This window comes from Streptomyces sp. NPDC042638 (assembly GCF_040647235.1).
In the GTDB taxonomy this organism is placed as follows: domain Bacteria; phylum Actinomycetota; class Actinomycetes; order Streptomycetales; family Streptomycetaceae; genus Streptomyces; species Streptomyces rameus.
The window spans coordinates 1-56,576 of sequence record NZ_JBEZBT010000026.1 but is presented as its reverse complement, the minus strand read 5'-3'; the positions used below and the strand labels follow the sequence as shown (position 1 = coordinate 56,576).

Here is a 56,576-nt window from a genome sequence, read left to right as displayed (position 1 = left end):
GGTCATGTCCCAGCCCGCCAAGTCCTCACGTACGCCAGCTACGCCCGACGCGCCGGAAAGTGCCGCAGGCAGCCGCGCCGCCGCCCAGCGGCTCAAAATGCGCCGGGAACTGGCGGCAGCGGCCATGGAGCTGTTCGCGACCAAGGGGTACGAAGCCACCACCGTCGACGAGATCGCCGCCGCCGCCGGGGTCGCCCGGCGCACCTTCTTCCGCCACTTCCGCTCCAAGGAAGAGGCGATCTTCCCGGACCACGACGACACCCTGATCCGCGCGGAGGCGGTCCTCAACGCCGCCCCCGCGCACGAGCATCCGCTCGACACCGTGTGCCGTGGCATCAAAGAGGTCATGAAGATGTACGCGGCGCGGCCGGAGATCTCCGTCGCCCGCTACAAGCTCACGCGCGAGGTGCCCACGCTGCGCGAGGCCGAGATCGCCTCCGTGGCCCGCTACGAGCGCCTGTTCACCCGCTATCTGCTCGGCCACTTCGACGAGCACGCGCACGCCGACGACGCCAACGACGACCCGCTGCTGGCCGAGGTCGCCGCGTCGGCCGTGGTCACGGCCCACAACCACGTCCTCAGGCGCTGGCTGCGGGCGGGCGGCCAGGGCGACGTGGAGAACCAGCTCGACCACGCCTTCGCGATCGTGCGCAAGACCTTCGGCACCGGCATCGGGGCCGGCCGCGGCCCGGCCGCCGGGCCGGCCGCCACGACCGCCCCGGCCACGGTCTCCGCGCACGGCGAGGTGCTGGTGACGGTCGCCCGTACCGATGCCCCGCTGGCAGAGGTCATGCGGACCATCGAGGAGGCGCTGAAGGAGCGCTGACCGCTCCGCTCAGCTGTGTCGACGGCCACCCTTCGGGGTGGCCGTTTTGGCATGCCAGGGGCTGGTTTCTGCAAGTTTTCAGAGCGCGTTCGATCGATCATCGCTCATTTGTTACGTAAAGATTTCATCTGAGAGGAAGTTCTGGCACTCAGTGCCTTGCCGACTGACACGCGGTGTCATACGTTGATGGTGTCCGGGCGGCCGGCGAGCAGAGACCTCTCGTTCGCCGGCTGTCCCCGCAAGCACATGGCTTGCGCGCCCGGACGCCTGCGTCACAGGCAACCTCCCGCGCCACAAAGCGCTGCCGAAGCACCACCGAGCCGAACCGACGGCACACCCCGAAACCCTCAGCAGCTCATCGCAGCACCGACGAACCCGTAGGCGCCCCTCCCCCAGGGCGCTCACCGCCGGAGGCAACACCGTGACCGTGAAGGACATCCTGGACGCGATCCAGTCGAAGGACGCCACGTCCGCCGACTTCGCCGCTCTGCCGCTCCCCGACTCGTACCGCGCGATCACCGTGCACAAGGACGAGACGGAGATGTTCGCGGGCCTCGAGACCCGTGACAAGGACCCGCGCAAGTCGATCCACCTCGACGAGGTCCCCGTGCCCGAGCTGGGCCCGGGCGAGGCCCTGGTGGCCGTCATGGCCTCCTCGGTCAACTACAACTCGGTGTGGACCTCGATCTTCGAGCCGCTGTCCACGTTCGGGTTCCTGGAGCGCTACGGCCGCACCAACGAGCTGGCCAAGCGCCACGACCTGCCGTACCACATCATCGGCTCCGACCTCGCGGGCGTCGTCCTGCGCACCGGCCCCGGAGTCAACGCCTGGAAGCCCGGCGACGAGGTCGTCGCCCACTGCCTGTCCGTCGAGATGGAATCCTCCGACGGCCACAACGACACCATGCTCGACCCCGAGCAGCGCATCTGGGGCTTCGAGACGAACTTCGGCGGCCTCGCCGAGATCGCCCTGGTCAAGTCCAACCAGCTGATGCCGAAGCCGGCCCACCTCAGCTGGGAGGAGGCCGCGGCCCCCGGCCTGGTCAACTCCACCGCCTACCGCCAGCTCGTCTCCCGCAACGGCGCCGGCATGAAGCAGGGCGACAACGTCCTGATCTGGGGCGCGAGCGGCGGACTCGGCTCGTACGCCACCCAGTTCGCGCTGGCCGGCGGCGCCAACCCGATCTGTGTCGTCTCCAGCGAGCAGAAGGCGGACATCTGCCGCTCGATGGGCGCCGAGTCGATCATCGACCGCAGCGCCGAGGGCTACCGGTTCTGGAAGGACGAGACCACCCAGGACCCGAAGGAGTGGAAGCGCTTCGGCAAGCGCATCCGCGAACTCACCGGCGGCGAGGACATCGACATCGTCTTCGAGCACCCCGGCCGCGAGACCTTCGGCGCGAGCGTCTTCGTCACCCGCAAGGGCGGCACCATCACCACCTGCGCCTCGACCTCGGGCTACATGCACGAGTACGACAACCGCTACCTGTGGATGTCGCTCAAGCGGATCATCGGCTCCCACTTCGCCAACTACCGCGAGGCGTGGGAGGCCAACCGCCTGATCGCCAAGGGCAAGATCCACCCGACGCTCTCGAAGGTGTACTCCCTGGAGGACACCGGGCAGGCCGCCCACGACGTCCACCGCAACGCGCACCAGGGCAAGGTCGGCGTGCTGTGCCTCGCGCCCGAGGAGGGCCTGGGCGTGCGCGACGAGGACATGCGCGCGAAGCACATCGACGCCATCAACCGCTTCCGGAACATCTGAGGGCCTTAGATGACAGAGCGTCAGAAGGACCGTCCGTGGCTCATGCGGACCTACGCCGGTCACTCGACGGCGGAGGCGTCCAACGAGCTGTACCGGCGCAACCTCGCCAAGGGCCAGACCGGTCTGTCGGTGGCGTTCGACCTGCCGACGCAGACCGGCTACGACTCCGACCACATCCTCGCCCGCGGCGAGGTCGGCCGGGTGGGCGTGCCCGTCGCGCACCTCGGTGACATGCGCCGGCTGTTCCAGGACATCCCCCTGGAGCAGATGAACACCTCGATGACGATCAACGCCACCGCCATGTGGCTGCTGGCGCTCTATCAGGTCGTCGCCGAGGAGCAGGGCGCGGACATCACCCGGCTCCAGGGCACGACCCAGAACGACATCGTCAAGGAGTACCTGTCCCGCGGGACGCACGTCTTCCCGCCGGGTCCCTCGCTCCGCCTGACGACGGACATGATCGCGTACACGGTCACCCACATGCCGAAGTGGAACCCGATCAACATCTGCAGCTACCACCTGCAGGAGGCCGGGGCCACGCCGGTGCAGGAGATCGCGTACGCGATGTCCACCGCGATCGCCGTCCTGGACGCCGTGCGTGACTCCGGACAGGTGCCCGAGGAGCGCATGGGTGACGTGGTCGCGCGGATCTCCTTCTTCGTGAACGCGGGCGTCCGCTTCATCGAGGAGATGTGCAAGATGCGGGCGTTCAGCCGCATCTGGGACACGATCACGCGGGACCGGTACGGCATCGAGAACCCCAAGCAGCGCCGCTTCCGTTACGGCGTCCAGGTCAACTCCCTCGGCCTGACCGAGGCGCAGCCGGAGAACAACGTCCAGCGGATCGTGCTGGAGATGCTCGCGGTGACCCTCTCCAAGGACGCACGCGCGCGTGCCGTGCAGCTGCCCGCCTGGAACGAGGCCCTCGGCCTGCCCCGGCCCTGGGACCAGCAGTGGTCGCTGCGCATCCAGCAGGTGCTCGCCTACGAGAGCGACCTGCTGGAGTACGAGGACATCTTCGAGGGCTCGAAGGTGATCGAGGCGAAGGTGGACCAGCTGGTCGCGGACACCCTCGCGGAGATCGACCGCATCGAGGAGATGGGCGGCGCGATGGCCGCCGTGGAGTCCGGCTACCTGAAGTCGCAGCTGGTCGCCTCGCACGCCGAGCGCCGGGCCCGGATCGAGTCCGGCCAGGAGAAGATCATCGGTGTCAACATCTTCGAGGGCACCGAGCCGAACCCGCTGACGGCCGACCTGGACACCGCGATCCAGACGGTGGACCCGGCGGTCGAGGCCCGGGTCGTGGAGTCGCTCCAGCGCTGGCGGGACACCCGCTACCAGCCGCCGTTCAACCACCCGCGCCCCTGCAAGGCGCTGGAGCGGCTGAAGGAGGCCGCGAAGGGCACCGACAACCTGATGGAGGCCACGCTGGAGTGCGCCCGTGCCGGGGTCACGACCGGCGAGTGGGCGGGGGCCCTGCGGGAGGTGTTCGGTGAGTTCCGCGCGCCGACCGGAGTGTCGTCGGCGCCGGTGGCCGTCCCGGCGGAGGAGGGCTCGGCCATGGCCGAGGTCCGCGCCAGGGTGGACGGCACCGCCCGCGACCTGGGCGTCGGCAAACTCCGCTTCCTGGTCGGCAAGCCGGGCCTGGACGGGCACTCCAACGGTGCCGAGCAGATCGCCGTCCGCGCCCGCGACGCCGGCTTCGAGGTGGTCTACCAGGGCATCCGGCTCACCCCCGAGCAGATCGTGGACGCGGCGCTCGCCGAGGACGTCCACGCGGTCGGCCTGTCGATCCTCTCCGGTTCGCACGCCCAGCTGGTCCCGGACGTACTCCAGCGGCTGCGTGTGGCCGGTGCCACAGATATACCCGTGATCGCGGGTGGCATCATCCCCAACGGTGACGCCGAACAGCTCAGGGCCGCCGGTGTGGCCGCGGTGTTCACCCCGAAGGACTTCGACATCACCGGGATCATCGGCCGCATCGTCGACGAGATCCGGAAAGCGAACAAGCTCGACCCCCTGGAGGTCCCCGCATGACGACCGTCAACCGCCTTCGCCCGCGCCGCTCCTGTCTGGCGGTCCCGGGAAGCAACCCGCGCTTCCTGGAGAAGGCGCAGGGTCTCCCGGCGGACCAGGTCTTCCTCGACCTGGAGGACGCGTGCGCGCCGCTCGCCAAGCCCGAGGCGCGGCACACCATCGTCAAGTTCCTCAACGAGGGCGACTGGACCGGCAAGACGCGCGTCGTGCGGGTCAACGACTGGACGACCGAGTGGACGTACCGCGACGTCGTCACGGTCGTCGAGGGCGCCGGCCAGAACCTCGACTGCATCATGCTGCCGAAGGTGCAGAACGCCCAGCAGATCGTCGCGCTGGACCTGCTGCTCACCCAGATCGAGAAGACCATGGGCTTCGAGGTCGGCCGGATCGGCATCGAGGCGCAGATCGAGAACGCGCAGGGCCTGAACAACGTCAACGAGATCGCGCAGGCCTCCCCGCGCATCGAGACGATCATCTTCGGCCCGGCCGACTTCATGGCCTCCATCAACATGAAGTCGCTCGTCGTGGGCGAGCAGCCGCCCGGCTACCCGGCGGACGCCTACCACTACATCCTGATGAAGATCCTGATGGCCGCCCGCGCCAACGACCTCCAGGCGATCGACGGCCCCTACCTGCAGATCCGCAACGTCGACGGCTACCGCGAGGTGGCCGGCCGCGCCGCGGCCCTCGGCTTCGACGGCAAGTGGGTGCTGCACCCGGGCCAGGTCGAGGCGTCCAACGAGATCTTCTCGCCCTCCCAGGAGGACTACGACCACGCCGAGCTGATCCTGGACGCGTACGACTACTACACGTCGGAGGCGGGCGGCAAGAAGGGCTCCGCGATGCTCGGCGACGAGATGATCGACGAGGCCAGCCGCAAGATGGCCCTGGTCATCGCGGGCAAGGGGCGCGCCGCCGGCATGCGGCGCACCGGCAAGTTCGAGATCCCGGAGGCCTGAGCGCGATGCAGTTCGGACGCACCTACGAGGAGTTCGAGGTCGGGGCGACGTACAAGCACTGGCCGGGCAAGACGGTCACGGAGTACGACGACCACCTGTTCTGTCTCCTCACCATGAACCACCACCCGCTCCACATGGACACGAACTATGCGGAGAAGACGACGGACTTCGGCAAGAACGTCGTCGTCGGGAACTACGTCTACTCCCTCCTGCTCGGCATGTCCGTGCCGGACGTCTCCGGCAAGGCGATCGCCAACCTGGAGATCGAGTCGCTCAGGCACGTGGCGCCGACCTTCCACGGCGACACGATCTACGGTGAGACGACCGTGCTCGACAAGTGGCCGTCGAAGTCGAAGAACGACCGCGGGATCGTCCATGTCGAGACCAAGGGCTACAAGCAGGACGGCACCCTGGTGTGCGTCTTCCGCCGCAAGGTGATGGTGCCCACCGAGACGTACATCAAGGAGCGCGGCGGCGAGCAGCCCGGCCGCCCGGAGCTGTCCGCACCCGCGGAGAAGAAGTCGGAGAAGTAAGCCATGGCCCGTCTCGCCCAGACCGCCGGTCTGACCGACGTCCAGCAGGAGATCCTCTCCACCGTGCGGGACTTTGTCGACAAGGAGATCATCCCTGTCGCGACCGGGCTGGAGCACCGCGACGAGTACCCGCAGCAGATCGTGGACGGCCTGAAGGAGCTCGGCCTGTTCGGACTGATGATCCCCGAGGAGTACGGGGGTCTGGGCGAGTCGCTGCTCACCTACGCGCTGTGCGTGGAGGAGATCGCCCGCGGCTGGATGTCGGTGTCCGGCATCATCAACACGCACTTCATCGTCGCGTACATGCTCAAGCAGCACGGCACGCAGGAGCAGAAGGACCACTTCCTGCCCCGTATGGCCGCCGGCGACATCCGGGGGGCCTTCTCGATGTCGGAGCCGGGCCTCGGCTCCGACGTGTCGGCGATCACCTCGAAAGCGGTCAAGGACGGCGACGAGTACGTCCTGAACGGCCAGAAGATGTGGCTGACGAACGGCGGCACGTCCTCGCTCGTGGCCGTTCTCGTGCGAAGTGACGAAGGACACCCCGAGGGCACGGCCCCGCACAAGTCGATGACGACCTTCCTGGTGGAGAAGGAGCCCGGCTTCGGCGAGGTGCGCCCCGGCCTCACCATCCCGGGCAAGATCGACAAGATGGGTTACAAGGGTGTCGACACCACCGAGCTGATCATGGACGGCCTGCGCGTTCCGGCCGACCGGGTGCTCGGCGGGGTCACCGGCCGAGGTTTTTACCAAATGATGGACGGCGTCGAGGTCGGCCGCGTCAATGTGGCGGCGCGTGGCTGCGGTGTCGCTCAGCGTGCCTTCGAACTGGGTGTCCGGTACGCCCAGCAGCGGCACACTTTCGGCAAGCCGATCGCCCAGCACCAGGCCATTCAGTTCAAGCTGGCGGAGATGGCCACCAAGGTCGAGGCCGCGCATGCGATGATGGTCAACGCGGCACGCAAAAAGGACTCCGGGGAACGAAACGACCTTGAGGCAGGGATGGCGAAGTACCTCGCCTCCGAGTACTGCAAGGAGGTCGTGGAGGATGCCTTCCGGATCCACGGCGGCTACGGCTTCTCCAAGGAGTACGAGATCGAGCGCCTCTACCGGGAGGCCCCGATGCTGCTCATCGGTGAAGGCACCGCCGAGATCCAGAAAATGATCATCGGGCGCAGACTGCTCGAAGAGTATCGATTCCAGGGCTGATTGTCCGGATACGGGGTGTTTTCTTCGAGAAGAAGATCACACCCCGTAGGCGGTCTTCGGCCGCCGACTCGGCTGCCTGGCTTGCCCAGTTGTGGCCCGCGAACGGTACGATCCCGGAAAGCCGCCGTCCCCCGTCAGAGCGCGGCATCATCCGCTACGAAGGTCATCCATGCCCCACAGCCAAACCTCTGCACACCGCGACAGCCTGGTAGGCGCACGCCTCGCGCGCGGAGCATCGCCGTGGCTTCTCCCGACCGTCGCCACCGCAGCCCTCAGCCTGGCCCGCGCCCGCCGTTCCGGCGCGGCCAAGGCCGTCGCCGTACCCGCCACCGCGCTCGCGGCGGGCATGCTGTGGTTCTTCCGCGACCCCGAGCGCGAGATCGCCCAGGGCCGGGTCATCTCACCCGCCGACGGTGTGGTGCAGAGCATCATGCCGTGGAAGGACGGGCGCACCCGCGTCGCCATCTTCATGAGCCCGCTCAACGTCCACGTCAACCGCGCGCCCCTTTCGGGCACGGTGACGTCGGTCGAGCACATCCCCGGCGGCTTTGTTCCAGCTTTCAACAAGGAGAGCGAGAACAACGAGCGCGTAGTCTGGCATTTCGACACCGAACTCGGCGACATCGAGATGATCCAGATCGCCGGCGCGGTGGCCCGCCGCATCGTGCCCTACATCCCTCAGGGCACGAAGGTCGAGCAGGGCGACCGAATCGGCCTGATCCGCTTCGGCTCGCGTGTCGACCTCTACCTGCCCGAGGGCGTGGAGGTCGCGGTCGAGGTCGGTCAGAAGACCGTGGCTGGGGTGACTCGCATTGACCGTGATTGATCCGGAGACCCAGGCCGGCTGGGTGCCCGAGGCCGACGAGGTGGACGACGAGGAGGAGATGCCTCTTTCTCTCCGCCTGTCGATAGCGGACACCCTCACCCTGGGCAACGCCACGTGCGGGTTCATGGCGGTGTACTTCACCACCACCGGCATCCTGATCCCGCACCTCACCGGCAGCCAGGAGTCCGGCATGGCCCGCCACAGCGCGGCCACGGCGGTCATCCTGATGCTCTGCGCGGCCGTGTTCGACCTGTTCGACGGACTGGTCGCGAGGAAGCTCCGCTCCTCCCCCATGGGTGCCGAGCTGGACAACCTCTCGGACCTGATCAGCTTCGGCCTGGCGCCCGCGTACTTCGTCCTCGTCTACGGCATGGTCGCGGACGACGCGCACCAGCGGGTGGCCGCGGTGGGCGCGATCGTGGTGCTGCTCGCGGTGGTGCTCAGACTGGCCCGCTTCAGCTGCGTGACGCTGAAGGACGGCATGTTCCAGGGCATGCCCTCGCCGTTCGGCGCGCTGACGGTCGTTTCGATCGTGCTGCTGGAGCTGCCGTTCGTGGCGACGCTGCTGGCGATCCTGGGGACGGCCTGGCTGATGGTGAGCCGGGTCGAGTACCCGAAGCCGCGGGGCCGCCTCGCGGGTGCCATGCTCGCCTGGATCGTGCTGTCCATGGGCCTCCTGGCCGCCTGGGCCTTCGACGCGCCCAGCGGTCAGCTGCTGCTCCAGACGGGCTGCGCGCTGCAGCTGGTGATGGGCGCGGTGATTCCGCTGTTCGCCACGGCCCGACGGGTGAACAACTTCCGCGGCAACCGCCGCGAGGCGCGGGCGGCGCAGCTGCCGTAGCCCGGCACGCAGAGGTACGACGAGGGCCCCTTACCCGGCACGGGTAAGGGGCCCTCGCTCGTGTGGCCGTCCCGGGTGCCACGCCCCCGGGGTCAGCTCAGGTGGTCCTCGGCGATCCGGACGGCGACCCGTTCGAGGATCGGTCCGGCGTCCGCGATGCACTTGGCGACGTCCGGCTCGAGCGATGTCAGCGGGTACGCCCGTCCGATCCCGGCCCCCCGCAACGCCTCCTCCGGCAGAGCGAGCCGCCCGCACACCGCGACCACGGCCTTCCCCGCGGCCCGCGCCGCCGCGGCCACCCCGGCCGGTGCCTTCCCGTGCAGCGTCTGCTCGTCCAGCGACCCCTCCCCCGTGATGACCAGGGAGGCCCGCTCCAGGGCGGGTGCGAAGCCCAGCACGTCCAGCATCACCTCGATGCCGGGGCGGAAGCGCGCGCCCAGGAGGAGGGCGCCGTAACCGATGCCGCCGGCCGCGCCCGCGCCCGCGGACGCCGCGTGCCGCGCCGCCCGCGGGCCGGCCGCCGCCTCCAGCACCTTCGCGAAGTGGGCCAGCGCGGCGTCCAGCGTCGCCACGTCCTCCGGCGAGGCGCCCTTCTGCGGGCCGTACACCGCCGGCGCGCCCTTCGGCCCGGTCAGCGGATTGTCGACGTCGCTGGCCAGCACCAGCTCGACCGAGGACAGCCGGGGATCCAGGCCGGACAGGTCGGCGCGGGCCAGGCCGGCCAGGCCGCCGCCGCCCGGGGACACCGGCTCGCCCTCCTCGGTCAGGAACCGGGCGCCCAGCGCGGCCAGCATGCCCGCGCCGCCGTCCGTCGTGGCGCTGCCGCCGACGCCGAACACGATCGTCCGGGCGCCCGCGTCCAGCGCGGCCCGCAGCAGCTCCCCGGAGCCGTACGTCGATGCCGTGAGCGGGGCGAAGACGCCGGCCGGCAGCCGCTGGAGGCCGCTCGCCTCGGCCATCTCCACGACCGCCGTGCCGTCGCGCAGCGCGAACGCGGCCGTCACCTCCTCGCCGAGCGGTCCGGCGACCCGGACCTCACGGCGCTCGAAGCCGGCCGCGACCGCCGCGTCCACGGTGCCGTCGCCGCCGTCGGCCACGGGCAGCGCCTCGACCCGAAGGTCCGGCACGACCCGGCGCAGCCCGGCCGTCACCCGCTCGGCGACCTGCACGGCCGTCAGCGAGCCCTTGAACTTGTCCGCGGCGATGAGCACCCGACGGGTCTCGTTTGCAGCGTCCGCCACCTTGTCTTCCCCTTGCTCTCCGGGCCCCGCGCATGTCGGGGCCAGTCGCGCCGCTGTGACCATAACCGCAGGACACCCCCGCCGTCATGCCCCGCCCGAACCCTGGGAAGCGGCCGGGAGCCGGGCGGGCAAAGTGGGTACACCCCTGCCATGGGCACCCAGCGCACCGGACCGGATCTCGCCGACCGCATCCACGGCGGCTGGCTCGGCCGGATCGCGGGCAACATGCTCGGCAAACCGGTCGAACAGGGCGAGGTGTGGACCCGCGACCGCATCGACCGATACCTGCGCGGGGCCGCCGCGCTGCCGCTGACCGACTACCTGCCGGAGCCCGCCGACGCGGACGAGGCCGCCGTCCTGCGCCCGGAGTGGCGCAGCTGCGTGCGCGGCCGGATCCACGGCAGCTGCCGGGACGACGACGTCGACTACGCCATCCTCGGCCTGCACCTGCTGGAGACCCACGGCTTCGGCTTCAGCACCGAGCAGGTGGGCGACCTGTGGCTGCTCAGACTGCCGTACCTGCAGACGTTCACGGCGGAGCGGGCGGCCTACCGCAACCTCGCGAACGGGATGAAACCGCCGCTGACGGCGACGTACGACAACCCCTACCAGGAGTGGATCGGCGCGCTGATCCGCGCCGACGTCTACGGCTGGACCAGCCCCGGCGACCCGGTCCGGGCCGCGGGTCTGGCCCGCCGGGACGCGGTGCTCTCACACACCGGCAACGGGGTCTACGGCGCCATGTGGGCCGCCGCCCTGATCTCGGCGGCCTTCACCGCCGCGACCGTCCGGGACGCCCTGGAGACCGCGCTCACCGTCGTCCCGGCGAGCAGCCGCCTGGCCCGGACCGTACGGCGGGTGATGACCCTGCACGAGGCCCGGCTGCCCTGGGAGGAGACCCTGGCCACGGTGTCCGCGGAGACCGCCGGGCTCGGCTGGATCCACACCGTCCCGAACGCCGCCGTCCTCACCGCCGGGCTGCTCTACGGCGACGGCGACTTCACCCGGACCATCGCCCTGACCGTGCGCGGCGGACTGGACACCGACTCCAACGGGGCGACGGCCGGCTCGGTGGCCGGCGTCCTCACCGGGGCGGACGCCATTCCGGCCCGGTGGCGGGACCCGCTGCAGGACACGGTGCGCAGCGCGGTGTTCGGCTTCGACGGCGTACGGATCAGTGCGCTGGCCGAACGCACCCTGCGCCTGACCGCGACCGGGACGTAGGAACGGGCCGGCTGGTTACCCTTCCCCCATGACGACCGCTCCTGACTTCGCCACGTACATCGCGAGCCTGCCCCGTGTCCTCGCCGGTGCCGCCGCGCTCTTCCGGGACGCCGAGGGGCGGGTGCTGCTCGTCGAACCCAACTACCGTGAGGGCTGGGCGCTTCCGGGCGGGACCATCGAGTCCGACACCGGGGAGACGCCGCGTCAGGGCGCCCGCCGGGAAACCCTGGAGGAGATCGGGCTCGACCGTCCGCTGGGGCGGCTGCTCGCGGTCGACTGGGTGCACGGCGTGGGCCGGCCGCCACTGGTGGCGTACCTGTACGACGGGGGCGTCCTCACCGACTCCGAACTGAAGGCCATCCGCCTCCAGGAGGAGGAACTGCTGTCCTGGCGCCTGGTCGCCCGCGACGACCTCACCGCCCATCTGCCCGGGGCGCTCGGCCGCCGGGTGCTGGCCGCCATGGACGTACTCGCGGACGGGTCCTGCACGGCCGAGCTGGAGAACGGCCACCGCGTCCAGTGACCCCCGCCCCCGGGGGGGCAGGTGCGCGACGCCGTTATCCGTTCGCGGGAGCCGGGCGGCCAACCCTACCCTCGGGGGCATGACCAAGCCGCTCGTCGCCGTGTTCAGCGGGGCCGGTGTCTCCACCGACTCCGGCATCCCCGACTACCGTGGCCCGAACGGGCTGTGGCGCCGGGACCCGGAGGCCGAGAAGCTCGTGACGTACGAGTACTACATGGCCGATCCGGAGATCCGGCGGCGGTCCTGGCAGATGCGCCGGAAGAACCACGCGCTGAAGGCCGAGCCGAACGCCGCGCACCGGGCGGTCGCCGAGCTGGAACGGTCCGGCATCCCGGTGCGGGTGATCACGCAGAACGTGGACGGCCTGCACCAGCTCGCCGGGATGCCCGAGCGGAAGGTGCTGGAGCTGCACGGAAGCGCGCGCAGCGTGGTGTGCACCGGGTGCCGGGCGCGGGGGCCGATGGAGGAGGTCCTGGCCCGGGTGGACGACGGGGAGGAGGACCCCGCCTGCCTGGAGTGCGGGGGCATCCTGAAGTCGGCGACGGTGATGTTCGGCCAGCGCCTGGATCCCGTCGTCCTGGGCGAGGCCATGGCGATCAGCAAGGCGTGCACGGTGTTCGTCGCCGTCGGCAGCAGTCTCCAGGTGCAGCCCGCCGCCGGCCTGGTCGGGGTCGCCGCCGACAACGGCGCCCACCTGATCATCGTCAACGCCGAGCCGACGCCGTACGACGACTTCGCGCACGAGGTCGTCCGCGAACCGATCGGCACCGCCCTGCCCCGCCTGCTGCGGGGGCTGCACGCCCGGGGCTAGGGCTGTCGTTCCGACCGGTCAGAACAGGGCCGTTCCCGCCTCGAAGTCCAGCAGGCGGCGTTTGCGGTCCAGGCCGCCGCCGTAGCCCGTGAGAGCGCCGTCGGAGCCGACCACGCGGTGGCAGGGGACGATGATGCCCACGGGATTGCGGCCGCCTGCGAGGCCGACGGCACGGGAGGAGCCGGGACTGCCCAGGGCGCCGGCGAGTTCGCCGTAGGTACGCGTCTCGCCGTAGGGGATGCGGGTGAGCTGTTCCCAGACGCTGCGCTGGAACGGGGTTCCCCGCAGGGCGAGTCCGACGGTGAACTGCTTGAGCGTGCCCGCGAAGTACGCCGTCAGCTGCTCGGTCGTCTCGGTGAACACGGGCAGCGTGTCGTCGCGCGGGCCGAACGCCTGATCAGCGGGGCGATGCCGCTGGCCGGCCATGTACAGGCCGCACAGGGCGCCGTCGGCGTCGGCGACGAGGGTGAGCGGACCGTAGGGACTGTCGGTCGTCGTGTGGTGGTTCATCGGTTTCCTCACGCCGGAAGGACGTTGATCGGGTGGCTGTCGGTCGCCCACAGGTACTGCACGGCGTAGGCCCGCCAGGGCCGCCAGCTCTCCGCGCGGGCGGTGAGCGCGGCCGGGGTGGACGGCAGGCCCAGCTCCTTGGCGGCGCGCCGGACACCGAGGTCGGTGGCGAGGAACGCGTCCGGGTCGCCCAGGGCCCGCATGGCGATGACGTCCACCGTCCACGGACCGAAGCCGGGCAGCGCGAGCAGCCGGGCACGGGCCTGCGCCCAGTCGGCGTCCGCGCCCAGGTGCAGCTCGCCGTCGGCGAGCCGCCGGACGAGGGTGGTGAGGGTGGCGCGCCGGGTGCGGGGCATGGCCAGGGTGCCGGGGTCGACGTCGGCCAGCGCCTCGGGAGAGGGGAAGAGGTGGGTGAGGCCGCCCTCGGGGTCGTCCAGGGGTTTGCCGTGCGCGGTGACCAGACGGGCCGCGTGGGTGCGGGCGGCGGCCGTGGACACCTGCTGGCCCAGCACGGCCCGGACGGCGAACTCGGCCTCGTCGACCGTGCGCGGCACCCGCCGGCCCGGGCCCCGGCCGACCAGTGGGGCGAGCAACGGGTCGGCGCGCAGCCGGTCGTCGACGGCGACCGGGTCGGCGTCCAGGTCCAGCAGGCGGCGGCACCGGCTGATGGCCACGGTCAGGTCGCGCAGGTCGCTGAGGGTGAGCCGGCAGACGATGTGGTCGGGGCGGGGTGCGAGGGCGGCGATGCCATGGCCGTAGGGCAGCCGCAGGGTGCGCCGGTAGGCGCCGGTGGGGGCACCGTCCACGCCGCTCAGGCAGTCGGGCAGCCACTCCTCCACACCGGGTACGGCGGTGGCGGCGAGATGGCCGAAGAGGTTCGACGGGTTGAGCGGGGCGCGGAACGGCAGCCGCAGGGTGAGCACGCCGGGGGTGCCCGCGCCGCTGTCGGGCACCCGGGCGCGCAGCTCGCTCGGGGACAGCGCGAAGACCTCGCGGACGGTGTCGTTGAAGGCACGGATGGAGGAGAAGCCGGCCGCGAACGCGATCTCCGCCATGGGCAGGGGCGTGGTCTCGATGAGCAGCCGTGCGGTCTGGGCACGCTGGGCGCGGGCGAGCGCGAGGGGGCCCGCGCCCAGTTCGGCGAGCAGCTGCCGCTCCACCTGCCGGGCGCTGTAGCCGAGCCGGGCGGCGAGTCCGGGCACCCCCTCGCGGTCCACGACACCGTCGGCGATCAGCCGCATGGCCCGGGCCACCAGGTCGGCGCGCCGGTTCCACTCCGGGGAGCCGGGGCTGGTGTCGGGGCGGCAGCGCTTGCAGGCCCGGAACCCGGCCTGCTGGCAGGCGGCGGCGCTCGGGTAGAACGTCATGTTCTCCGGCTTGGGCGGCACGGCCGGGCAGCTCGGCCGGCAGTAGATCCGGGTGGTCAGTACGGCCGTGAAGAACCACCCGTCGAACCGCGCGTCCTTGGACTGCACGGCGCGCACGCAGTGCTCCCGGTCGAGATGCGTTCCTGTCTGCATGCGTCCAGCATCCGCCACCGGCCAGGCCGTCCGCTGGCGGGAATCCGACACGTACGTGGCCCTGGCCAGGGGCCGGGCCGGTTCAGGAGAGGTCGCTCGCGGGGGCGCCGCCCTGCCGGAACCCGGTGATCCACTCGGCGGTGGTGCGCAGCCCGCCGAATGTGTAGAAGTGCACCTTGACCGCGCCGTGCCGGGCGGGGTCGTACCGCTCGTCCAGAGCCCGCAGGAAGCGGTCCGGCCCTGTCGTGCCCATGAGGTTGGTCAGTGAGAACCCGTACTTGCGGGCGACGGAGGCGCTGGTGCCGACGCCGAACCGGGTGGCGTAGCCCAGCAGCCGGCGCACGCCGGCCGGTCCGGGGACGCCGATGCGGACGGGCAGGTGCACACCGCGGGCGCGGAGGGCTTCCAGCCAGGTGAGGACCGGATCGACGTCGAAGCCGAACTGGGTGATCACGTCGCCGGTGAACGGGCCGGCGCCGATGGCCGCCGCCTTGTCCGTCAGCGCCGACCACAGCGCGTGGCCGGCTATGCCGGGGTGCCCCTCCGGATAGCCGGTGATGCCGACGTGCCGGACGCCGTGGTGGTGCAGCAGTCCGGTGCGCAGGACGGAGAGGGCGTCCTCGTAGGGGCCCTCGGGCCGGGCGGGGTCGCCGCCGACGACGAACACGTTCTCGGCGGTGCCGTCGGCCGCCAGCCCGCCGAGGAACTCCTCCAGGGCCGGCCGGGAGGGCAGCCGGCGCGCGGAGATGTGGGGCACGGGGACGAAGCCGAGCCGCTTGACCGCGCGGGCGGCCGTCAACCGCGTGGCGGTGTCCTCACCGGCCAGGAAGGTGATGTTGATCCGGGTGCCCGGCGGGATGCCGTCCGCGGCCTCCTCCAGCCTGGACACGTCCTTGCCGGTCATCTCCAGGGAGAAGTCGTCCAGCAGCCGGGCGCCCCGCCCCTGGCTCACGGCGCCGTGCGGGCGGGAGGCGGTGCCCTCCGGCGACCCGGTGAGAGCGGGGTTCATCGTGCTCCTCGTACGGCGGTGGTCCTGACCTCGGCCGATGATGCCACGCGGACCGCGGCGACCGTCGGCCAGGGGGCACCGGCCCGGGTTATGGACCGGTCGTCGCGGCCCCGTTTGGCCCTGGCCGACGGGCCAAGCGCCGGGCAGGCTGGCCTTTCCGATCACCGAGGAGGTTCTGTTGAGCGTTTCGTCGAGCGCCGGCACGCGAGTGGTGGTGGCGTGACCATGCGATTCCGGCATGCGGACGCGGTCCGGGCCGCGTACCCCGAACTGTCCGCCGGCGTGCTGTACGCCACCGGTGTCGGCGCCACCGCGGACACCCGGCAGCGCGCCGCCGCCCACACGGCGCGGGCCGTGGCCCGGCTGGAGCGGGCGACCGAGGGCGAGTTCCCCGAGGTGCTGGCCTGGCGGCGGACCCTCACCCGGATGGGAGTGAAGCCGACGCGGTACCGGTGCGCCTCGGAGTCCCTGCTGCGCCGGCTGCGGAAGGAGGGGGCACTGCCGGCCGTCCATCCGCTGGTGGACCTGTGCAACGCGATCTCGGTGGCGTACGCGGTCCCGGTGGCGGTCCTCGACGTCGACCGGATCACCGGGCCGCTGCTGGAGGTCCGCCCGGCCCTGGGGGACGAGACGTACACCGCGTTCGGCGGCGGGGTCGAGCATCCCGTGCCCGGCGAGGTGACCTACGTCGACTCCGCGAACCGGTCCCACGCCCGCCGCTGGACCCACCGGCAGAGCGGCCACTCGGCGGTCGGCGCGCACACCGACCGGGTGCTGGTGGTGGCGGAGGCGATGCACGAGGGCGGCGCGGACAGCGTGGCCCAGGTGATGAAGACGATCGAGGAGGAGGTGGCGGCGCACTGGGGGGCCACCACGGCGACGGCCGTACTCACGCGGGAGACACCGGAGTTCGTCTTCGGGGGCTGACGGGCCGCTGGGGCGGGGAAGCGCCACGGGGGCAGGGGGCGGCGCCGCGGGGGGCGGGCGGAGGGGCGGACGGGTGGACCGGCGGGCCGATGGTCGGGCCGCACCGGCTGCGGGGACAGGCGCACGGCAACGGGTGGGCGACGGGGAACGGTCAGGGGCGCGTGACAGCATGGGCAGGGTGTCTGTGGGGCGGAACACGGCGGAGTCGGCCGGGCAAGTGCCGGAGCGCGGTTCGGACTTCCTCCAGCTGGCGGTCGGTGACGTACCCCCCGGCGGGAAGGCGGAGTGGCTGGCCGGCCGGCTGCGGCAGGCGATAGCCGACGGCCGGCTGGTGGTGGGCAGCAGGTTGCCGCCGACCCGGGTGCTCGCCGCGGAGCTGCGTGTCTCCCGGGGGGTGGTGACCGAGGCCTACCGGCGCCTCGCCGAGGACGGGCAGGTGGCGGGCCGTCGGCGCGGCGGCACGGTGGTGGTCGCGGCACCGTTCGCCGCCGTCGCGCCTGTGCGTCCCGAGCACGGGCTTGCGGAGAGAACTCGGCCCGGACTTGCGGAGAGAGCCGGGCCCGGCACCGGGCACGCGGGCGGCTCGCCGGGTGCCGGTGGCTGTGCCGACCTGGACGCCGGTGCTCGCGTCGGTGCCGGTGCGGTTGGCGCCGCGGTTGGCGCTGACGCCGCCCCTGGTGTGCTCGGTGGCGATACCGCCCTTGTCGCGGCGCGGTCCCGTGCCGCGATGCCGGCCGAGCCCGAGGTGCACCCGGACGGGCCCGCTGGAGGGCGTGCCGGGACCCCTGCCGGGCTGTTCGCCGGTGACCCCGGCGCCGAGGTCTTCGACGCGCTGCGGGCCGCGCCGGCCGCCGTGAACTTCACACCCGGCCGCCCCGACCTCACCACCTTTCCGCGGGCCGCCTGGCTGCGTGCCGAGCGTGCCGTGCTCGCCGAGCTGTCCGCCGAGCATCTCGGCTACGGCGACCCGCGCGGTGCGCCCCGCCTGCGACGGGCCGTCGCCGACTGGCTCGCGCGCATGCGGGGCGTACGCGTGGAGCCGGACGAGGTGCTGATCGTCGCCGGCACCGCGCAGGCGCTGACGCTGCTGCACCCGGTGCTGCGGGCGGACGGCGTCGACGCGGTCGCGGTGGAGGATCCCGGCTCGCTCGGGGCCCGCCAGCACCTGGCGAACGGCGGCCTGGCCACTCCCCCGGTGCCGGTCGACGAGGAGGGCGTACGGGTCGACGCGCTGCGGGCCACCGGTGCCCGGGCCGTCCTGCTCACGCCCGCCCATCAGTTCCCCACCGGTGTGGTGACCAGCGGCGAACGCCGGCGAGAGCTGCTGGAGTGGGCGCGGGACGGCGGGCTGATCCTGGAGGACGACTACGACGCCGAGCACCGCTACGACCGGCCCCCGGTTCCCGCGCTGCGCGCCCTGCTGGCCGACCGGGTCTGCTACCTCGGCAGCGTGTCGAAGCTGCTCGCCCCGGCACTGCGGATCGGCTGGCTGGTGGCACCGGCCAGGCACCGCGCCGCGCTGGTCGACGCCAAACGCTTCAACGACCTGGGCAACGCGGTCCTGCCGCAGTTGGTGCTCGCCCGGCTGATGGAGTCCGGTGAACTGGAGCGGCATCTACGGCTGTTGCGCGGGCGCCACCGCAGGCGCCGGGACGCGATGATCGCCGCCCTCGCCGAGCACCTGCCGGGCGCGCGGGTGCACGGCGCCGCGGCGGGCCTGCATCTGACGGTGACGTACGCCGCCGACGTGCCCGACGCCGAGTTCGCGGCGGCGGCGCTCGCGCACGGTGTGAAGTGCCAGCCGCTCTCCTGGCACCGGCAGTCGCCGGGCCGGCCGGGCCTGGTCCTCGGTTACGCGGCCACCCCGCCGGGTGTCATCGCCGACGGCGTGGCACTGCTCGGCAGGAGCCTGCGCGCACTGGGCTGACCGGCCCCGCGAGCCTCATCTCACCGTTTCCTGACGGGACGCCAGCGCCCAGATGACGAAGACGTCGAGCGCCATCAGGAACAGCGACCAGACGGGCGCGTACGGCAGGAACAGGAACTGCGTGATGAGGCTGAGCGCGACGAGGAACAGGCCGGCGAAGCGGGCCCAGGCCATGCCCATGAGCAGCCCGACGCCGGTCAGGAGGACCAGGGCGCCGATGATGATGTGGATGGTGCCCCAGCCGGTGAGGCTGATCTTGTAGATGTACGCGCCGATGCGGAAGTAGACGTCGTCACCGGCCACCGCGGCGATCCCCTGCAGGAGCGCGAGGATGCCGCTGCACACCATCAGGACGCCGGCCAACGTGACACCGCCGGTCACCCAGCCACTGCCGCGGGCCGCGGACCGCGGCGGCCCGGAGCCGCCGGGGGGACTCGGTTCGGTGGGATGCGCTGCCTGACTCATGGGCGTTCCTCTCTGTGCCTCCCCGCTCGGTGCGGTACGCGCCGTCCTCGCGGGGCGCACCACCACTCCGAGCGTTGGGCAGGCCCCGCCCGGGCGCACCGCGGCTGCCGCCGTTCGGGTGAGGCCGGGCGGTCGTACCGGCTCACGCCGGACCGCGGCCGGGCCCCGCCGAGGATCCGCACCCGCCCGGTGAACGTCCGGCGCCGGCATCGACGCAGGCGCACGGAGCAGCCGGAACCGGGGCTCCGCTCAGTTCAGCCGCGCGGCGAACGTCTCGTACGCCCGGTCGTCGAAGAGGACGAAGCGCACCTCTTCGACGGCCGTCCGCGCGCTCCGTACCGTCTCCACCGCGATGCGGGCCGCGTCGTCCATCGGCCACCGGTAGACGCCGGTGGAGATCGCCGGGAAGGCGACCGTGCGGGCGCCCAGTTCGTCGGCCACGCGGAGGGACTCGCGGTAGCAGGAGGCGAGCAGCTCCGAGCGGTCCTCGCTGCCGCTGTGGACCGGGCCGACGGTGTGGATCACCCAGCGGGCGTCCAGTTCGCCCGCCGTGGTGGCGACCGCCCGGCCGGTGGGGAGGCCCTTGCCGTACCGGGAGGCGCGCAGGGCCCGGCACTCCTCCAGGATGGCGGGGCCGCCGCGGCGGTGGATCGCGCCGTCCACGCCTCCGCCGCCGAGGAGGGAGGAGTTGGCCGCGTTGACGATGGCGTCGACGGTCTGCCGGGTGATGTCCCCCCGGACGAGGGTGATGGTCGTCATGTCCGCCCCAATCGGTGGTCAGGTCCGCCCCGGCCGGTCGTCACGTCCGCCGCAGCCCGTGGTCACGTCTTGCGCAGTCTCCGCCAGACGGCCTTGGCCGCGTTGTGGCCCGACATGCCGTGGACGCCGGGGCCCGGCGGGGTGGCCGAGGAGCAGATGAAGACGGCCGGGTGGGGGGTGTGGTACGGGAACAGGGACAGCTTGGGGCGCAGCAGCAGCTGGAGTCCGGAGGCCGCGCCGCAGGCGATGTCGCCGCCGACGTAGTTGGCGTTGCGGGCGGCCATCTCGGCGGGGCCGGCGGTGGCGCGGGCGAGCACGCGGTCGCGGAAGCCGGGGGCGAAGCGCTCCAGCTGGCGTTCTATGGCCTCGGTGAGGTCACCGGACCAGCCGTTCGGCACATGGCCGTAGGCCCAGAAGACCTGCTTGCCCTCCGGGGCGCGGGTGGGGTCGGCCACGCCGGGCTGCACGGTGATCATGAACGGTCTCTCGGGGGCGCGGCCCTCGCGGGACACGGCGCGCAGTGCGGTGCCGATCTCGGTGTGGTCCGCGCCGATCTGGACGGTGCCGGCGACGCGGGCCTCGGGCGCGGTCCACGGCACCGGGCCGTCCAGGGCATAGTCGATCTTGAAGACGCCGGGGCCGTAGCGGTAGCCGGCGTAGTGGTCGCCGAAGCCGGCGATACGGGCGAGCGCGGTGGGCGAGGTGTCGAAGACGTAGGCGCGCGCGGGCGGCAGGTCGTCCAGACGCTTGACCTCGTAGTCGGTGTGCACCTGGCCGCCGAGGTCCGTGAGGTACGCGGCGAGGGCGTCGGAGATGGCCTGGGAGCCGCCGCGGGGCACCGGCCAGCCGCGGGCGTGCGCGGACAGGGCGAAGACCAGCCCGATGGCACCGGTGGCCAGGCCGCCGAGCGGCGCCATCACATGGGCGACCAGGCCGGCGAAGAGGGTCTTGACCCGCTCGTCCCTGAAGCGGCGCATCAGCCACGTGGACGGCGGGAGCCCGGCCAGGCCGAAGCGGGCCAGGGTGACGGGGTCGCGCGGGAGCGCCGTCAGCGGCAGGGACATGAAGTCCCGCACGAGGGTGTCCCAGTTCGCGAGGAACGGCTCGACCAGCCTGCGGTACGGGCCCGCGTCACGCGGCCCGAAGGAGGCCGCCGTCTCGGCCACCGAGCGGGACAGCACGGCCGCGGTGCCGTCCGGGAAGGGGTGGGCCATGGGCAGCGGGGCGTGCAGCCATTCGAGGCCGTACCGGTCGAGCGGCAGGGCACGGAAGGCCGGGGAGTTGACACCGAGGGGGTGGGCGGCCGAGCACGGGTCGTGCCGGAAGCCGGGCAGGGTCAGTTCCTCGGTGCGGGCGCCGCCGCCCACCGTGGACTTCGCCTCGAACAGGGCCACGGAGAAGCCCCGGCGGGCCAGCTCCACGGCAGCGGTCAATCCGTTCGGTCCCGCACCCACCACGACCGCATCGAGCATCGACGGCACCTTCGGACCCCTTCGTCAGCCGACGGCCATTGGGGATCAGGATATGCCGGGGGACTGACACTCCCCCGGCGCGGGTGACCCCCGGGGGGGTCAGGACGCGGTGCGCAGCAGGCCGGACACCCGGCGGGCGGTGGCCGCGTCCCGGGCGGCGGTGAACGGCAGCGCGTTGCCGCCGGTGACGCGGAACGGCTCGCCGGTCAGGGTGAGGTGCGCGCCGCCCGCCTCCTCGACCAGGAGCAGGCCGGCCGCGTGGTCCCAGGCGGCCTCCCAGGAGAACGCGACGGCGTCCAGCTCGCCCCGGGCGACGGCGAGGTACTCCAGGCCGGCGGAGCCGCACGGGCGCGGGGCGAGCCCGTCGGTCCACAGGGCGCGCAGCGCACGCTTCTGGTCGTCGGTGGTGTAGTCGGGGTGGGAGGTGGCGACGACGAGGTCCCGGCCGGTCTCGGGCGGCCCCGCGAACAGCCGCTCGCCGTCGAGGAAGGCGCCCTGGCCACGGACGGCCGTGGCCAACTGGTCGCGTGCCGCGGCGTAGGTCCACGAGGCGAGCACGACGCCGCGGTGGGCGAGCGCCACCAGGGTGCAGAAGCCGTCGTCGCCGTGGACGAACTGGCGGGTGCCGTCGACCGGGTCGACGATCCAGACGGGTGCGTCTTCCTGGAGTGCCCCATACACCGCGGGGTTGGCGTGGACCGCTTCCTCGCCGACCACCACCGAGCCGGGCAGCAGGGCGCCGAGGTCCTCGGTGAGCCGCAGCTCGGCGAGGCGGTCGGCGTCCGTCACCAGGTCGTGCGGGCCGCTCTTCTGGTCCACCTCGTGGTCGGCGAGGTGGCGGAAGCGGGGCAGGATCTCGGCCGCGGCGGCCTTGCGGACCGCTTCTTCCACGTCGGCCGAGCAGCGCGTGAGAAACTCGTCGATGGTTTCCGTCTCTTCGAACATGTCCCCTATGAGAGCACGTCCCACTGACACTCCCCGCCGCCCGGGTGTACGCGAGGTGGAATCCGGATGAAGAACAGGACTCCCGGCCGGGCCGCCGACGGCTGACGGCGGCCCGCGGAAGGAGCGTGTCCCCGCGTCCCGCAGCACGCGGCCCCCGTCCCGCGGACAGGCGGTCAGCGGCCGACGGCGTAGCCCTGCATCCCGCGCGGGTTCGCCGCCGCCGACAGGACGCCCGTCGCCGGGTCCCGGGCCACCGCGCACAGCCGCCCCTCGGACCAGGCGGGGCCGACGGTGACGTCGTGGCCGCGCCGCCGCAGCTCCTCGATCACGGCGGGGTCGGTGCGGGACTCCACCGTCACGCTGCCGGGGCGCCGGCCGCGCGGGTGGAAGGAGCTGGGGAAGCTGTCGTTGTGCCAGTTGGGGGCGTCGATGGCGCCCTGGAGGTCGAGGCCGCCGCGGACGGGGGCGCGCAGGGCGACGGCCAGGAAGAAGTGCAGCTGCCACTGGTCCTGCTGGTCGCCGCCGGGCGTGCCGAACGCCATGACCGGCACCCCGTCGCGCAGCGCGAGGGACGGGGTGAGGGTGGTGCGGGGGCGCCGCCCGGGGGTGAGGGAGCCCGGCAGACCCTCCTCCAGCCAGGTCATCTGCAGACGGGTGCCGAGCGGGAAGCCCAGTTCGGGGACGACCGGGTTGGACTGCAGCCAGCCGCCGCTGGGCGTGGCCGCGACCATGTTGCCCCAGCGGTCGACTACGTCCAGGTGACAGGTGTCGCCGCGGGTCGTGCCGTCGGCGGCCACCGGGCCCTCCCCGGTCGCCTGCGCCTCTCCCGTCAGGTCCGCCAGGGCCGGCTCGCCGGGCAGCGCTGCGACGGTGGGCTCGCCGGCGCCCATCGGGTCGAAGCCGGGCCGCGCGCCGGCCGGCACGCGCGCGTGCGCCTGTGCGGGCAGCCGGGGCACGCGTCCGCCGGGGCTGCCGGGGCGCAGGTCGTAGGAGGCAGTCTCCTCGACCAGGGCCCGGCGCGCGGCGTTGTAGTCGTCGGACAGCAGGTCCGCGAGGGGCACCTCGGCCGCGTCCCCGTACCAGGCCTCGCGGTCGGCCATGGCGAGCTTGCAGCCCTCGACCAGCAGATGGACGTAGTCGGCGGAGCCGTAGGCGGGCAACTCGGGCGGGAGCAGGGCGAGCTGCTGGAGCAGGACGGGGCCCTGGCTCCACGGGCCGGCCTTGCACACGGTCCAGCCGTTCCAGTCGTACGTCACCGGTGCCTCGTAGGCCGCCGACCAGCCCGCGAGGTCGGCCTCGGTGAGCGTGCCGGTGTGCCGCTCGCCGCTGGTGTCCATGGTGGGCCGCCGGGACTGCCGTACCAGCGCCTCGGCGATGAAGCCGGAGCGCCACACCTCGCGCGCGGCATCGATCCGTGCCTCCCGGTCGCCCGCGTGGGCGGTCTCGGCCAGCAGCCGCTTCCAGGTGGCGGCGAGCGCGGGGTTGCGCAGCAGCGTGCCGGGCCGGGGCGCGCTGCCGCCGGGCAGGTACACCTCGGCCGACGAGGTCCACTCGGTCTCGAACAACCGCCGTACGCTCTCCACGGTCGCGCCGACGTTCTCCACGGGCGCGTGCCCGTGTTCGGCGTAGCCGACGGCGTACTTCAGCACGTCGTCCAGGGACTTGGTGCCGTGGTCGCGCAGGAGGAGCAGCCAGGCGTCGAAGGCGCCGGGCACGGCGGCGGCGAGCGGCCCGGTGCCGGGTACGAGGTCCAGCCCGAGCCCCCGGTAGTGGGCCGGGGTGGCGCCCGCCGGGGCCACGCCCTGCCCGCACAGCACACGCACGTCACCGCCCGCCGGGGCGAGCAGGATCGGCACCTCGCCGGCCGGCCCGTTGAGGTGCGGCTCCACGACGTGCAGGACGAACGCACCGGCCACGGCCGCGTCGAAGGCGTTGCCACCCTCCTCCAGGACCGCCATCGCCGACTGGGAGGCCAGCCAGTGGGTGGAGGAGACCATGCCGAAGGTTCCCTGGAGGGTGGGCCGGGTGGTGAACCGCATCTGTCACCTCGCTGTGTGTCCGCGGACATCAGCGCCGCTGTGTCCGGTCAGCGCTCGGTACCCGTCTGCGAGGGAGCCTACGCGGCTGATCCGGTGGGCCGCCTGAGAGCGGCCGGCTCGGCTGCCGGGAACACCACGGCCGGAGCGGACGTTGATCTCGTGCGGCAGGAACGGAGGTCATGGCTGTGCACGGTGAGTACAAGGTGCCCGGCGGCAAGCTCGTCGTGGTGGACGTCGACGCCGAGGACGGCGTGCTGCGGCACGTGCGCGTGGCGGGTGACTTCTTCCTTGAGCCGGACGAGGCGCTGGACGCGGTGAACGCCGCGCTGGAGGGCGCTCCCGCGGACACCGACACGGCGGGGCTGGCCGCGCGGATCGACGCGGCGCTCCCGGCGGGGACGGTGATGTACGGCCTGACCGCCGAGGGCGTCGGTGTGGCGGTGCGGCGCGCGCTCGCCGGCGCCACCGACTGGACCGACTACGACTGGCAGCTGATCCACGAGGCCCCGCAGCCGCCGGCCCTGCACATGGCGCTGGACGAGGTGCTGACCGCCGAGGTGGCCGCGGGCCGGCGCCCGCCGACGCTGCGGGTGTGGGAGTGGGCCGCCCCGGCGGTGATCATCGGCAGCTTCCAGTCGCTGCGCAACGAGGTGGACCCGGAGGGCGCCGCCCGGCACGGTATCGAGGTGGTGCGGCGGATCTCCGGCGGCGGCGCGATGTTCGTGGAGCCCGGCAACACGATCACCTACTCGCTGTCGGTGCCCGCGTCCCTCGTACAGGGCCTGTCCTTCCAGGACAGCTACGCCTACCTGGACGAGTGGGTGCTGGGCGCCCTCGGTGACATGGGCATCCGCGCCTGGTACCAGCCGCTGAACGACATCGCCACGGACCAGGGCAAGATCGCGGGCGCGGCGCAGAAGCGGATCGTCGGGCCCGGCGGGGGCCCGGGTGCCGTGCTGCACCACGTGACCATGTCGTACGACATCGACGCCGACAAGATGGTCGAGGTGCTGCGGATCGGGCGGGAGAAACTGTCCGGCAAGGGGACGGCGAGCGCGAAGAAACGCGTCGATCCGCTGCGGCGGCAGACGGGGCTGGCCCGCGAGGCCGTCATCGACCGGATGATCGGCTCCTTCCGGGCGCGCTACGGGCTGGCGCACGGCACGGTCACCGACGAGGAACTGGCCCGGGCGCAGGAGCTGGCGCGCACCAAGTTCATGTCGCCGCGGTGGACGGCGAGGGTGCCGTAGCGCTCCGCCGGCCGTCGCGAGCGGTGGGCCCCGAGCCGTGGCCCGTGGACCGGGGCAGGCGGCCGGAGGCAGGCGGCCGGGGAGCGGGGAGCAGGCGACCGGAGCCAGACGACCGGGCGACCGGAGGCAGGCGGCCGGAGGCAGGCGGCCAGGCGGCGCGGCCGGGAGCAGGCAGCCAGGAGGCCAGGCGGCCGGGAGTAGGCGGGCGGGGCGGGTCAACGGGCATAAGGGGCAAAGGAGTACGTCGGAAGCGAGTGGCTGTGACCGGCCGGGCACGGACCGCGTTGGCACTTCCGCCCCACAGGCAGTCGTGTGACACTGTCGCCCTGTCCACACCGCGGACCCCTCCGTACCACCTCCCCCACGAGAAGTGCGCCGTGCGTTCCTTTCCTCTGCCGCTCACGCTCACCGCGCGTCTTTCGCCCGTCGCGGTACTCGCCTGCGCCGGCTGGGCGCTGACCTCCGGCCCGGTGGCCCCACCTGCCGCCGCCGGGCACCAGACGCCCCAGAACACCCCCGCCGGGTCCTCCTCCGCGGCCCCGTCCACCACCGCCGCGGCGAACGCGTACGCCACCGCGCCGGCCCCCTGCGCCGGCGTGCCCGGTGCCACCGTCAAGTCCCTGGTGCCGGGGGCGAAGACGGCCGGCAAGGAGATCCCGTCGACGGACACCGGGCTGCGCCGCACCTGCTCCTGGAACGCGCTCCACGGGTACGACTACCGCTGGCTCGACGTCTCCTTCGAGATCAGCCCGTCGGAGCAGGAGGCGAAGAAGGAGTACGAGCAGCGGGTGGCGGAGCGCGGCGGCGGCGGGGCCGTCCCGGGGCTCGGGGACGGCGCCTACTCGGTCGTGAACCTCACCACGGAGGACAAGCAGGAGACCCGCGAGGGCGTGGTGCTGGCCCGCGTCGCCAACGCCCTCGTCGTCGTCACCTACAGCGGCAGCGACTTCGAGTCCAAGAAGGCCCCCGGCACCGACGAGATCAACAAGGGGGCCATCAAGGCGGCCAAGTCCGCGGTGGCCGCGCTCGGCGGCGGCCGGGGCTGAGCCCCGGGCACCGGCGCGGGCCGCGCGGCGGTGACGGGCTCAGCCCGTCCGCCGGCCCCGGCCGGAGGCCAGGGTCAGCGCCAGGTACAGCACCGAGGAGGTGCACAGGCCCACCGCCCAGCCGTAGTCGGCGAGCGGGGCCAGTGCCGGGACGGGGCGGCCGTCGATCAGGGGCTTGAAGTTCGCGCCGCCGACCGCGAGGACACCACCCGCCAGGAAGGCGGCGACCGCCCGCCAGTTCCAGCCGCCGGCGTACCAGTAACGGCCGCCCGCGCGGTACAGGTCGGCAAGGTCCAGGCGGGTGCGGCGCAGCAGCCAGTAGTCGGCGACGAGGATGCCCGCGACCGTGCCGAGCAGGCCGCCGACCAGGCCGAGCCAGGTGAAGATGTAGCCCTGGGGGTCGGAGTACAGCTTCCACGGGAAGATCAGGACGGCGAGGACGGCGGTGATGAGCGCTCCGGAGCGGAAACTCACCTTCCGTGGCGCCACGTTGGAGAAGTCGAAGGCCGGCGAGACGAGGTTGGCGGCGATGTTCACCGAGAGGGTGGCCACCAGGACCGTGACGAGCGCGTAGAGCAGGCCGATCGCGTTGTCCGTCTTCGCCGCCAGCTGTACCGGATCCCAGACCGGCTCGCCGTACACCGCCTGTGAGCCCGAGGTGACCAGCACCGACAGGAACGCGAACAGGGTCATCGTGGTGGGCAGGCCCAGGGCCTGGCCCCACGTCTGCGCCTTCTGGCTCCGGCCGTAGCGGGTGAAGTCCGGGATGTTCAGGCTCAGCGTGGACCAGAAGCCGATCATGCCCATCAGCGAGGGCCAGAACAGCTTCCAGAAGTCCTCGCCCCAGCCGAGCCTGGAGGGCTGGGCGAAGAGCGGGCCGACACCGCCGGCCTTGCCGCTCATCCACCACAGCATGACCAGGGCGCCGACGAGGACGAAGGGCGCGGCCCAGTTCTCGAAGCGGCGGATGGTCTCCATGCCCCGGTAGATGATGGCGACCTGGACGGCCCAGAAGACGGCGAAGGACAGCCACATGGTCCAGGCGTGGCCGCCGAGGTGCGCGGCGTTCGACCAGCTGTCGCCGATCAGTTTGCCGGCGAGGAAGTAGATCGCCTCACCGCCGATCCAGGTCTGGATGCCGAACCAGCCGCAGGCCACCAACGCCCGTACGACGGCGGGCAGGTTGGCGCCCCGGATGCCGAAGGAGGCGCGGGCGAAGACGGGGAAGGGGATGCCGTACTTGGGGCCGGCGTGTCCGGTCAGCAGCATCGGGACCAGCACGATCAGGTTGGCGAGGGCGATGGTGAACACCGCCTGTCTCCAGTCCATCCCGACGGCGATCAGGCCGGAGGCGAGGGTCCAGGACGCGGTGTTGTGGGCCATGCCGACCCACAGGGCCGAGAAGTTGTACGTCGTCCACGTACGTCCCGTCGCGGGGACCGGGAGCAGATCCTCGTTGGCGTAGGGGCCGCTGGGCGGGGGTGTGCCGGGGGCGAGTTCCACGCGCCCGTCGGGGAGGGTGACCTGGCCGGAGGGCGGTATGGCCGTGGGAGCGGTGTCGGTCATGGGCTGGCCAATCGGGGAGAGGCGGGTCGGGAGAGGCCGTGCGGGCACCAGCCCCCTCCCCGGGACGGCGGGGAGGGGTGACCAGGAGGAGCGTGGGGGGCTCGGGGACGGGTCAGGTGGTGAGGGCCGGGATCACCTTCGTGCCGTAGGCGTCGATCGTGGCCTCCTGCGCGTCGTGCATGTCGTAGAGCGCGAACTGGTCGACGCCCAGGGCGCGCAGGGCCTCCATTTTCTCGATGTGCTTCTCGACGGGGCCGATGACGCAGAACCGGTCCACGATGTCGTCGGGCACGAACCGGGTGTCCGGGTTGTCGCTGCGGCCGTGGTGGGCGTAGTCGTAGCCCTGCCGGGTCCTGATGTAGTCGGTGAGTTCCTCGGGGATCTGGGCGGAGTGTTCGCCGTACTTGGCGACCAGGTCGGCGACGTGGTTGCCGACCATGCCGCCGAACCAGCGGCACTGGTCGCGGGCGTGGGCGAGGGCCTCGGGCGAGTCGTCCTCGGTGACGTACGCCGGGGCGGCGACGCAGACGGTCACCTCGGAGGGGTCGCGGCCGGCCGCGACCGCGGCGTCCTTGACGGCCTTCACCATGTACTGGGTCAGATACAGGTCGGCGAGCTGGAGGATGAAGCCGTCGGCCTCCTCGCCGGTCATCTTCAGCGCCTTGGGGCCGTACGCCGCCATCCACACGGGGAGTTCGGCGCCCTCCCTCACCCAGGGGAAGCGGATCTTCGTGCCGCCGAGGTCGGCCTCGTCGCCGCGGCCGAGGGCGCGGATGACCTTCATGGCCTCGCTGATCCGGGCCAGGGTGTTGGGTTTGCGGCCGGCGACGCGCATCGCGGAGTCGCCGCGGCCGATGCCGCAGACGGTGCGGTTGCCGAACATGTCGTTGAGGGTGGCGAAGGTGGAGGCGGTGACCTCCCAGGTGCGGGTGCCCGGGTTGGTGACCATCGGGCCGACCGTCAGCCTCTGGGTGTTCGCCAGGATCTGGCTGTAGATCACGAACGGCTCCTGCCAGAGCACGGCGGAGTCGAAGGTCCAGCCGTAGCGGAAGCCCGCCCGCTCGGCCCGTTTCATCAGGCTGACGACGCGGGAGGCGGGCGGGTCGGTCTGCAGGACGAGTCCGAAGTCCATCGGCACCACTCCTAGTTCAGGTACTGGCAGGTGGAGCGCGGGGTGTAGACGCCGTGTCCGGCGTGTCCGGTGTACTCCCGCCGGTCGATGACGAGTTCGCCGCGCGACAGGACCGTCTCGACACGGCCGGTGACGTGCTTGCCCTCGTACGCCGAGTAGTCGACGTTCATGTGGTGGGTGGCGGCGGACATCACCTGCTCGGCGTGCGGGTCGTAGATGACGACGTCCGCGTCGGCACCCGGGGTGATGGTGCCCTTCTTCGGGTACAGGCCGAACATCCGGGCCGGGGTGGCGCAGGCGACCTCGATCCAGCGGCGACGGGAGATGTGCCCGTCGACGACCGCCTGGTGGAGCAGGTCCATGCGGTTCTCCACGCCCGGCAGCCCGTTGGGGATCCTGGAGAAGTCGCCGCGGCCCAGTTCCTTCTGGCCGGTGAAGCAGAAGGGGCAGTGGTCGGTGGAGACGACCTGGAGGTCGTTGGTGCGCAGGCCCTGCCAGAGCCTGGCCTGGTGCTCCCGCGGCCTCAGCGGTGTGGAGCACACGTACTTGGCGCCCTCGAAGTCCGGCTCGGCGAGGTTGTCGGTGGACAGGAACAGGTACTGCGGGCAGGTCTCGCCGAAGACGTTCAGCCCCTCGTCCCGGGCCCGGACCAGCTCCGCCACCGCCTCCTGGGCCGAGACGTGCACCACGTACAGCGGGGCTCCGGCGACCTGGGCCAGCCGGATGGCGCGGTGCGTGGCCTCGGCCTCCAGCAGGGCCTTGCGCACCTCGCCGTGGTGGCGCGGGTCGGTCTCGCCGCGGGCGAGGGCCTGTTCGACCAGCACGTCGATGGCGATGCCGTTCTCGGCGTGCATCATGATCAGTCCGCCGTTGCCGGCGGCACGCTGCATGGCGCGCAGGATCTGTCCGTCGTCGGAGTAGAAGACCCCCGGGTAGGCCATGAACTGCTTGAAGCTGGTCACGCCCTCCTCGACCAGCAGGTCCATCTCCTTGAGCGTCCCGGGGTTCACATCGGAGACGATCATGTGGAAGGCGTAGTCGATCGCGCAGTTGCCCTCGGCCTTGGCGTGCCAGGCGTCCAGGCCCTCGCGCAGGGTGTGGCCGACGCTCTGGATGGCGAAGTCCACGATGGTCGTCGTACCGCCCCAGGCGGCGGCGCGGGTGCCGGTCTCGAAGGTGTCCGCGGCGGTGGTGCCGCCGAACGGCATCTGCATGTGGGTGTGGCCGTCGACGCCGCCGGGGATGACGTACTTCCCGGTGGCGTCGATCTCCCGGTCGGCGGTGAACGCCCCGGCGGCCGGGGTTCCGGAGGCGGCGAGGGCGGCGATGCGGCCGTCCTCGATCAGGACGTCGGCGTGGATCTCGTCCGACGCGGTGATGACGAGACCGCCGCGGATGACGGTACGGCTGCTCATGCTGCTCCCTCGGTCACGGTTGCGGTCAGGGCGCGGTCAGCGGCGTGTACGCCCCCGGTGCGCGGTCGCGGTAGAACTGCCAGCGGTCGCGGACCTCGCGGAGCCTGGCCAGGTCCAGGTCGCGGACGACGAGTTCGGTCTCCTTGTCGCTCGCGACCTCGCCGACGAACTGCGCCTCCGGGTCCACGAAGTACGTGGTGCCGTAGAAGTCGTTGTCGCCCAGGTCCTCCACGCCGACCCGGTTGATCGCGCCGACGAAGTACTCGTTGGCGACGGCCGCCGCCGGCTGTTCCAGCTGCCACAGATAGCGGGAGAGGCCGCGCGAGGTGGCCGAGGGGTTGAAGACGATCTCGGCACCGGCCAGGCCCAGCGCCCGCCAGCCTTCCGGGAAGTGGCGGTCGTAGCAGATGTAGACGCCTATCCTGCCGGCCGCGGTGTCGAAGACGGGCCAGCCGCTGTTGCCGGGACGGAAGTAGAACTTCTCCCAGAAGCCCCGCACCTGGGGGATGTGGGTCTTGCGGTACTTGCCGAGGTAGGAGCCGTCCGCGTCGATCACGGCCGCGGTGTTGTAGAGGACGCCCGGCTGCTCCTCCTCGTACATGGGCAGGACCAGGACGATGCCCAGCTCGCGGGCGAGGGTCTGGAAGCGCTGGACGGTCGGGCCCTCGGGGATGCGCTCGGCGTACTCGTAGAACGCCTCGTCCTGGACCTGGCAGAAGTAGGGGCCGTAGAACAGCTCCTGGAAGCAGAGGACTTGGGCACCCTGGGCGGCCGCGTCGCGGGCGGCCTGCTCGTGGACCTGGATCATGGACTCCTTGTCGCCGGTCCAGGCGGTCTGGAAGAGGGCGGCACGGATCACTCGGCTCATCGGGACCTCCGGTAGCTCGGTGTCCCGTGAGCCTAGGAAGCCCGGGGAGCCGGTTCGACGGGCAGCGTGTCACGTCCACGGGCGGCCGGCGTGCCACCGTGTCACGTGTGCGCGGGCCCATGTTTCACCACCGTTGTCGCGTGAGTTCGCATGTTTCACCCCTGTTGCGCGTCGTGCGCGAGCAGCGCGATGTGCACGGAGGCCGCCTGTTCGAAGTCGTCCAGGTCGACACCGAGACGGGTCTGTATGGCCTCCAGGCGGCGGTACAGGGCCGGCCGGGAGACATGGTGGAGCAGGGCGGTGCGGGACTTGTTGCGGCCCGTCGCCAGATAGGTCCGCAGCACGTTCAGCAGCTCCGGTTCGGGCTCGCTCAGCAGCCCGTCCAGCTCGCGCTCGGCGAAGGACTGCACCTGCGGGTCGTCGCGGAGCAGCCGTACCAGACCGCGCAGATGGACGTCCCGCAGGCGTACGACGTCCGGCAGCTCCAGGGCGGCCGAGGAGCCGGCGACGGCGTCGGCGACGTGCCGGGCCTCGCGCAGCCCGTCGGGCACCTCCTCCCAGGCGGTACGCGGCGCGGCGGCGGCGACCACGGCCGGCTGCCGGGTCCGCAGCCGGGCCGCGAAGTGCGCGGTGAGCGCCTCGGCGTCCTGGTCCCGGGCGAGGCTGAGCAGCACGGCGGCGACGCCGTCGGCGAGTTCGGCGACGATGCCGGGCAGTCCCAGCAGGCGCAGGACCGGGCCGAGTTGCCCCGGCTCGCCGTCGCGTACGACGAGCGGCACGAAGGTGCGCCGGTTGACCGGCAGTCCGGCCGCCCGGGCCCGCGGCAGCAGCTGCCGGGCCGGTACGACGCCGGAGACGAGGTCGGTCAGCAGGCTCTGCGCGGACTGCTCCTCCCAGCTGTGGGCGGAGGTCCCGCCGAGCATCCGGTGCAGCACCAGGGCCTCGGCGGCCCGCTCGGCGAGCAGCCGTCCGGTGGCCTGGTCGCCCCGGTAGCCGCACAGCAGCAGCCGGCCCCAGCGTTCGCCGCGTCCGCCCAGCTCGGCGCGGATCCAGCCGTCACCGGCGGTGCCGCCCGCCTGCCGGGCGATCCGGTCCCAGTCGCGCAGCACGTCGTCCACCGCGGACCGCTCCCCCGCCGTGCCGAGGACGCGGTGGGCGAGGTTGGTGACGACGACCGGGCAGCCGCTGTGCCGGGCGACCTCGTCGAGCAGCCGTCGCAGCGGGGCGCCGGCCGTGATCAGCCCGGTGAGCGCGGTCCGTACGGTCTCCGACATGCTGATCGCGGCGAACTTCTGCCGCACCAGCCGGGACTGCACCTCCTCGGTCAGCTCGGCGAAGGGGAACGGGCGGTGGAGTACGACCATGGGCAGCCCGCAGCGCTCGGCGGCGCGGCGCATCACCTCGGGCGGGGCCGGGAAGGCGCGCCCGAGGCCGAGGACGACGGCCGCCGCCTCCGCCCGGTGCAGGGAGCGGATGTACTCGGTCTGCCGGGCCTCGTCCCCGGCGAGCAGCACACCGGTGGTGAGGACCATCTCCCCGCCGCTGAGCATCACGCCGACGTCGGCGGCCTCGGCGACGTGCACCCAGCGCACCGGCCGGTCGAGCCGGTCCCGGCCGGCCACCACCTCGGGCTCTCCGGCGAGCACCCGCTCCAGGGCCAGCACCTGGCGCACGGACAGGACCGGTTCGGGCGGCTGGGGTCCGGTGCGCCGGAACTCCGGGGTGGTGGTCATGGCCGTGCACCTGTTCTCTCGTACGTGCTCCCCGACGGCGTGCCGGCGTGGCTCAGCCGCTCTCGTACGTGCCGCGCAGCGCCCGCTCCAGGATCGCCGCGCCCTCCTCGGCCTCGGCGACGGTCAGTGACAGCGGCGGGGCGATCCGCAGGGCGCTGGTGTCGTGGCCGCCGCCCTTGCCGATGAGCAGGCCGCCCTCGCGTGCCGCCTCCAGCACCGCGGCGGCGGCCTGCGGATCGGCCTCGTCCGTGCCCGGCTTGACCAGCTCGACGCCGATCATCAGCCCGCGTCCGCGCACCTCCCGCACCCCGGGCAGCTGGGCGCCGACCGCGCGCAGCCGCTCGATGAGCAGTCCGCCGACGCGCCGGGCGTTGCCCTGGAGGTCGTGTTCGAGGAGGTAGGCGAGGTTGGCGAGGCCGGCGGCCATGGTGATCTGGGTGCCGCCGAAGGTGGAGATGCTGTTGGCGTCAAGGCAGTTCATGATCTCGGCGCGGGCGATGACACCGCCGATGGACATGCCGTTGCCGATGCCCTTGGCGAAGGTGACGATGTCCGGCGGGCCGCTGCGGGCGTGCGCCTGCCAGCCCCAGAAGTGGTCGCCGGTGCGGCCCCAGCCGGTCTGCACCTCGTCGGCGATCCACAGGATCCCGTGCGCGTCCAGCACTTCGCGGAAGGCCGCGTACAGTCCGTCGGGCGGCGAGGTGAACCCGCCGACGCCCTGGACGGGTTCGGCGATCAGCGCGGCCGGCGCCCGGGTGTGGCCGAGGACGTCCTTCAGGTCGGCGACGCAGGCGTCGATGAAGGCGCGGTCGTCGAGGTGGGCGAACGGTCCCCGGGTGCGGACGCCGCCGTGGACGTAGAGCGTCTGCAGCGGGGACAGGGAGGTCGGGGACCAGCCGCGGTTGCCGGTGATGCCGACGGCGCTGAAGGATCGGCCGTGGTAGCTGTTGCGCATGGCGAGGACGGTGTTGCTGCGCCGGTGGGCGGTGGCCAGCAGCAGGGCGGTGTCGTTGGCCTCGGTGCCGGAGGTCGTGAAGAACACCCGGGCGTCCGGGACACCGCTGAGCTGGGCGACGCGCTCGGCGAGTTCGACCATCGGCCGGTTGAGGTAGAGGGTGGAGGAGTGCAGGATCCGGCCGGCCTGCTCGCTGACCGCCTTGGTCACGTCGGGCAGCGCGTGCGCGGTCATCGTGGTCAGGATGCCGCCGAAGAAGTCGAGGTACCTGCGGCCGGCGGAGTCCCAGACGTACCGTCCCTCGCCGTGGGTGATCTCCATCGGGTCGTCGTAGTAGAGGGCGAGCCAGTCGGGCATGACCCGGCGGTGACGGGAGTAGAGGTCGTTCACGGCTGCACCAGCCCTTCGTAGGCGTCGGGGCGGCGGTCGCGGTAGAAGGCCCACTGCTGCCGCACTTCCTCGATGAGGTCGAAGTCCAGGTCGCGGACGAGGAGTTCCTCGGCCTTGTCACCGGCCGGCTCGCCCACGAACCGTCCGCGGGGATCGACGAAGTACGACGTTCCGTAGAAGTCGTTGTCGCCGTACTCCTCCTGCCCCACCCGGTTGATGGCGGCGACGAAGTACTCGTTGGCGACGGCCGCGGCGGGCTGTTCCAGCTGCCACAGGTGCGCGGACAGGCCCCGGTGGGTGGCGGACGGGTTGTAGACCAGCTGGGCGCCGTTCAGTCCGAGCTGCCGCCAGCCCTCCGGGAAGTGCCGGTCGTAGCAGATGTAGACGCCGACCTTGCCGACGGCGGTGTCGAAGACGGGCCAGCCGAGGTTGCCGGGCTTGAAGTAGTACTTCTCCCAGAAGCCCTTGACCTGCGGGATGTGGTGCTTGCGGTATTTGCCGAGGTAGGTCCCGTCGGCGTCGATCACGGCGGCGGTGTTGTAGTAGAAGCCGGACTGCTCGACCTCGAAGACCGGGACGACGATCACCATGCCGGTCTCGCGGGCCAGTTCGCGCATCCGGCGCACGGTCGGCCCGTCGGGCACCGGCTCGGCCCAGCGGTAGTGCTCGGGCTCCTGGACCTGGCAGAAGTAGGGGGCGTTGAAGACTTCCTGGAATCCGATGATCCGCGCGCCCCGGCGGGCCGCCTCGCGGGCGTGCTCCTCGTGTTTCGCCACCATGGACTCGGTGTCGCCGGTCCAGGTGGCCTGGACCAGAGCGGCGCGGACGACGTTGGCCATGAGCTGCTCCTTCGACGCGGCCTCAGAGCCTCTACGCCCGTAGAGCAGGGCGTAGAGGCACGAACGTAAGCCTCCGCGGGGCCCTTGCCAAGACCATCGCCGTCAACCCGCGGAGTCGATCACGTTTCACACTCCTGTGGGTGAGCGGATCCGACGGCCAGGGGGGCGGACCGGGGCACATCGGGACGCTGTACTCCCCTCCTGGTCACGTGGCGTGTCCGGCGGCGCACGGCGTGCCCCTGGCCCCGGTGGCGCCCGCCGGAGACGGCCGACGCGGCCCGGATCGGCCTGGAGCGGCAGCGGGACGAGGCGCCGGGGGCGGCGTACCGGGCGGCCTCCCCGGGGCAAGGCAACACCAGTCGTGTTACGGGCTCGCTGCGGGGAGTTTTCCGGCGGGGCGCGGACGGCTCAGGCGGCCACCATGGCGCACCGCGCCAGCAGTTCGTCCATGGACAGGCCGAGAACACGCGCCAGCGCGGCCACCGTGAAGAACGCCGGAGTCGGCGCCCGTCCCGTCTCGATCTTGCGGAGCGTCTCGGCCGAGACACCCGCCTCGGCGGCCACGTCGGCCATGCTCCGGGGACCGCGCGCCAGGCGCAGCAGCTGCCCGAGCCGCTCGCCGCGTTCGCGCTCTTCGGGGGTGAGGGGGGTGCGCACCATGCCCCTATTCTGCCCTCCGCCCGGCCGTCATTCAAATACCGGTATAGTAATTGGCATGGTGGAACTCAAGACGGACACATCGATCGACGCGATGCGGGAGGCGGGCCGGGTCGTCGGCCGGGCCCTGACGGCCGTACGGGAGGCGGCGCGCGTCGGCGTCTCCCTGCTGGAGCTGGACGAGGCGGCCCGGGAGGTACTGCGCGAGGCGGGCGCGTCCTCCCCGTTCCTCGGCTACCGGCCCTCCTTCGCCCCGACCCCCTTCCCCGCGGTCATCTGCGCCTCGGTGAACGACGCGATCGTGCACGGCGTCCCCACGGGGTACCGGCTGCGCGACGGCGACCTGCTCTCCGTCGACTGCGGCGCCGAGCTGGACGGCTGGGTCGGCGACTCGGCCATCAGCTTCGTGGTGGGCCGCCCGCGCCCGGCGGACCTCCGGCTGGTCGAGACCGCCGAGCGGGCCCTGGCGGCGGGCATCGGGGCAGCCGTGGCCGGCAACCGCATCGGCGACATCGCACACGCCGTCGGCCGGGTCTGCCGGGCGGCCGGTTACGGCATCCCACAGGGCTTCGGCGGCCACGGCGTGGGCCGCCGTATGCACGAGGACCCCGAGGTGCCCAACGAGGGCCGCCCCGGCCGCGGCCTCCCGCTGCGCCCCGGCATGGTCCTCGCCATCGAGCCGATGCTGATCGCGAGCGGCAGGGACGACTACTGCACGGCGGCCGACGGCTGGACCCTCCGCACCACCGACGGCTCCCGGGCCGCCCACGCCGAACACACCGTGGCCGTCACGGACGCCGGACCCCGCGTCCTGACGGCCGCAGAAGCTCCCTGACGACCACGGCAGGCACCGGGCCACCACGCAGGAACGGCTCCCGAGCCGCCCACGCCTCACACCGTGACCGTCACGGACGCCGGACCTCGCGTCCTGACGGCCGCAGAAGCTCCCTGACGACCACGGCAGGCGCCGGGCCACCACGCGGTCGCACACAGGCAGGAACGGCTCCCGAGCCGCCCACGCCTCACACCATGGCCGTCAGGACGCCGGACCCCGCATCCTGACGGCCGCAGAAGCTCCCTGACGACCACGGCAGACACCGCGCTGCCACGCGGTCGCACACAAGCAGGAACGGCTCCCGAGCCGCCCACGCCCCACACCGTGACCGTCACGGACGCCGGGCCCCGGTAGTGACAGCCAGGGAAGCTCGCTGACGGGAGCACACGGGCAGGTCGATGCACGGCCGCGCCGACAGAGCGCGGCCAGTCCCCGACGGCCGGTGCCCCACCGACGGTCAGCTCCTCCGCCGCCCGACCGCCCCCGACGGCCGACCGCCCCCGCCGCCCGGCCGCCGCCGACGTCCGGTGCCCCACCGAGGACCGGCTGCCCCCGCGGCCGACTGCCACCGACAACCGCTGCCCCCGACGACCGACCGCGCCCCACCGACGGCCCACTGTCCCCGACGACCGGCGCCCCACCGACGGTCGGCTGCCCCCGACGACCGACCGTCCCCGACGACCGACCGTCCCCGACGACCGACCGTCCCCGACGCCAGACCGTCCCCGCGGCCGACCGCCTCCGACGTCCGGTGTCCCACCGACGACCGGCTGGCCCCCACGCCAGACCGCCCCCGCCCGCCCGGCCGCCGCCGGATGCCGGCCACTCCGACGGCCGGCCGCCCCACCGACGGTCAGCCCCCGGCCGCTGTCGCCGACCAGGCACATGCCCCGCAGGCGGACATGCCCGCCCCCACGGATCGTGTCATCGTGGGCATGAGCAACGCGCCCCCGGGTTACCCGGCCGCTCCGCATGTCGTCAGCGAAGGAACCCACGCCATGACCAACGGCTACCCTCCTGACCCCTTCGGTGAGTTCATGGCCCGCTTCTTCGGCGGCCTGCCCGGCGGAGCGCAAGGGCCACGCCACATCGACATCGGCCGCCTGCTCAGCCAGCCGGCCCGGGAGCTGGTCAGAGGAGCCGCCCAGTACGCCGCCGAGCACGGCAGCCGGGACCTGGACACCCAGCACCTGCTGCGCGCGGCCGTGTCCGCGGAGCCCACCCGGAGCCTGCTGAGCCGGGCGGGCGCGGACCCGGACTCGCTCGCGACGGAGATCGACGACCGGGCCGGCCCGGTCCAGCACCCGGCGGGCGAGGCACCGCCGCCGACCTCGCTGTCGCTGACCCCGGCCGTCAAGCGCGCCCTGCTGGACGCGCACGACATGGCCCGGGCGAGCGGCGCCGGGTACATCGGCCCGGAGCACGTGCTGAGCGCGCTGGCCTCGAACCCGGACTCGGCCGCCGGGCACATCCTCAACGCGGCCCGGTTCTCGGCGGCCGGCCTGCCGCCGGACACCCCGGACAGCACGCAGCCGCGCCCGGAGCGGCAGCAGCGGCCCACCGGCACGCCGACCCTGGACAAGTACGGCCGGGACCTGACCGAGCTGGCCCGGCAGGGCCGCGTCGACCCGGTCATCGGCCGGGACACGGAGATCGAGCAGACCATCGAGGTGCTGTCGCGGCGCGGCAAGAACAACCCGGTCCTCATCGGGGACGCGGGGGTCGGGAAGACGGCCATCGTCGAGGGCCTCGCCCAGCGCATCGCCGACGGAGACGTCCCGGACGTCCTGGCGGACCGCCGGGTCGTCGCCCTGGACCTCACCGGGGTCGTGGCCGGCACCCGCTACCGGGGCGACTTCGAGGAGCGGCTGAACAACATCGTGGAGGAGATCCGCGCCCACTCCGACCGGCTGATCGTGTTCATCGACGAGCTGCACACCGTCGTCGGCGCCGGCTCCGGCGGTGAGGGCGGCGCGCTGGACGCCGGCAACATCCTCAAGCCGGCCCTCGCCCGGGGCGAGCTGCACATCGTCGGCGCGACCACGCTGGAGGAGTTCCGCCGGATCGAGAAGGACGCGGCGCTGGCCCGCCGGTTCCAGCCGGTCCTGGTGCCCGAGCCGACCGTCGCGGACACGGTCGAGATCCTGCGTGGCCTGCGCGACCGGTACGAGGCCCACCACCAGGTCCAGTACACCGACGAGGCGCTGGTCGCCGCCGTGGAGCTGTCGGACCGGTACCTCACCGACCGGCGGCTGCCGGACAAGGCGATCGACCTCATAGACCAGGCGGGCGCCCGGGTCCGGCTCGGCGCCGGGACGAAGGGCATGGACGTCCGCGCGCTGGAACGCTCGGTCGAGCAGCTGGTGCGGGACAAGGACCAGGCGGTCGCGGACGAGGACTACGAGCAGGCCAAGCAGCTGCGCGACCGGATCGGCGAGCTGAAGCGGCAGATCGCGGAGGCCAGCCACGAGGACAAGGCCGACGAGGGGCAGCTGGAGGTGACGGCGGAGGCCATCGCCGAGGTGGTGTCCCGGCAGACCGGCATTCCGGTCAGCCGGCTGACCCAGGAGGAGAAGGAGCGGCTGCTCGGCCTGGAGGAGCACCTGCACCAGCGGGTGGTCGGCCAGGAGGAGGCCGTCGCCGTGGTGTCCGAGGCGGTGCTGCGTTCCCGCGCGGGGCTCGCGAGTCCGCACCGGCCGATCGGCAGCTTCCTCTTCCTCGGTCCGACCGGCGTCGGCAAGACCGAGCTGGCCCGGGCGCTCGCGGAGGCGCTGTTCGGCAGTGAGGACCGTATGGTCCGCCTCGACATGAGCGAGTACCAGGAGCGGCACACCGTCTCCCGGCTGGTGGGCGCGCCGCCCGGGTACGTCGGGCACGAGGAGGCCGGGCAGCTCACCGAGGTGGTGCGCCGGCACCCGTACTCGCTGCTGCTGCTGGACGAGGTGGAGAAGGCGCACCCCGACGTCTTCAACATCCTGCTCCAGGTGCTCGACGACGGCCGGCTGACCGACTCGCAGGGCCGGACCGTGGACTTCACGAACACGGTCATCGTGATGACGAGCAATCTGGGCTCCGAGGCGATCACCCGGCGGGGCGCGGGGATCGGGTTCGGGCCGGGTGGCGCGGACGCCGACGAGGAGGCGCGGCGCGAGCAGGTCCTGCGACCGCTGCGCGAGCACTTCCGGCCGGAGTTCCTCAACCGGATCGACGAGATCGTGGTCTTCCGGCAGCTGACGAGCGAGCAGCTGCGGCAGATCACCGACCTGCTGCTGGAGAGCACCCGGCGGCTGCTGGAGGGGCAGGGCGTCCACGTCGAGTTCACGAGCGCGGCCGTCGACTGGCTCGCCCAGCGCGGCTACCAGCCGGAGTACGGCGCCCGTCCGCTGCGCCGCACCATCCAGCGCGAGGTGGGCAACCGGCTGTCCCGGCTCCTGCTGGACGGCACGATCTCCAAGGGCAGCCGGGTCACGGTGGACGTGACCGACGGACGGCTGGACTTCCGCACCGGCGAAACCCCGCCGTCCGCACCGGAGTCGGGGACCTAGCGCGCCGGGTCCGGGGGGACCTGGCGCGCCGGGTCCGGGGGGACCTACCGCGCCGGGTCCGGGTCCACGACCATCGCCGAGCCGCCGCCGCGCCGTACCTTCTCGGCGGCGGCCAGCCACTTGCCGTTCGCCAGGCGCTGCACGCCGGTCGCCGCGCCGATCTCGGGGTTGAGCGAGAAGGAGTGGCCGATGGCCTCCAGCTGTTTCCTCAGGTCGCCGTTGTAGAGGGCCGGTTCGAGCTCCGTCTTCGCCGCGTTGCGCTGGCTTGCACGCGGTGCGGCGATGGCGTCGACCAGCGGCAGGTGCCGGTCGAGGAACCCGGTCAGGGTCTGCAGCACGGTGGTGATGATGGTCGCGCCGCCGGGCGAACCGAGCGCCACCACGGGCCTGTCGTGCCGGTCGAGGACGATCGTCGGGGAGATCGAGGAGCGCGGGCGCTTGCCCGGGCCCGGCAGGTTCGGGTCGTGGACGGCCGGGTTGGCCGGGGCGAAGGAGAAGTCGGTCAGCTCGTTGTTGAGCAGGAACCCCCGGCCCGGGACGGTGATGCCGCTGCCGCCGGTCTGCTCGATGGTGAGCGTGTAGGCGACGACGTTGCCCCACTTGTCGGCCACCGTCAGGTGGGTGGTGTTCTCGCCCTCGTACGTCGTCGGAGCCGCCGTACCGCCCTTGCCGCAGGCCGCCGGGTGCCGCGGGTCGCCCGGGGCGAGCGGGCTGGTGAGCACCGCGTCGTCCTTGATCAGGCAGGCGCGGGAGTCGGCGAACCGCTGCCCCAGCAGCTGCTTCGTCGGTACGTCCTCGAAGGCGGGGTCGCCGACCCAGCGCCCCCGGTCGGCGAAGGAGATCCGGCTCGCCTCGATGAAGTGGTGCAGGTACTGCACCTCGCTCGCCTTGGAGAGGTTCGTCCGCTCCAGGATGTTGAGCGCCTCGCCGACCGTGGTGCCGCCGGAGGAGGAGGGCGCGATGGAGTACACGTTCAGGCCGCGGTACGACGTCCTGGTGGGCGCCTGGAGCCGGGCCCGGTAGACGGCGAGGTCCTTCTCGGCCAGCTTGCCGGGGCGGGCGTTCCAGCCGGAGGCGGGGTCCACGGGCGGGCGTTCGACGGTCTTGACGATGTCGTCGCCGATGTCACCGCGGTAGACGGCGCCGACCCCCTCGCGGCCCAGTTCCTCGTAGGTGCGGGCGAGTTCGGGGTTCTTCAGGGTGGAGCCGACGACGGGGAGCCGTCCGTCCGGCAGGAACAGCTTCGCGGTGTCCGGGAAGTAGCGGAACCGGGTCTCGTTGGACGCGGTCTGCGAGCGGAAGGTGTCGTCCACGGTGAAGCCGTCACGGGCCAGCCGCTCGGCGGGCCGCAGCAGGGCGCCGAGCCGCTTGCTGCCCCAGTGGTCCAGCGCCGTCTGCCAGGTGGCGGGGGTGCCCGGGGTGCCGACGCTCAGGCCGCTGCTGACGGCGTCGGCGAAGGCGAGCGGCTTGCCGTTCTCGGTGAACAGGTCGGAGTCCGCGCTGAGCGGTGCGGTCTCGCGGCCGTCGACGGTGTGCACCGTGCGTGACTTGGCGTCGTAGTAGACGAAGTAGCCGCCCCCGCCGATGCCGGCGGAGTAGGGCTCGGTCACACCGAGCGCGGCGGCGGTGGCGACTGCCGCGTCGACCGCGTTGCCGCCGTGCTTCAGCACCTCGATGCCGGCGGCGGAGGCGTCCGCGTCGACGCTGGCGACCGCGCCGCCGTAGCCGACGGCCACGGGGACCTTGCGGACCGTCTCACCCGTCGTGGCGGCGGGTGGCGCCGCCGCCCCCACCGAGACCACGGCGGCCGAGACCACCAGAACCGCCAGTTTCCGCGTAGCTGGGCGACCCATGCGTACCTCCCGTCGGGACAGTCCGCGCAGCGTAACCAGATCGGTGCAGTACCGACAGTACGCCTCGGTGGGCCGCCACACGAACGTCACACATCGAACACCGGTACGCACGAGGCCGCCCGGGGCCGCTAGCATGCGCGGCCATGAACGACGACGTGCGCAACATCGCCCTGGGGGTCATAGCGGCGGGCGTCTCCGCCGCGCTGGGCTGGCTCGCCCGCACCTACCTGTGGCGGCGCGGACTGCGGCGCAAGCAGGCGTTCTTCGGGCTGCCCGACCATGCGGAGTCGCTGCTGGTGGTCAACCGCAACGCGGGCGGGCCGGAGCTGTCGGTGATGCGGCACGACGTGTTCGCCCTGCTCGAACTGTCCGCGCTCATCAAGGACTGCCACGCGCACGCGCAGGTCGTGGCGCACGACGCCGCCCGGCAGGGCTTCGGCGAGCGCACGGAGTTCTGCCTCGGGGGGCCCGCCTCGAACCGCCGGATGGCCGCCCACCTCTCCTCTCTGCTGCCGGGTGTGCGCGTGAACACGGAGGCCGGACCGGACCGGTGGGCCTTCCGGATCGACGGCAACGACTACCCCCTCGACGGCGGCCGGAGCGAGTACGCGCTGCTCGCCCGGCTCACCGTGGGCGAGCGGCGCGAGGCCCGCCCGGTCTTCCTCTTCTGCGGCCAGACCGCCGTCAGCAACCAGGCCGCCACCCGCCATCTCGCCCGGCACCACGAGCGACTGGCCCGCAAGTACGGGACCGGCTCCTTCGTTCTGCTGCTGAAGGTGGTCAACTCCGAGGCATACGGCCCCGATGTGGTGGAGCTGGTGGCCGACGTGACGCGGGCGGCGCGGACCCCCCTGCCCGAACCCACCGCCGCCGGAACCGAGTGAAAGACCAACAACCTTTACCGGTACGTAACTTACCGACGGGTTACTTACGGTAAGGAGCCACGGTTACCGTCGGGTCACTTTGCACTCAACCACGTGAGGGAGTGACCCATGGGACACGGTCGCACCGCTCTGCGCACCTCCGCCGCGGGAGCCGTCTGCGCGGCACTGATCGCCGGCTCCGTCGTCGGTCTGGCACCGGCCGCGCAAGCCGCCCCGTCCGTCCGCTTCGTCGACATCAGCGGCGACGGCGGCACCGTACTGAAGGCGAACGTCGTCACACCCGCCGGCGCCGACGGTTCACACCGCTACCCGCTCATCGTGCTGCCCACCAGCTGGGCGCTGCCCCAGGTGGAATACCTCGCGCAGGCGCAGAAGCTCGCCGACGCCGGCTATGTGGTGCTCACCTACAACGTGCGCGGTTTCTGGCAGTCCGGCGGAGAGATAGAAGTGGCCGGTCCGCCCGACACGGCGGACGCCTCCAAGGTCATCGACTGGGCCCTCGCGCACACCCCGGCCGACCCCGGGCACATCGGCATGGCGGGGGTGTCGTACGGGGCCGGGATCAGCCTGCTCACCGCCGCCCAGGACAAGCGCGTCAAGGCCGTCGCCGCGCTCAGCGGCTGGGCCGACCTGATCGACTCGATCTACTCGGGCCGCACCCAGCACCTCCAGGCGGCGGCCGTACTGGACGGCGCGGCCACCCTCACCGGCCGCGAGAGCGCCGAGCTGCGCGAGATCTTCGACAACCTGTACGCCTCCGACCTCACCACGGAACAGCAGATGATCGACTGGGGGCGGAAACGTTCGGCCGCCACCTACGTCGACCAGCTGAACAGGAACGGCGCCGCGGTCATGCTCGCCAACGCCTGGGGCGACACGGTCTTCCCGGTGAACCAGTACGCCTCCTTCTACGAGAAGCTGACCGTCCCCAAGCGGCTCCAGCTGCGCCCCGGCGACCACGCGACCCCGGAGCTGACCGGCCTGTTCGGGCTGCCCAACGACGTGTGGACGGACGCCGGGCGCTGGTTCGACCACTACCTCAAGGGCACCGACAACGGCGTCGACCGCGAACAGCCGGTCCGGCTGAAGTCCCGTAGCGCGGGGGGATACGAGGGCTACCCGGACTGGAAGTCGGTCACCGCCACCCGGAAGAAGGTGGCGCTCGCCGGCTCGGCCACCATCCACGCCAACGTCGACTCCGGGGCGGACGGCGGGATCGTCTTCCTCTCGAGCATCCTGGACCAGGTCGCCCAGCTGCCGCCGATGGCCTCCATGCCGCTGCTGCCGCGCCGCTGGGCGGCAGTGTGGCAGTCGGAGCGGTACGGCGACACCCAGCGGGTGCGCGGCACGGCCCGTCTGCACACCACCCTCACCCCGACCGCGGAGAGCGGCACCCTCGTCGCCTACCTGTACGACGTGGGCCCGCTCGGCATCGGCAAGCTGGTCACGCACGCGCCCTACACCTGGCACGGACGGACGCCCGGCGCACCGTTCGACGTGGACCTGGACCTGTTCTCCACGGCCTACGACGTCCCCGCCGGACACCGCCTCGCGCTGGTGGTCGACACCGTCGACCCGCTCTACGCCGAGCACAACCCGTCCGGCGCGCAGCTGACCTTCTCCTCACCCGCGGACGACCCGTCGTACGTGTCCGTCCCGCTCGGCGAGCAGTGATCTCCGGCTGCCGCCGGACGAGCCTGGCCCGTGTGAACTGCCGCCCCCCTTATGGTTTCGGGGCCATGGGGGGCTCCCCACCCGGCAGCAGCGCCCCAGGGCCGGCCGTGGCGACCGCCACGGCCTCGGTCTTGGGGCTGCGCTGCTCACGGCGGGACACCCAGCCGGCGAACCACGAGAGCAGCATGCACATCCCGATGTAGATCGGCGAGATCACCATCACCACGGGGATGAACGGCAAATCGTAGTCGAGGTTGGAGGCGATGAGTTTCCCGGCATGGAGGAACTCCTGGTAGGTGATGAGAAAGCCGAGGGAGGTGTCCTTCAGGGCGACCACCAGCTGGCTGATGATGGCCGGCAGCATGGCGCGCACCGCCTGGGGGACCAGGACGTACGTCATGACCTGCGTCTTGCGCATGCCGAGCGCGAACGCGGCCTCCCGCTGGCCGCGTTCGACGGCGTGCACGCCGGAGCGGAAGACCTCGGCGAGGACCGAGCCGTTGTAGAGGGTGAGTCCGGCGACCAGCGCGGGCAGCGGCTGCACCTTCAGCGCCACGAAGATGAAGAAGATCATCACGAGGACGGGCATGGCGCGGAAGAACTCGACGACGAGCGTGGACAGCCATCGCACCGGCCGGTGGTCCGACAGCCGGCCGGTGGCCAGCAGCCCGCCGAGGGCGAGGGAGAGGACGGCCGCGAGCGCGAACGCCTTGAGGGTGTTGCCGAGGCCGCGCAGCAGCAGTTCCTGGATGCCCTTGTACGCGAAGGGCCGCCACTTGGTGGACGTGAACTGCCCGGTGTCGAACAGGAGGTACAGGACCCAGGCGACGAGCGCGAGGATGACGAGGACGGACAGGACGCCGTAGAGGCCGTGCCGTCGGCGGGTACGCGGGCCCGGGACGTCGTAGAGCGCGGTGGCCCCGGTCATCGGGCGACTCCGAACGTCCGCTCCAGCAGGTGGAACAGGGCGCTGATGGCGAGCGTGATGATCAGGTAGCCGACGGCGATCCAGACGAACGTCCAGACGATGCTGTAGCCGAGTTCGTTGAGCGTCTTGTACGTGCCGAGCAGTTCGGTCACGCTGAACGCGCCCGCGATGGCGGAGTTCTTCGCGAGCGCGATGAGGGTGGAGCCGACGGGCGGGATCACGGACCGGAACGCCTGCGGCAGCACGACCAGCGAGAGGGTCTGTGCGAAGGACATCCCCAGGCCGCGGGCCGCCTCGCCCTGTCCGGTGGGCACGGTGTTGATGCCCGCGCGCAGCACCTCGCAGATGAACGCCGAGGTGTAGCAGCCGAGGGCGAGGACCGCGAACACCTCGAAGGGCAGCACGAGTCCGAACCGGGGCAGCCCGAGCAGCACCGCGAAGAACAGCAGGGTCAGCGGGGTGTTGCGCAGCACGGTGACCCACACCGTGCCGAACACCCTCAGGGAGCCGACGGGAGCGACCCGGAACGACGCCATCACGAAACCCAGGAAGAGGGCCAGCAGGGAGGCGTAGACGGTCAGTTCGAGGGTGCCGAGGAAACCCTCGCCGTAGGTCGAGAAGTTGTCTGTCAGTACGTTCATGCCGTCCTCGCTCAGCTCGCCGGGTAGCGGTCGATGGCGGGCGGGTGGGGGGCGGGTACGCCCGAGAGGCCGAGGGTGGCGTCGTACGCCTTCTTCCAGTCACCGTTCCTCTCGCGTGCCTCCAGTGCGTCGTCGAGGGCGAAGCGCAGGGCGTTGTCGCCGCGCGGGACGCCGATGCCGTACGGCTCCTCGGAGAAGGGCCTGCCGACGACCTTGAGTTCGCCGGGGGCCTTGGCCGCGTAGCCGATGAGGATGGCGTCGTCGGTGGTGACGGCGTCGACCTGGTAGGTGAGGAGGTTGTCGACGCAGACCGAGTAGGTGTCGTAGGCGACCAGGACCGCCTTCGGGTAGTCGGCCTCGATGCGCTGGTACGGCGTGGAACCGGCGGCCGAGCAGACGCTTTTGCCGGCGAGGTCCCGCGGGCCGTGGATGTCGTTCTCGTCCTTGCGTACGAGGAGCGACTGCCCCGCCATGTAGTAGGGACCGGCGAAGCCGACGAGCTTCCTGCGGCCCGCGTTGATGGTGTAGGTGCCGACGTAGTAGTCGATCTGGCCGTTCTGCAGGGCGGTTTCGCGGTTGGCGGAGGCGATGGTGCGGAAGTGGACCTTCTCCGGCGGGAGGCCGAGGGAGGCGGACATCATCTTGGCGATCTCGATGTCGAAGCCGGAGTAGGTGCCCGTCGCAGGGTCCTGCTCGCCGAGGTAGGGCTGGTCCTCCTTGGCGCCGACGACGAAGTAGCCGCGTTTCTTCGCCCGGGTCCAGGTCGGGGAGCCGGGAAGGCTGAAGCCGCGGGCCACCCGGTAGTGCGGGAGCCTCTCGGGCGCCGGGCCCTTGCCGGGCGGACTGCCCTCCCTGCCGCAGGCGGTGGCGAGCAGGGCGAGGAGCACGCACAGGGCGCGGGGGGCACGGGTGGTACGGAACACGGTTCGCACTCCCCCGGGTCAGTGCTTGAGGATCTTGGAGAGGAAGTCCTTGGCGCGGTCGCTGCTCGGGTTCGTGAAGAACGCGTCCGGGCTGCGGTCCTCGACGATCCGGCCGTCGGCCATGAAGACGACGCGGTTGGCGGAGGCCCGCGCGAAGCCCATCTCGTGGGTGACGACGATCATGGTCATGCCGTCCCGGGCGAGCTGCCGCATGACCTCCAGCACCTCGTTGATCATCTCGGGGTCGAGGGCGGAGGTGGGCTCGTCGAAGAGCATCGCCTTGGGTTCCATGGCGAGCGCCCGGGCGATGGCGACGCGCTGCTGCTGGCCGCCGGAGAGCTGGGCCGGATACTTGTCGGCCTGGTTCAGCAGGCCGACACGGTCGAGGAGTTCGCGGGAGCGGCGGTCGGCCTCGTCCCTCTTGCGCCCCCGGACCTTGACCTGGGCGAGGGAGACGTTCTGCAGGACGGTCTTGTGGGCGAAGAGGTTGAAGGACTGGAAGACCATGCCGACCTCGGCGCGGAGCCGGGCGAGGGCCCTGCCCTCCGCGGGCAGCGGCTGCCCGTCGAGCGTGATGGTGCCCGACTGGATCGTCTCCAGCCGGTTGACCGTCCTGCAGAGCGTCGACTTGCCCGAACCCGAGGGACCGATGACCACGACCACCTCCCCCTTGCCGACGGTGAGGTCGATGTCCCGCAGGACATGCAGGTCCCCGTAGTACTTGTTGACGTTCCGCAGTTCGATCAACGGATCGACGGCCATCCGCAGCCCTACTCACTTTCAGCTGTGTCGTGGTTGCCGCAACCTATCCAGACGACTGCGGAGTTGAGGAACGACACGCACTTTTCGGGCATTAGCCGTATTTACGTCAGCGGGGCGGGCCGAAGGGCCCCGCCGGGTCAGCTCTCGGCGATCTCCGCGTACAGCTGGGACAGCTCGGGAACCCCGGTCGCGGCCCACTCCTGGCCGGCCGGCACCACCTCCGCGGCACGTCCGGAGGGGAGCTGCACGACGGGTTCACCGTCGGTCCGGATCCGCCACTCGGCGCCGGGCACGGTGCGCACCACGACCGTGCCCAGGTACAGCCCGGCGTCGTGGGCCAGCCAGGGCAGGATCTCGGGATCGTCCCGCCAGCGCGGGACCATCTGGTCCAGGGCCTCCAGGGAGGCCGGGGTGTCGTCGAGGCGGACGCCCGCCTGCGCCGCCTGCGAGCGGAGCAGCTCGCACTCGGACAGCAGCTCGGCGACCGCCTCGGGGTCGGCGGACACCGCCGCCTCACCGTTCTTCTTGTGCCGGGGGCCCAGGAACGGAAGGTGCATGGACCCAGCGTGGCATCACACGTCCAGGTCGACCACCACCGGCGCGTGGTCGGAGGCCCCCTTGCCCTTGCGCTCCTCGCGGTCGACGTAGGCGTCCTTGACGGCCTGGGCGAACGGCTCGTTCCCGTAGACCAGGTCGATGCGCATGCCGCGGTTCTTCGGGAAGCAGAGCTGGCGGTAGTCCCAGTACGTGAACGGGTGCTCGTACTTCAGCGGGCGCGGCACGACGTCGGTCAGGCCGGCCTCGCGCAGGTCGGCGAGCGCGGCGCGCTCGGCGGAGGTGACGTGGGTGGCGCCCTCGAAGGCGGCCGGGTCGAAGACGTCGTCGTCCGTCGGCGCCACGTTGTAGTCGCCCAGCACGGCGAACGGGCGGCCGGCCCGCGCGTCGCCGGAAACGGCCGCCTTCAGGGCCTCGAACCACAGGAGCTTGTAGGCGTAGTGCGGGTGGCCGACCTCGCGGCCGTTCGGCACGTACACCGACCAGACGCGGACCGGGCCGCAGGTCGCGGCGATGGCGCGGGGCTCGGTCGCGCCGTCGAAGCCCGGGTCGCCGGGCAGGCCCTTGACCACGTCGTCGATGCCGACACGGGAGAGCACCGCCACCCCGTTCCACCGGCCGGTCGCGTGGACCGCGGCCTCGTACCCCAGCTCGCGCAACTGGTCGAACGGGAACTGCTCCTCGGCGATCTTGGCCTCCTGGAGGCAGAGCACGTCGGTGCCGCTGCTCTCCAGCCAGGCCAGCAGCCGGGGAAGACGGGCGGTGATCGAGTTCACGTTCCAGGTAGCGATGCGCATGTCTCACAACCTACCCGGCGGGTCCGACAACGCCGGCCCGGGCGCTCAGACCTCCGTGGACGCCCCGGGGGCGAGCCGCTGGTGGTCGGTGCCGCCCAGGGCACCGATCTGGTTGTCGTAGATGGGGCGGGCGAGGTCGGTGAGCAGGGCGTCGTGGATGTCGTAGGCGCGCTGCGGCCCCACCTCGCGGACGTAGTCGATGACCTCGGAGATCTTGTTCCAGGGGGCCATCACGGGGAGCATCAGGGTCCGCACCGGGTGGTCCGGGACGGTGAGGGCGTCGCCGGGGTGGAAGATCTGCCCGTCGTCGACCAGGTAGCCGACATTGGTGATGCGCGGGATGTCCGGGTGGATCACCGCGTGCAGCTCGCCGTGGACCTGGACGTCGAAGCCGGCGGCGGTGAAGGTGTCGCCGTGGCCGACGGTGTGCACCCGGCCCGGGAAGGCCGCCGTGATCCGGTCGGCGACGGACCTCAGGGTCCAGATCTCGGCGGCCGGGTTCGCCTCCAGGGCGGCGCGCAGCCGGCCCTCGTCGAAGTGGTCCGGGTGCTCGTGCGTGATCAGGATCGCGTCCGCACCGACCGCCGCGTCCTCCTCGGAGAACCCTCCCGGGTCGATGACGAGCGTCCGCCCCTCCTTGTCGAGGCGGACACAGGCGTGGGACTTCTTCGTGAGCTTCATGCCTCACCATCCTGCCGCGTACGGGCGGCCGGCGCGGCGTCACTCCGCGGGCGTGGTCTCCTCCCGGATGACCTGCTGGGCCACCCGGAACGCGCCGGTCGCGGCCGGCACCCCGCAGTAGACGGCCGTCTGGAGCAGTACTTCCCTGATCTCGTCCGGGGTCAGTCCGTTGCGCAGCGCCGCCCGGGTGTGCAGGGCCAGGTCCTCCAGGTGGCCGCCGGCGACCAGCGCGGTGAGCGTGACGCAGCTGCGGGTGCGGCGGTCCAGGCCCGGCCGGCCCCAGATCTCGCCCCAGGCGTAGCGGGTGACGAGCTCCTGGAAGTCCCCGGAGAACTCGTCGCTCTGGTCGAGCGTCCGGTCCACGTGCGCGTCGCCGAGCACCTCGCGGCGGATCTTCAGCCCGGTGTCGTACCGGTCGGGCCGCGCGGCGGGCTGGGCGGGCACGGCCGCCGGGGCGATCTCGGCGACCGGCGCGGGCTGCGGCGCGGCCGGCACGGGCACGGCCGGGGCGGCCGGCAGGGCGGTCTGTCCGGTGTCGAAGGGCTGCTGCCAGGCGGTGGAGAAGTGGTGGACGAGCAGGTCGGTGACGGCGGCGGGCTGCTCGACCGGCACCAGGTGGGAGGCGCCCGGAACGACCGCGAGCCGGGCGTCCGGGATGCCGGCGACCAGGGTACGGGCCTCGGCGGGGCCGGTGACCTGGTCGTCGGAGCCGACCAGCACCATGGTCGGCACGCCGACCCGGCCCAGTTCGGCGCGGACGTCGAAGGCGGCGAGGGCCTCGCAGGCGGCGATGTAGCAGCCCGGGTCGGTGGTGCGCACCATCTGTACGGCCCACTCGGTGATCGCGGGCTGGGCGGCGGCGAAGCCGCCGGTGAACCAGCGGTCCGGCGCGGTCCGGGCGATCGGGTCGAGCCCGTTGGTGCGGACGACCACTCCGCGCTGCCGGAACTCGTCGGCGGTGCCGAACCGGGGCGAGGCCGCGACCAGCGTGAGCGAGGCGAGCCGCTCGGGGTGGCGCAGGGCCAGCTCGATGCCGACGGCACCGCCGAGGGCGCAGCCGGCGTAGCCGAAGCGGTGCACGCCGAGCGCGTCCAGCGTGGCCAGCAGCCGGCCGGTCAGCTCGGCGACGGAGCCGGCCGGGCGGGCGGGGGCGCCGCCGTGGCCGGGCAGGTCGAACCGGAAGACCCGCCACTGCTCGGCCAGCTCCGGCACCTGGCGGTCCCACATGTGCCATGTGGTACCCAGTGAGGGACCCAAGATCAGGACAGGAGCGTCTTCTGGCCCGTCAAAGCGGTATTGCAGGGTGTTCGGTGGTGTCTCACTCACGCCCCAGACCCTCTCACGTCTCACGAAATCTCACACGGCCAGGTGAACCCGGCGGCTCGTGCCCCTCGCGGCGCGGCACGCCCGGCACCGCCGAGACCCTCATGGGTCCACGTACGGGTTCTTCGATGTGCACGCCTGACCGTGGGGACAGCGCGTCCTCCCGGCTCGCGCACCCTCCCAATCCCTGCGCCGCACAGCTTCCCACCCTCGGCACGGCTTCCAGACGGTCTGGTTTGCAGCAAAGCGTGTAGTGCCGTCCCCAAGGATCGACATGACGCACCTGAAAACCTTCCGGGATTCACCGACGAACAGCCCGAACGCCACACGGCGGGCAAGCTCTGCCTTGCCTCGCAGGAGGGGAGACGTTGGCCGTAGCCTGGCCGCCCCTCCCCCCCTTGCCGTCGCTGGTCCACAGCCAGCAGCGGCCTCCGGGTCCACTCGATTTGACTGCCATACGGCTGGGCAGGTCGCTAAATCGGCAGGCCGCCTGAGTCACGCTTGCCCCTCCGTCGCAGCACCGTGCAGGCCGTCCCACGTTGTGGCGGCTCCGCGGAGGTCCTCCACGTCCGGCTTCACGTACCACTTCTTGGTGGTCTTGACGTTCGTGTGTCCGGCCCACCGGGCAAGGATGTGATCCGGCACGCCTTTGTTGGCGAGGTATGTGAGGCAGGAGGAGCGAGCGTCGTAGAGGCGCACTCTGCGGAGTTCAAGGATCTCCATGAGCCGGTAAGCGCGTCTGCGGAGCTGCTTGATCGTGAAGGCTTCCCCGGTCTCGTGCACCACGACGTATCCGGAATCCGAGTAAGCCTCACCGAGGACGAGCTTCTCCTTGGCTTGGAGAGCCCTGAACGACTTGAGGGCAGCCAGCACCGGTGCCGGCAAAGGAAGATCCCGTTCCCCGGCCAGGGACTTGGTGTCCTTCTCCACAACGTACCGATTCCCCATCATTGTCCGCGTGTTGGCTATGGTGATCGTGGCGGCTTCCAAGTCCACGTCTTCCCATCGGAGTCCGCAGACTTCAGCCGGACGTAGACCCATGAGGGACAGCAAGAGAGCAGCGTAAAGCCGTTCTGTCCGGACACCGTGAATGAACGTCTGAATCTCCTGCACGTTCCACGGCTTCACCTCCTGCTTCTTCTTTCGCTCTTCTTTACGTGCCCTACGTGGGATGGTCACATGTTGGGCTACATTCATGGTTACTAGCCGACGCGTAACGGCTCGATTCAGGGCGTCCTTCAATCGGGCGAGACTCATCTCCACGCTGGTCACTCCAAGCGGAGTACCTGCTTTGTCACCGCGCACCCGCCCATGCTTCAACGCCCAGTGCATCCAATTTTCTACATCTTCCTCGGTGAGTTCTTGAAGCCGGATGCGCCCCAACCTCCCCCGAACTCGATCGAGGGTAACCCGATAGTTGTAAATAGTGGTCTCTTCTAGATCCTCTGCCTTCATGGCCAGCCACTGATCAAGCCACTCATTTACATTTATCTGGTTGGGCGGTACGAACGTCCCTTCCTCGCGGCGGTTGGTGATGCGCGCGTACTCAGCCTTCGCCTCCTTGAGAGTGGCGAACGTACGAGTCAGCTGTTTGCGCCTCCCGGTGGCAGGGTCGATGCCTACGTCGACTACGAACCGGTAGCGCACCTGTCCCCTGGAGTTGGGTGGAAGCTTCTTGATCGGAACGGACAGGGGGTACTCACTCTCCTTCAAGGGGACCTGCACGAGCAGGGCGCCGGATCATCTGGCTGGCACCAGACCAGTGCCATTCCGTTTCACGGGCTGCTGAGTTCGCTGCAGCTCCGCCGCCAAGCACAGCCGCGCATGCGAACGTCCTCAAGGAACCTCACGATCGCCGGTTTTGCTAACCGGCGATCGTCGTCTATGTTGCGCACCGCATCACGAAGGCAGCATCGGCTTAGGCTCGCCGCAGCCAGGGCCAGCCGACGCGCAACCAGGTGCGCGCCGTCCGTGGCGAGCACGAGCAGACCGTCATCGGTGAGGCGGTCGAGATTCCGGGCAGCGAGTCGCTCGTCCTGATGGCGAGTGCCACTTGCCGTGTTGCGGCGCCAAGACGTGCCGCACGGTATGCGAGGGCGGCACTGACGCTGCGATAGCCGGGTTGCAACAGGTCCTCGCCGAACAGGCCAGCCACGCAAAGGCAGACGTACAGCTCGGCGGAAAGGGTCCCGTAGTCGCCGGCTGCCTGGCTGTACCAGGCGTTCAGACGCGCCGCGGGTATAAAGAGCGGGTGCAGTGAAGTGAGCGGATCGAATAGCGGGATCAGACAGGCGGACCTCCCCAAGTAGGAGCCCTGCCAGCAAGGCAGTCAAACGGGTGCAGGATTCCAAGGCATTTCGCAACCCGAGCCGCAGTGGACCATCTGCACATCCTGGCCTGGTGTTTTCCGGGACGTTGTACGTTGACATGGTCCGGACGGAGGTATCCAGTCCTGTGGTCCTATTTCTCGTCTGCCGTGAGCGAATGGCCGCCGACAGCCAGCAAATCCTCCTGTCGTGGGCTTGTGAAGCGCACGAGCCCCGGCGCCTGCCTCATGCAGCCGCACGACCTCGTTGATGAGAACCTGCCACCGCGGTGCCGAAGCGACGCGCCACCTCGCATGGCCCACCGGCACCTGACTGGTACAGGCACGTGGTCGAGCCTCACTCGCCTTGAGGGGTGGCTACCAGCTTTCGGTGTGCCCTGGACGGCTGGGTAGGGTCGCGGTACCCAAGCTGGAGAGGTAGTTGCATGGCCCACGATATTGTGATTGCGCAGACGACCAGCGACGACGAGGGGCAGGCGACGATGCTGGCCCGAGGTGCGGTCGAGAGCAAGCTTGCAGCGGGAGTTCACATTGATGCGCCAATCACCGCCTTCTACTGGTGGAAGGGGAAGGTCGAGGCGGCGCGGGAGTGGCGCATCTCGTATATGACTACGACGGACCGTCTACCCGCGCTAGAAGCGTGGGTGCACGAGAAGCACTCGTACGAGGTCCCCCAATGGATCACTCTGCCCGTAACCGGCGGGTCGGAGGCGTACCTGTCCTGGGTCTTCGAGGAGACGGAATCGGACTGAGGAGCCACGGGCCGGGCGTCGGCGGCGTTGGCGCCCTGGGCGTGCCGCGTGCCACCCGAGGTGGATCAGGATGCGAACCGCCGGAAATGAACGGCAAGTTCGTGTTCGCTGTCAGGAAGCAACGCTGCAATAGCCGCCGCCCGCTCCTTGCCCATGGTGTTGGGCTTGGCCTGTGCCGCCGCAGCAAACTGGCGTGCCACGTAGACGCCTTGGTCGACGTCACCCCCACGCAGTAGGGCCGAAGCGAGATCACCGAGGACCACGACGCCCCCGTCCGGTAGTCCGTCTCCGAGGCGGTCGACCGCGGTATCAGCTGTGGACGTGAGCTCGGGACGCCTCAGCTGGCCGTACACGGACAGGGCCAACGAGTCCATGCGGTATGGGGTCACGAACCTGACCCATGCCTGCTCGCTGGCGTGGTCCGCGAAATCGTAAGCGAAGCGCGCTCGGTCTAACGCCCGGAGCGCCCCCACCTCGTCGCCGGCCGCCGCAGCTTCTTCCGCATGCCTACCGAGAACCCAGGCGGCAGCAGTAGCGTTACCGTGGCCGCGCACGTCGTTGGCGGCTTGGGAGAGGAACTCCATCTTCGCCTTTGGCGTCAAAGCGCCGTAGCTGCTGTAGGTCAGGGCCAGGGCTCGGAGTGGAGGATGCCCGGCAGCCGCCGCGCACTGCGACGTGACTTTGTAGTAGGCGTTGGCTTTGTCGTGCTCCCCCAGGTCCCAGGCCACCCAACCGGCCAGAGCGGCGGTTTCTCCGGCGGCGATGGTGAGAGCGCCTTCGTGATCGCCTGCACGAGGCAGGGCCGCAGTGATCGCGTCAAGATGCGACTCGACCGTTTTTTGTAGCCGCCGCGCGCTGAGGTTAAGTTCCTGGACGTGCAGTTCAGCGGCTCGGTCGATGAGCGCGGCGGCAGCGGGCGAATCGATCTTGGCCCCCTTGCTGAGGGCGAAGGCGAGGCGCCCCCAGGGCTCGGCGGCCACGCTCACGCCGATGGTGGCGCTACCCAGGAGCGTGCGACGCTTCACGGCGTCTTGCTCCTCCCCTGCATCGGCATGCCCCTTTCTCTTCCGAGCGCGGGCGGCCTTGGCCTCTCGCTGTAGTTCCTCGAAGGGGACACCGCAGGCCGCCGCGATGTGGCCGATCGTGTGGTTGGTAGGAATGTTCTCGAAGTTCTCATAACGGCTGATCTCTCGGCGGGTCATGGTGTCCCGGCCGGAGACAGCGTTGATCGCCTCCGCCTGCTCCTCCTGAGTCCGGCCCGCCTCCTGCCGAAGCCGGAGGAGCAGGTCGGCGAACGGGTCTGGCATGAGTGTGACCTCTGTTGGTGGGCGGAATCCAATCATGGCCTCAATTCCCCCCTACAGTTTCCCCCTTGACATATTTTTCCCCCTCTGGATTCCCCTGGTCGACGGCGTCGCCGCGCGGTGCCATAGCCCACATGACCAGGCTCCAAGAGGCGGCCCCGCCCGGCGGGGGCATCCGTAGCTGTGCGGCTACAGCAGGCGCGTCATGCGTCAGGCCGGTTCAGGAAGACGAGCCCGGCGCATGGGCGAGGGCAGAGGTACCGGCGGCATCCCATGCCTGTCAGGCGGCCCTTCTCCCCGACCTCGCGAAGGTCGGGGAGATGCGGCGCATAGCCAGGGCGTTCCTGCGGCGGTGCCGTGTTTCGGAGCCGGTGGCGGGGCTCGTCGTACTGGCCGTCTCGGAGCTGGTCACCAACGCCGTAGTCCACGGTGAGGGCGAAGTCGTGCTCCGCATCACGGTGGGCGTCGACGTGGTGCGTGTCTCGGTAACCGACCACAACCCGGCGCCCGCTGTGCTCAAGGAAGCCGGACCCGACGGTGAATCGGGGCGCGGGATCCGGCTGGTCGATGCGAT

General features: G+C 71.6%; 49 protein-coding genes. 21 read left to right on the top strand and 28 right to left on the bottom strand.

Annotated elements, in window-relative coordinates; translation table 11 throughout:
* Positions 1–4: 4 nt before the first annotated feature.
* The 8 genes from AB0B40_RS21485 (at position 5) to pssA (ending at position 8,996) form a co-directional block, all read left to right on the top strand.
* Entirely contained in the window at positions 5–826 is an 822-nt protein-coding gene (locus AB0B40_RS21485; RefSeq protein ID WP_362264987.1) for a TetR family transcriptional regulator, read from the top strand.
* Positions 827–1,253: 427 nt separating this feature from the next.
* Positions 1,254–2,591 (top strand): crotonyl-CoA carboxylase/reductase, encoded by a 1,338-nt coding sequence (gene ccrA / locus AB0B40_RS21480; protein WP_362265032.1) that lies wholly within the window; start codon positions 1,254–1,256, stop codon positions 2,589–2,591.
* A gap of 9 nt (positions 2,592–2,600) precedes the next feature.
* Positions 2,601–4,628 (top strand): protein meaA, encoded by a 2,028-nt coding sequence (locus tag AB0B40_RS21475; protein ID WP_345056787.1) that lies wholly within the window; start codon positions 2,601–2,603, stop codon positions 4,626–4,628.
* Positions 4,625–5,587, top strand: coding sequence for a CoA ester lyase (locus AB0B40_RS21470; RefSeq protein ID WP_345056785.1), 963 nt, complete (start codon positions 4,625–4,627; stop codon positions 5,585–5,587). The genes AB0B40_RS21475 and AB0B40_RS21470 overlap by 4 nt, the downstream gene beginning before the upstream one ends.
* 5 nt (positions 5,588–5,592) lie before the next feature.
* Positions 5,593–6,120, top strand: coding sequence for a MaoC family dehydratase (locus AB0B40_RS21465; protein ID WP_345056784.1), 528 nt, complete (start codon positions 5,593–5,595; stop codon positions 6,118–6,120).
* Positions 6,121–6,123: 3 nt separating this feature from the next.
* The gene (locus AB0B40_RS21460; protein ID WP_190045477.1) at positions 6,124–7,329 is read left to right on the top strand and encodes an acyl-CoA dehydrogenase family protein; all 1,206 of its coding nucleotides are present in this window, start codon (positions 6,124–6,126) and stop codon (positions 7,327–7,329) included.
* Between the two features lie 169 nt (positions 7,330–7,498).
* Positions 7,499–8,155, top strand: coding sequence for a phosphatidylserine decarboxylase (locus tag AB0B40_RS21455; RefSeq protein ID WP_362264985.1), 657 nt, complete (start codon positions 7,499–7,501; stop codon positions 8,153–8,155).
* A gap of 22 nt (positions 8,156–8,177) precedes the next feature.
* The gene (pssA, locus tag AB0B40_RS21450) at positions 8,178–8,996 is read left to right on the top strand and encodes a CDP-diacylglycerol--serine O-phosphatidyltransferase (RefSeq protein ID WP_345056874.1); all 819 of its coding nucleotides are present in this window, start codon (positions 8,178–8,180) and stop codon (positions 8,994–8,996) included.
* Between the two features lie 92 nt (positions 8,997–9,088).
* Here the strand turns inward: pssA and AB0B40_RS21445 are convergent, their stop codons facing one another.
* Entirely contained in the window at positions 9,089–10,237 is a 1,149-nt protein-coding gene (locus AB0B40_RS21445) for a glycerate kinase (RefSeq protein ID WP_362264983.1), read from the bottom strand.
* Positions 10,238–10,387: 150 nt separating this feature from the next.
* On the opposite strand from AB0B40_RS21445, the gene AB0B40_RS21440 reads away from it, so the two are divergent.
* The 3 genes from AB0B40_RS21440 (at position 10,388) to AB0B40_RS21430 (ending at position 12,795) form a co-directional block, all read left to right on the top strand.
* On the top strand, positions 10,388–11,461 hold the full coding sequence (locus AB0B40_RS21440) for an ADP-ribosylglycohydrolase family protein (RefSeq protein WP_345056779.1): 1,074 nt from the start codon (positions 10,388–10,390) through the stop codon (positions 11,459–11,461).
* 28 nt (positions 11,462–11,489) lie between these two features.
* Positions 11,490–11,984: an NUDIX hydrolase gene (locus AB0B40_RS21435; RefSeq protein ID WP_345056777.1), complete on the top strand. Its 495-nt coding sequence runs from the start codon at positions 11,490–11,492 to the stop codon at positions 11,982–11,984.
* Positions 11,985–12,063: 79 nt separating this feature from the next.
* Positions 12,064–12,795 carry a Sir2 family NAD-dependent protein deacetylase gene (locus AB0B40_RS21430; protein WP_345056775.1) on the top strand — a complete coding sequence of 244 codons (732 nt, stop codon included), beginning with the start codon at positions 12,064–12,066 and terminating at the stop codon, positions 12,793–12,795.
* Positions 12,796–12,813: 18 nt separating this feature from the next.
* On the opposite strand, the gene AB0B40_RS21425 is transcribed toward AB0B40_RS21430, so the two are convergent.
* The 3 genes from AB0B40_RS21425 to AB0B40_RS21415 form a co-directional block, all read right to left on the bottom strand.
* Complete coding sequence (locus tag AB0B40_RS21425; RefSeq protein WP_345056773.1) at positions 12,814–13,305, bottom strand: methylated-DNA--[protein]-cysteine S-methyltransferase; 492 nt, start codon at positions 13,303–13,305, stop codon at positions 12,814–12,816.
* An 8-nt stretch (positions 13,306–13,313) separates the two neighbouring features.
* Positions 13,314–14,825, bottom strand: coding sequence for an AlkA N-terminal domain-containing protein (locus AB0B40_RS21420; protein ID WP_345056771.1), 1,512 nt, complete (start codon positions 14,823–14,825; stop codon positions 13,314–13,316).
* A gap of 82 nt (positions 14,826–14,907) precedes the next feature.
* Positions 14,908–15,729: a methylenetetrahydrofolate reductase gene (locus AB0B40_RS21415; RefSeq protein ID WP_345056872.1), complete on the bottom strand. Its 822-nt coding sequence runs from the start codon at positions 15,727–15,729 to the stop codon at positions 14,908–14,910.
* Positions 15,730–16,059: 330 nt separating this feature from the next.
* On the opposite strand from AB0B40_RS21415, the gene AB0B40_RS21410 reads away from it, so the two are divergent.
* Positions 16,060–16,761: a phenylalanine--tRNA ligase beta subunit-related protein gene (locus tag AB0B40_RS21410; RefSeq protein WP_345056769.1), complete on the top strand. Its 702-nt coding sequence runs from the start codon at positions 16,060–16,062 to the stop codon at positions 16,759–16,761.
* Between the two features lie 178 nt (positions 16,762–16,939).
* Positions 16,940–18,688 (top strand): PLP-dependent aminotransferase family protein, encoded by a 1,749-nt coding sequence (locus AB0B40_RS21405; protein ID WP_362264980.1) that lies wholly within the window; start codon positions 16,940–16,942, stop codon positions 18,686–18,688.
* A gap of 15 nt (positions 18,689–18,703) precedes the next feature.
* Here the strand turns inward: AB0B40_RS21405 and AB0B40_RS21400 are convergent, their stop codons facing one another.
* From AB0B40_RS21400 to AB0B40_RS21380, 5 genes are all read right to left on the bottom strand, one after another.
* Complete coding sequence (locus tag AB0B40_RS21400) at positions 18,704–19,153, bottom strand: hypothetical protein (RefSeq protein WP_345056765.1); 450 nt, start codon at positions 19,151–19,153, stop codon at positions 18,704–18,706.
* A 249-nt stretch (positions 19,154–19,402) separates the two neighbouring features.
* Positions 19,403–19,912 (bottom strand): O-acetyl-ADP-ribose deacetylase, encoded by a 510-nt coding sequence (locus AB0B40_RS21395; protein WP_345056763.1) that lies wholly within the window; start codon positions 19,910–19,912, stop codon positions 19,403–19,405.
* Between the two features lie 62 nt (positions 19,913–19,974).
* Positions 19,975–21,384 (bottom strand): NAD(P)/FAD-dependent oxidoreductase, encoded by a 1,410-nt coding sequence (locus AB0B40_RS21390; RefSeq protein ID WP_345056761.1) that lies wholly within the window; start codon positions 21,382–21,384, stop codon positions 19,975–19,977.
* Positions 21,385–21,483: 99 nt separating this feature from the next.
* Complete coding sequence (locus AB0B40_RS21385) at positions 21,484–22,329, bottom strand: inositol monophosphatase family protein (protein WP_345056759.1); 846 nt, start codon at positions 22,327–22,329, stop codon at positions 21,484–21,486.
* Between the two features lie 173 nt (positions 22,330–22,502).
* Positions 22,503–24,368 (bottom strand): gamma-glutamyltransferase, encoded by a 1,866-nt coding sequence (locus AB0B40_RS21380; protein ID WP_345056757.1) that lies wholly within the window; start codon positions 24,366–24,368, stop codon positions 22,503–22,505.
* Positions 24,369–24,553: 185 nt separating this feature from the next.
* Between AB0B40_RS21380 and AB0B40_RS21375 the strand changes: the two genes are divergently transcribed.
* Positions 24,554–25,618: a biotin/lipoate A/B protein ligase family protein gene (locus AB0B40_RS21375; protein WP_345056870.1), complete on the top strand. Its 1,065-nt coding sequence runs from the start codon at positions 24,554–24,556 to the stop codon at positions 25,616–25,618.
* A 377-nt stretch (positions 25,619–25,995) separates the two neighbouring features.
* Positions 25,996–26,664, top strand: coding sequence for a hypothetical protein (locus AB0B40_RS21370; protein WP_362264978.1), 669 nt, complete (start codon positions 25,996–25,998; stop codon positions 26,662–26,664).
* Positions 26,665–26,703: 39 nt separating this feature from the next.
* On the opposite strand, the gene AB0B40_RS21365 is transcribed toward AB0B40_RS21370, so the two are convergent.
* The 8 genes from AB0B40_RS21365 to AB0B40_RS21330 form a co-directional block, all read right to left on the bottom strand.
* Positions 26,704–28,230, bottom strand: coding sequence for an NCS1 family nucleobase:cation symporter-1 (locus AB0B40_RS21365; protein WP_345056753.1), 1,527 nt, complete (start codon positions 28,228–28,230; stop codon positions 26,704–26,706).
* Positions 28,231–28,342: 112 nt separating this feature from the next.
* Positions 28,343–29,362 (bottom strand): TIGR03842 family LLM class F420-dependent oxidoreductase, encoded by a 1,020-nt coding sequence (locus AB0B40_RS21360; protein WP_345056751.1) that lies wholly within the window; start codon positions 29,360–29,362, stop codon positions 28,343–28,345.
* A gap of 11 nt (positions 29,363–29,373) precedes the next feature.
* Positions 29,374–30,777: a dihydropyrimidinase gene (gene hydA / locus AB0B40_RS21355; RefSeq protein WP_345056749.1), complete on the bottom strand. Its 1,404-nt coding sequence runs from the start codon at positions 30,775–30,777 to the stop codon at positions 29,374–29,376.
* 25 nt (positions 30,778–30,802) lie between these two features.
* On the bottom strand, positions 30,803–31,645 hold the full coding sequence (locus AB0B40_RS21350; protein WP_345056747.1) for a nitrilase-related carbon-nitrogen hydrolase: 843 nt from the start codon (positions 31,643–31,645) through the stop codon (positions 30,803–30,805).
* Positions 31,646–31,800: 155 nt separating this feature from the next.
* Positions 31,801–33,378: a PucR family transcriptional regulator gene (locus tag AB0B40_RS21345; RefSeq protein WP_345056745.1), complete on the bottom strand. Its 1,578-nt coding sequence runs from the start codon at positions 33,376–33,378 to the stop codon at positions 31,801–31,803.
* A 52-nt stretch (positions 33,379–33,430) separates the two neighbouring features.
* A complete protein-coding gene (locus AB0B40_RS21340; RefSeq protein WP_345056743.1) occupies positions 33,431–34,723 on the bottom strand; it encodes an aspartate aminotransferase family protein in 1,293 nt (430 codons plus the stop codon).
* Positions 34,720–35,562: a nitrilase-related carbon-nitrogen hydrolase gene (locus tag AB0B40_RS21335; RefSeq protein ID WP_345056741.1), complete on the bottom strand. Its 843-nt coding sequence runs from the start codon at positions 35,560–35,562 to the stop codon at positions 34,720–34,722. Before AB0B40_RS21335 ends, AB0B40_RS21340 begins: the two co-directional genes overlap by 4 nt.
* 408 nt (positions 35,563–35,970) lie before the next feature.
* Complete coding sequence (locus tag AB0B40_RS21330; protein ID WP_345056739.1) at positions 35,971–36,222, bottom strand: helix-turn-helix transcriptional regulator; 252 nt, start codon at positions 36,220–36,222, stop codon at positions 35,971–35,973.
* A gap of 55 nt (positions 36,223–36,277) precedes the next feature.
* Between AB0B40_RS21330 and map the strand changes: the two genes are divergently transcribed.
* Both map and AB0B40_RS21320 read left to right on the top strand, forming a co-directional pair.
* Positions 36,278–37,054, top strand: a complete 777-nt coding sequence (gene map / locus AB0B40_RS21325) for a type I methionyl aminopeptidase (protein ID WP_345056737.1) — start codon at positions 36,278–36,280, stop codon at positions 37,052–37,054.
* A 998-nt stretch (positions 37,055–38,052) separates the two neighbouring features.
* Positions 38,053–40,599, top strand: coding sequence for an ATP-dependent Clp protease ATP-binding subunit (locus tag AB0B40_RS21320; protein WP_362265030.1), 2,547 nt, complete (start codon positions 38,053–38,055; stop codon positions 40,597–40,599).
* Between the two features lie 44 nt (positions 40,600–40,643).
* Here the strand turns inward: AB0B40_RS21320 and ggt are convergent, their stop codons facing one another.
* A complete protein-coding gene (gene ggt / locus AB0B40_RS21315; RefSeq protein ID WP_345056735.1) occupies positions 40,644–42,452 on the bottom strand; it encodes a gamma-glutamyltransferase in 1,809 nt (602 codons plus the stop codon).
* A 143-nt stretch (positions 42,453–42,595) separates the two neighbouring features.
* On the opposite strand from ggt, the gene AB0B40_RS21310 reads away from it, so the two are divergent.
* Entirely contained in the window at positions 42,596–43,336 is a 741-nt protein-coding gene (locus AB0B40_RS21310; protein ID WP_362264974.1) for a hypothetical protein, read from the top strand.
* Positions 43,337–43,444: 108 nt separating this feature from the next.
* Complete coding sequence (locus tag AB0B40_RS21305) at positions 43,445–45,010, top strand: CocE/NonD family hydrolase (protein WP_345056731.1); 1,566 nt, start codon at positions 43,445–43,447, stop codon at positions 45,008–45,010.
* Positions 45,011–45,059: 49 nt separating this feature from the next.
* Here the strand turns inward: AB0B40_RS21305 and AB0B40_RS21300 are convergent, their stop codons facing one another.
* From AB0B40_RS21300 to AB0B40_RS21260, 9 genes are all read right to left on the bottom strand, one after another.
* The gene (locus tag AB0B40_RS21300) at positions 45,060–45,938 is read right to left on the bottom strand and encodes an amino acid ABC transporter permease (protein ID WP_362264972.1); all 879 of its coding nucleotides are present in this window, start codon (positions 45,936–45,938) and stop codon (positions 45,060–45,062) included.
* On the bottom strand, positions 45,935–46,579 hold the full coding sequence (locus AB0B40_RS21295) for an amino acid ABC transporter permease (protein ID WP_362264970.1): 645 nt from the start codon (positions 46,577–46,579) through the stop codon (positions 45,935–45,937). The genes AB0B40_RS21300 and AB0B40_RS21295 overlap by 4 nt, the downstream gene beginning before the upstream one ends.
* An 11-nt stretch (positions 46,580–46,590) precedes the next feature.
* On the bottom strand, positions 46,591–47,502 hold the full coding sequence (locus AB0B40_RS21290; protein WP_345056725.1) for a glutamate ABC transporter substrate-binding protein: 912 nt from the start codon (positions 47,500–47,502) through the stop codon (positions 46,591–46,593).
* An 18-nt stretch (positions 47,503–47,520) separates the two neighbouring features.
* Positions 47,521–48,264, bottom strand: coding sequence for an amino acid ABC transporter ATP-binding protein (locus AB0B40_RS21285; RefSeq protein WP_345056723.1), 744 nt, complete (start codon positions 48,262–48,264; stop codon positions 47,521–47,523).
* Between the two features lie 137 nt (positions 48,265–48,401).
* The gene (locus AB0B40_RS21280; protein WP_345056721.1) at positions 48,402–48,821 is read right to left on the bottom strand and encodes a DUF6278 family protein; all 420 of its coding nucleotides are present in this window, start codon (positions 48,819–48,821) and stop codon (positions 48,402–48,404) included.
* Between the two features lie 15 nt (positions 48,822–48,836).
* Positions 48,837–49,616, bottom strand: coding sequence for an exodeoxyribonuclease III (locus AB0B40_RS21275; protein WP_362264968.1), 780 nt, complete (start codon positions 49,614–49,616; stop codon positions 48,837–48,839).
* A gap of 45 nt (positions 49,617–49,661) precedes the next feature.
* The gene (locus AB0B40_RS21270) at positions 49,662–50,297 is read right to left on the bottom strand and encodes an MBL fold metallo-hydrolase (RefSeq protein WP_362264966.1); all 636 of its coding nucleotides are present in this window, start codon (positions 50,295–50,297) and stop codon (positions 49,662–49,664) included.
* 39 nt (positions 50,298–50,336) lie between these two features.
* The gene (gene pcaC / locus AB0B40_RS21265) at positions 50,337–51,623 is read right to left on the bottom strand and encodes a 4-carboxymuconolactone decarboxylase (RefSeq protein ID WP_345056715.1); all 1,287 of its coding nucleotides are present in this window, start codon (positions 51,621–51,623) and stop codon (positions 50,337–50,339) included.
* Positions 51,624–52,115: 492 nt separating this feature from the next.
* Positions 52,116–53,333 carry a tyrosine-type recombinase/integrase gene (locus tag AB0B40_RS21260; protein WP_236580138.1) on the bottom strand — a complete coding sequence of 406 codons (1,218 nt, stop codon included), beginning with the start codon at positions 53,331–53,333 and terminating at the stop codon, positions 52,116–52,118.
* Positions 53,334–54,371: 1,038 nt separating this feature from the next.
* On the opposite strand from AB0B40_RS21260, the gene cutA reads away from it, so the two are divergent.
* Positions 54,372–54,698: a divalent-cation tolerance protein CutA gene (gene cutA, locus AB0B40_RS21255; protein WP_061916033.1), complete on the top strand. Its 327-nt coding sequence runs from the start codon at positions 54,372–54,374 to the stop codon at positions 54,696–54,698.
* 65 nt (positions 54,699–54,763) lie between these two features.
* Here cutA and AB0B40_RS21250 read toward each other — a convergent pair whose 3' ends face one another.
* Complete coding sequence (locus AB0B40_RS21250) at positions 54,764–56,005, bottom strand: helix-turn-helix transcriptional regulator (RefSeq protein WP_165684222.1); 1,242 nt, start codon at positions 56,003–56,005, stop codon at positions 54,764–54,766.
* A 131-nt stretch (positions 56,006–56,136) separates the two neighbouring features.
* On the opposite strand from AB0B40_RS21250, the gene AB0B40_RS21245 reads away from it, so the two are divergent.
* On the top strand, positions 56,137–56,576 hold a 440-nt coding region (locus AB0B40_RS21245; RefSeq protein WP_362264963.1), incomplete at its 3' end, for an ATP-binding protein.

What these genes read in the sequence shown, in the direction of transcription:
- AB0B40_RS21430 (WP_345056775.1), top strand. Translation starts at nt 12,064, where the DNA reads ATGACCAAGCCGCTCGTCGCCGTGTTCAGCGGGGCCGGTGTCTCCACC.
- AB0B40_RS21305 (WP_345056731.1), top strand. Translation starts at nt 43,445, where the DNA reads ATGGGACACGGTCGCACCGCTCTGCGCACCTCCGCCGCGGGAGCCGTC.
- ggt (WP_345056735.1), bottom strand. Translation starts at nt 42,452, where the DNA reads ATGGGTCGCCCAGCTACGCGGAAACTGGCGGTTCTGGTGGTCTCGGCC.
- AB0B40_RS21415 (WP_345056872.1), bottom strand. Translation starts at nt 15,729, where the DNA reads ATGACCGGCAAGGACGTGTCCAGGCTGGAGGAGGCCGCGGACGGCATC.
- AB0B40_RS21330 (WP_345056739.1), bottom strand. Translation starts at nt 36,222, where the DNA reads ATGGTGCGCACCCCCCTCACCCCCGAAGAGCGCGAACGCGGCGAGCGG.
- AB0B40_RS21465 (WP_345056784.1), top strand. Translation starts at nt 5,593, where the DNA reads ATGCAGTTCGGACGCACCTACGAGGAGTTCGAGGTCGGGGCGACGTAC.
- AB0B40_RS21285 (WP_345056723.1), bottom strand. Translation starts at nt 48,264, where the DNA reads ATGGCCGTCGATCCGTTGATCGAACTGCGGAACGTCAACAAGTACTAC.
- AB0B40_RS21390 (WP_345056761.1), bottom strand. Translation starts at nt 21,384, where the DNA reads ATGCTCGATGCGGTCGTGGTGGGTGCGGGACCGAACGGATTGACCGCT.
- AB0B40_RS21410 (WP_345056769.1), top strand. Translation starts at nt 16,060, where the DNA reads ATGCGATTCCGGCATGCGGACGCGGTCCGGGCCGCGTACCCCGAACTG.
- AB0B40_RS21335 (WP_345056741.1), bottom strand. Translation starts at nt 35,562, where the DNA reads ATGGCCAACGTCGTCCGCGCCGCTCTGGTCCAGGCCACCTGGACCGGC.
- AB0B40_RS21250 (WP_165684222.1), bottom strand. Translation starts at nt 56,005, where the DNA reads ATGCCAGACCCGTTCGCCGACCTGCTCCTCCGGCTTCGGCAGGAGGCG.
- AB0B40_RS21400 (WP_345056765.1), bottom strand. Translation starts at nt 19,153, where the DNA reads ATGAGTCAGGCAGCGCATCCCACCGAACCGAGTCCCCCCGGCGGCTCC.
- AB0B40_RS21455 (WP_362264985.1), top strand. Translation starts at nt 7,499, where the DNA reads ATGCCCCACAGCCAAACCTCTGCACACCGCGACAGCCTGGTAGGCGCA.
- AB0B40_RS21310 (WP_362264974.1), top strand. Translation starts at nt 42,596, where the DNA reads ATGAACGACGACGTGCGCAACATCGCCCTGGGGGTCATAGCGGCGGGC.
- AB0B40_RS21435 (WP_345056777.1), top strand. Translation starts at nt 11,490, where the DNA reads ATGACGACCGCTCCTGACTTCGCCACGTACATCGCGAGCCTGCCCCGT.
- hydA (WP_345056749.1), bottom strand. Translation starts at nt 30,777, where the DNA reads ATGAGCAGCCGTACCGTCATCCGCGGCGGTCTCGTCATCACCGCGTCG.
- AB0B40_RS21440 (WP_345056779.1), top strand. Translation starts at nt 10,388, where the DNA reads ATGGGCACCCAGCGCACCGGACCGGATCTCGCCGACCGCATCCACGGC.
- AB0B40_RS21350 (WP_345056747.1), bottom strand. Translation starts at nt 31,645, where the DNA reads ATGAGCCGAGTGATCCGTGCCGCCCTCTTCCAGACCGCCTGGACCGGC.
- map (WP_345056737.1), top strand. Translation starts at nt 36,278, where the DNA reads ATGGTGGAACTCAAGACGGACACATCGATCGACGCGATGCGGGAGGCG.
- AB0B40_RS21385 (WP_345056759.1), bottom strand. Translation starts at nt 22,329, where the DNA reads ATGTTCGAAGAGACGGAAACCATCGACGAGTTTCTCACGCGCTGCTCG.
- AB0B40_RS21365 (WP_345056753.1), bottom strand. Translation starts at nt 28,230, where the DNA reads ATGACCGACACCGCTCCCACGGCCATACCGCCCTCCGGCCAGGTCACC.
- AB0B40_RS21270 (WP_362264966.1), bottom strand. Translation starts at nt 50,297, where the DNA reads ATGAAGCTCACGAAGAAGTCCCACGCCTGTGTCCGCCTCGACAAGGAG.
- AB0B40_RS21475 (WP_345056787.1), top strand. Translation starts at nt 2,601, where the DNA reads ATGACAGAGCGTCAGAAGGACCGTCCGTGGCTCATGCGGACCTACGCC.
- cutA (WP_061916033.1), top strand. Translation starts at nt 54,372, where the DNA reads ATGGCCCACGATATTGTGATTGCGCAGACGACCAGCGACGACGAGGGG.
- AB0B40_RS21345 (WP_345056745.1), bottom strand. Translation starts at nt 33,378, where the DNA reads ATGACCACCACCCCGGAGTTCCGGCGCACCGGACCCCAGCCGCCCGAA.
- AB0B40_RS21420 (WP_345056771.1), bottom strand. Translation starts at nt 14,825, where the DNA reads ATGCAGACAGGAACGCATCTCGACCGGGAGCACTGCGTGCGCGCCGTG.
- AB0B40_RS21380 (WP_345056757.1), bottom strand. Translation starts at nt 24,368, where the DNA reads ATGCGGTTCACCACCCGGCCCACCCTCCAGGGAACCTTCGGCATGGTC.
- AB0B40_RS21485 (WP_362264987.1), top strand. Translation starts at nt 5, where the DNA reads ATGTCCCAGCCCGCCAAGTCCTCACGTACGCCAGCTACGCCCGACGCG.
- AB0B40_RS21280 (WP_345056721.1), bottom strand. Translation starts at nt 48,821, where the DNA reads ATGCACCTTCCGTTCCTGGGCCCCCGGCACAAGAAGAACGGTGAGGCG.
- AB0B40_RS21360 (WP_345056751.1), bottom strand. Translation starts at nt 29,362, where the DNA reads ATGGACTTCGGACTCGTCCTGCAGACCGACCCGCCCGCCTCCCGCGTC.
- AB0B40_RS21295 (WP_362264970.1), bottom strand. Translation starts at nt 46,579, where the DNA reads ATGAACGTACTGACAGACAACTTCTCGACCTACGGCGAGGGTTTCCTC.
- AB0B40_RS21395 (WP_345056763.1), bottom strand. Translation starts at nt 19,912, where the DNA reads ATGACGACCATCACCCTCGTCCGGGGGGACATCACCCGGCAGACCGTC.
- AB0B40_RS21425 (WP_345056773.1), bottom strand. Translation starts at nt 13,305, where the DNA reads ATGAACCACCACACGACGACCGACAGTCCCTACGGTCCGCTCACCCTC.
- AB0B40_RS21275 (WP_362264968.1), bottom strand. Translation starts at nt 49,616, where the DNA reads ATGCGCATCGCTACCTGGAACGTGAACTCGATCACCGCCCGTCTTCCC.
- AB0B40_RS21470 (WP_345056785.1), top strand. Translation starts at nt 4,625, where the DNA reads ATGACGACCGTCAACCGCCTTCGCCCGCGCCGCTCCTGTCTGGCGGTC.
- AB0B40_RS21300 (WP_362264972.1), bottom strand. Translation starts at nt 45,938, where the DNA reads ATGACCGGGGCCACCGCGCTCTACGACGTCCCGGGCCCGCGTACCCGC.
- AB0B40_RS21460 (WP_190045477.1), top strand. Translation starts at nt 6,124, where the DNA reads ATGGCCCGTCTCGCCCAGACCGCCGGTCTGACCGACGTCCAGCAGGAG.
- AB0B40_RS21320 (WP_362265030.1), top strand. Translation starts at nt 38,053, where the DNA reads ATGACCAACGGCTACCCTCCTGACCCCTTCGGTGAGTTCATGGCCCGC.